This window comes from Mycolicibacterium sp. TUM20985, from assembly GCF_030295745.1.
In the GTDB taxonomy this organism is placed as follows: Bacteria; Actinomycetota; Actinomycetes; order Mycobacteriales; family Mycobacteriaceae; genus Mycobacterium.
On the sequence record NZ_AP027291.1, the window covers coordinates 2,614,415 to 2,668,439 of the forward strand.

The window sequence follows — 54,025 nt, forward strand, 5'->3', positions numbered from 1 at the left end:
TTGGCGCACAACGGATTTCGTTGCATTCTTCCGAACCTGCCGCTGGGCTCGCACACCATTCCCGTGGACCCCTCGGTTGAGTTGACCCCGAGCGCGGTGGCCGAGACGATCCACGAGCTCATCGGTGCGCTCGATCTGCACGAGGTCACGCTGGTGGGCAACGATACCGGCGGTGGGCTCTGCCAGATGCTCGTCGACGCTCACCCCGGGGATGTCGGGCGGCTGGTGTTGACCAATTGCGACGCATTCGAGAAGTTCCCGCCGTTCCCGTTCAACGTCGTCTTCGCCACGATGCGGGGACCGCGGTCGATCCGACTGCTGCTGAAGACGTTGAGGGTGCGCGCACTCCGGCACTCGCCCCCGGGGTTCGGATTGTTGATGGCGGGCAACGAGGAATTGAGCGCCTCCTGGGTGCAGCCCGCAGCATCCGATCCGCGCATCGCGAGCAATCTGGCCACGCTTCTGCGGGCTGTCGCGCAGACCGACCTGACCGACGTCGCGACTCGACTGCCGCGCTTCACCAAGCCGGTCACGCTGGTGTGGGGCATGGCGGATCGCTGCTTCACGCCGGCTCTCGGGCGTCGACTCGCGGCAGTCTTCCCGAACGTCGCATGGGTGGAAGTGCCGGGTGCGCGCACGTTCGTCGCCCTCGACGACCCCGCGGCCGTCGCCGACGCGATCGCGACCGTGGGGGCTCGTGCGTAGTCGGTGACTTAGCATGCGTTACTGACATTTTCGGGTGCTTGGCCTTGAGTTGTCCACAGTTGGCGTTTCATCCACAGGGCGCCCTTCGGTCGCGGTTTTTGGTGATCGTGTTGCCTCACGTCAAGATGCGCGCGTGGGACTCTTCGTTGCCTCATTTGAGCGTGCGCGCTTGTTGATGCTGGCGTCGGCTTTGCTGGTTGTCATGGCGAGAAGTTGTGCGGTCAGGGAGTGGATCTGGCGTTGGACGGCGGCAGGATTGACCATGGAGTAGGTCCGAGTCAGCGCCACGATGCGCTGCACGGGTGTGTTCGGGTGATCGATCGCGCGGTGGAATGGGGTGGTGGCGATGTCGTGCTTCTTGGACACCTTGGCTCCGGTACGGACCTTGGACACGAGTTTCTGCTGCGGGTAGAAGTAGTTGGTCAGCTTGGACTGCAGCTGCCAGATCTCGTTGAGCAACAACAACTCTGATGCCGTGTCGTAGCGGTGATAGCCAACTACCTGCCTAACCACGGCCCAGTTCTTCTGCTCGACGTGGCAGCCGTCGTTCTTGTTTCCTGGCCGCGCCCGGGTGAAGGTGATCTGACGTTGTTCACACCAGGCCAACAAGTGGACGTTGATGAATTCCGATCCGTTGTCCGAATCCACGCCCAGGATCGGGAACGGCATCTTGGCGGCGATGTCGTTCACAGCGGCCAGCACGCATTTGGCTGATTTGCTGGGCACAGAGCGGTTCTCGGTCCAGCCGGTGGCGATGTCGGTGACGGTCAAGGTGAACGCATGCGGGCCGGTGAGGCTTCCCCCGTCGTGGCAGACCAGGTCGATCTCGACGAACCCCGGTCGCCCGTCGTCCCAGTCGGCCCAGGTCCGCACCGGAATCTGACTCTTCAGCAGCGATCCCGGCTTGGTGGTGGCGCGCCCCTTGAGCTGGTGTTTGCGCCGTTCGGGAGCCAGCCGCCGGTCGATGGTGGCCGCCGACATCGACACCAACAGCGTCGCGATGTCCTCATCGAGGACCAACTCCCCAAAATGGCGCAACACCGCAAGCAGTTCGCCCAGCATCGGCGCCAGGCGCTTACCGGCCGGCATCCCCAACACCGTCCAGCACACCGTCAACGCGGCAACGACCTCCGGTCCGTAGGTCGGTGGCCGCGGACGTCTCGGTGTGACCAGTTTGGGCCGTAATGCCGTCGTGAGCGCCTTACGGGCGTGGTTGCGGTGCCATCCCGTGGTGGCGCACAACTCATCCAGAATCACGCCCTTGGCTCGTTTGTCTGCCAGTGAATAACGGATGGCAGTCGTTTCGGTCACTGCCTTGCGCTCGGTCATCGTCAACCCCATCGCTCCGGCCTACCGAGGTCATTGCTGACAGATCACGCAGGCGCGCCGTACGCGCGCATTTCCGGTGAGGCAACGACCCCAGCTTTCGCGGCATCTCGCGCGCATTTCGGCTGAGTCAACGCGGTGATTCCGGTCGGGGCGGGCTCGTAGATTCGTACGTATGTTCGACTCGTTGGTGGCTCAGACGGCCGGTGCTCGTGGCACTGGCGCGGTGGAGGTGTGGGCGCGGGTGGAGTCCGCGGCGTGCGCCCGCCGGTTGGCGGCGATGGTGAGGGTGCTGGAGGCGGCGTATGCCGCTGATGGGTCCGCGGAGCGGGAGCAGTGGTGTGTCGACAATTGGGATGCCGTCTGCGCCCAGATCGGTGCCGCACAGCGGATGACCGGCAAGTCGGTGTCGAACCTGTTGCTGACCGCGGTGGCGTTGCAGGAGCGGTTCCCCAAGGTGGCCGCGGTGTTCGCCGCCGGGCTGCTCACCTTGGCCCAGGTCCGGCTGATCGTGACCCGCTCGGCGGCGGTCACCGACCCCGACGCCCTCGCGAAGTTGGACGAGGCCCTGGCCGACGCGGCGGCGGGGTGGGAGCCGATGTCGTTGGACCGCACGGAGAAGGCGGTCGACGCGTTCATCGCCCGCTTCGACCCCCTGGCGCTGCACCGCACCCAAACCAAGGCCCGCGGCCGCTCGGTGGACATCGACGTCGACGACGGCAGCGGGATGGCGCAGCTGTTCGCGACCCTATTCACTCCGGACGCCGAGGCCTTCGGCGGACGGTTGGACGCGATGGCCGACACCGTCTGTGAGGCGGATCCGCGGACGAAGGATCAGCGCCGCGCCGATGCGATCGGCGCGTTGGGCCGCGGCGCGGACCGCCTGGCCTGCCTGTGCGGTCGGGAGGATTGCACCGCTGCGTCGAACCCGCCCGCGGCCGGGGTGGTGGTCTACGTCATCGCCCACCAAGACAGCCTCGACGAGTCAGCCCAGGATCCGAAGCCCCAGGATCCTCCGCCGCCCCCCGACGTACCCGACCCCGAACCCGAACCCGATCGCGCCGGCGATAGCAAGCTCGAGAACGGGTCCACGGGGCTCGACGGTCGTGGGCCGGCGGTGTTCGTCCGCCCACCCGCGGGTCGCCCGCTAACCGACGGCCTCGTCCCGCGCACCCCCGGGTTCCTGAATCACCTTCGGCCGGCGATCACGACCCGCGGCCGGTTCCTGCCCGGCCCGGTCTTCCAGCGCGTAGCCCTCGCGGCGACGGTGAGCAGGATCGTGCATCCCGGGCAGGCCCCACCGGAGCCGCGGTACGCCCCGTCGAAGAAGTTGGCCGACTTCGTTCGCTGCCGCGATCTGACGTGCCGCTTCCCGGGCTGTCACGTCCCGGCCACCAATTGTGATGTGGACCATACGATTCCGTGGCCCCAAGGCCCCACCCAAGCCGCCAACTTGAAGGCTGTATGCCGTCGACATCACTTGTTGAAGACGTTCTGGCCCGGCTGGCGAGACCGCCAGTACCCCGACGGCAGGGTCGAATGGACAGACCCGGATGGGCAGAGTCATGTCACGACTCCGGGGAGCCGACTGCTGTTCCCCGAACTCTCCGAACCCACCGCACCCGTCACCGGCGCCACCACCCCGCCCGTCAACAACACGCCAGGGCTGACCATGCCCCGACGCAAGACCACCAGAACCCAAGACCGCGCCCGCCGCATCCACGCAGAACGCGAGTACAACCGCGCGGCCGCCGAAGAGGCTCCACCCGAAGAGGCTCCACCCGAAGCGGCCGAGAACAGATCCTGATGCGGCACGTCGGCGATCAGGTCCGCCGTGCCGGCCCGCCCTCTACCGGCGGATGCAGCCGAGGCGCGGCCCGTCAGCAACGTTGATCTTGAATTGGGATCGGTAGTGGCCCGGAAGGTGTGTACTCGACGCGGTAACGACACGTCGCCTCAGAACGGGGCGCGCATCTACATGGAGAGACTATTTCATGGTCAACATCATCAAGCGGACCCTCGCGGGTGCGTTGATTTCAGGCTTCGGCGCGGTCGCCACTCTGTGGATCGCCGCGTTGGCACCGGACGTCGCACCTGCGCAAGCTGACTCGCGGTGCGACCCGGTATGCCACGGCACCTGGTGCCCGGGGGATCCCATCAACTACCAAGTGAAAGACCTAGCGGTGGGGTGGGACCCGAACGTTTGCCACGAATTCCACCAGGTAGCCGGCCAGCCAGGGGTGTACGCCGAGGGCCCACTTCCCCCGGGCACATTCGTCTGCCCGCCGTTCGCGTTCATGTGCCCTTAAGCGCTAGAACAGATCCGCTAGAACAGATCCTTGTGCGGCACGTCGGTGACCAGACCGCCGTCCACCACGAACTCGCTTCCGGTCGCATAGGACGACTCGTCGCTGGCGAGGAACACGATGAAGGTCGCCACCTCCTCGGATTGACCCGGGCGGCCGAGCGGCGTTGTCACCATGTCCTCGGGGAAGTGCTTCGTCATCGGCGTGCGGATGAAACCGGGGTGTAGCGAGTTCACGCGGATGTTGTGCTTCCCGAGTTCGAGCGCCGCCGATTTGGCCAGTCCGCGCACGGCCCACTTCGACGCCACATAGGGGTGCACCATGGGAGCACCCCGCAGGCCCTCGATGGACGACACGTTGATGATCGATCCGCCGCCCGCCTCCTTCATCGCTGCGACGGAGGCTTGCATGCCGAGGAAGGTGCCGGTGAGGTTGACGTCGATGACCTTCTGCCACTTGTCCATGTCGAAGCTGCCGATCTTGCCCAGCGCGACGATTCCAGCGTTGTTGACCAACACGTTGAGCTTGCCGAACTCGGCTATCGCCAGCGCGACGGCCGCCTCCCACTGGTCGGCTTCGGTGACGTCGAGGTGGACGTAGCGCGCCGACTCCCCGATTTCGTCGGCGAGGGCCTTGCCTTCCTCGTCCAGGATGTCGCCGATGACCACTTTCGCACCCTCGGCGACCAGCATCCGAGCATGCGCAGCGCCCATCCCCCGCGCCCCGCCGCTGATCAGTGCAACTTTTTCGTCCACGCGTCCCATGACGGGTCAGGCTACCGCATGCCGTTTGCGAACTAGAACCTGTTCCAATTCATGGCATCGGCCCGCATACTGCTGGGCATTACGTGAGGAGAAATCAATGGCGATTCGCGTCGCGCTCATCGGCACCGGCAACTGTGGCAGCCTCGCGCTCAAACAGTTGATCACCGACCGGCGCTTCGACCTGACCGCGGTGTGGGTCTCGTCGGACGCCAAGGTCGGCAAGGATGCCGGCGAACTCGCCGGGCTCGACGTGTCGACCGGCGTGCTCGCGACCAACGATCTCCAGGCCATCGTCGCGTCGAACCCGGAGTGCGTCGTCTACTGCGCGATGGGTGACGTCCGGCTGGCAGAGGCGATGGCCGACGTCCGGCTGTTCCTGGCGGCGGGCATCAACGTGGTCGGCTCAGCCCCGGGTGTCCTGCAGTATCCCTGGCAGGTCATCCCGGACAAGTACATCGAACGCGTCGAACAAGCTGCGCGAGAGGGCAATTCAAGCGTCTTCATCACCGGCGTCGACCCTGGGTTCGCCACCGATCTGTTGCCCTTCGCCCTCGCTGGAACTTGCCAGAGCATCCAGCAGATCCGGACGATGGAGATCGCCGACTACGCCACGTACGACGGCGTGACAGTCATGTTCGACGTGATGGGGTTCGGCAACGAGATCGGTGACTTCCCCATGTTGTTCCAGCCGGGCGTCCTCGGCATTGCGTGGGGCACGGCCATCAGGCAGCTGGCAGCCGGCTTGGGTGTCGAGGTCGACGAGATCAGGGACTCGGTCGAGCAGGAACCTGCGCCCGAGGACCTGGACGTCGCGGCCGGCCACATCGCCAAGGGAACCGTTGCCGCACTTCGCTTTCAGATCGAGGGCATGGTGAAGGGTCATCCCGTCATCGTGATCGAGCACGTCACCCGTCTGCGGGCCGACCTGCGGCCGGACTGGGCCCAACCCGCGCACCCGGGCGGTTCCTATCGGGTGGAGATCACCGGCGAGCCGTCATACGTGGTGGACATCGTTCCTACCAGCCGCCATGGCGGTGCGCCCTACGCGGCCATCCTCGCGGCGGCAGCCAGGATCGTGAACTCGATACCGGACGTGCTGGCGGCCGCCCCCGGCATCCGGACCACCCTCGACCTGCCGCTACTGACCGGACGGGGTGTCGTCTCGGTCGGGTAGAAAGCGAGTTCGGATCTCGGTCCACACCAGGCGGACCGTCGTTCCGCCGGTGGACGTCTGGATCGACGCGCGGTCGGACAACGCCTTCATGAGCGCAATTCCTCGGCCACGAGTGCGATCGCGCGGGGTCGACGGTGCGGTCCGCCACGAACCGTGATCGGCAACGGTTACGGTCAGCGTCGCCTGGGTCGGATCGTATTGCGCTCTCACGTCCATCGTGCCCAGAAAACCGGTTGACGGATAAGCGAATTCGGCGGTATTCGCCAAGGCTTCATAGGTGGCCAGCAACAGATCGCTGGCGCGGTACGCATCCAAGTCGAGCGCACCGTTCAGCCACCGGGAGAACTCGTCGCGGGTCTGTGCCGCCATCCGTGGATCCGCCGGCACGCCCACGCGCTCGAAGCGTTCGGCGGAGGAGGCGCCTGCCCGGGTAATTGAATCGATCATCGCCTCCAACGGTTACCCGATCGGCCGACCGACTAAGCGTAGCTAAGCGGAAAACGCCGCAAGTGCCTCATCGAGCGTCGAATGCAGCGGCACGATGTCGGCGATGCCGACCAGCTTCAGCGGCCGACTAGTCGCTGGTCCCTCCGCCACGATGTGCAGGCCGATTCCCTCGGGCGCCGCGTCATGTGCCGCCACGAGCACCCCCATGCCGGCCGATGCCAGGAACTCGACGTCGGTGAAGTCCACGACGATGCCCTGCGGCGACTTCGCGAACGAGGCGTGAATCGCCTGCTCGAGTTGGGGTGCGGTGAGCATGTCGACGACTCCGGACGTTGCGATGATCGCGACCTGCCCGATCCATCGTTCGGTAACTTCGCAGGTCGATCCGGATGCCGCAGAAGTGCCGTCGGTCGATTCCCGTTGTTCGTTCAAAGCCCGTCTTCCATGTCCAACCGCATCGAAGAAATGCGTATCGCCGTGATTCTCCCCCACCTCAGGCTCTGGCTGAACCTCGCGCGAGTTTGAAACCGCCGGGTAGAACCTAGCCGATGGGGGTGTCATCGTGCCCACCAGCCGTTGGTTGCCCACCCTTAGGATGTCATCTAGCGGTCACACCGTCACTGTCCCCGTCCCGTGGATGTGATGTTGCAATGGAGTCTCGGGGCGGGCTGCCGTCGTCATCAGCGCCACGAGGAGCGACATGAACGTGGATGCACCCGTGGCGCGCCAGCTCGACGAGATTGCGTCGGCTCCGCAGGGTGATCGGGTCGGCGCCTTCTTCGACCTCGATGGGACTCTGGTGTCGGGATTCACGGCCACCGCCCACGCGGGACACCGCATCCATGCCCGTCAGGCCAGTATCGGAGAGGTGATCGGGGTCCTCGAGGCCTCGCTGCGGTATCGACTGGGTCGGATGGAGTTCGAGCGGCTGGTCGTCCGCGCCGCGGGCTACCTGCGGGGCGATTCACTCGATGCGCTCGACGAGCTCGGTGACTACCTCTTCCGCCGCCACATCGAGACCCGGGTGTTCGCGCAGATGCACGACGTCGTCCGTGCCCACCAGGCGCGAGGGCACACCGTCGTGCTGAGTTCGTCGGCGCTCAGCATCCACGCCGAGCCGGTCGCGCGATACCTGGGCATCGAGCGCGTCATCTGCAATCAGTTCGAGGTCGACGGCGCCCGGCGGCTGACCGGTGGAATCGTCACCCCGATCATCTGGGGTGCTGGTAAGGCCGCGGCGGTCGCGCGGTTCGCCGACGAGCGCGGCGTCGACCTCCGGCTCAGCTACTTCTACGCCGACGGTGACGAGGACGTCGCTCTGATGCGGGTCATCGGCCAGCCCCGGCCGGTCAATCCGCGCGCCGGTCTCGCGGCGGAGGCGCTGCGCAACGGTTGGCCGGTGCTCAGGGTGAGCACCGGTCCGGCCCGCCGGGGACCTGCTGCGGTGCTTCGGCGCCTCGGCGGGAGTCGATGATGGCCCGCACCGTCCGACGACAGCGCCCGCACTCACTTCCTGCACCGCATGCGTCGGCGACTTGCCGGGACGTCGTGGCACCGGCGTCGACCGCCCTGGCGACCGCCTGATTGGTGACGCCTGCGCAGAGGCAGACGTACATCAGCGATCCCCGCCGATGCGGACCATCGTGTCGAAGCGGCCGACGAACACGGGCGGATAGGCGCCGATCCCGGCCTTGACGAGCCATTCGGCGGCCAACTCCGAGTCGCTCAGCCAGTGTCGGGCGTGATCCTCGTCGTCGATCTGCAGCAGCATCATGACTTCGAGCGGATTGTCGAACGCGCTGAAGATCGTCACCGTCCTGACACCGGCGCCGCGCATGTCGTCGCTGGTCTCGTGGACGTGACGGCGCAGCGCGGCCAGATCGTCGACGGGTGTCACCATCGAGACCACCACCTCGGGCACGGTGGCCTCCGCGGCGGGGTTGAGCACCAGTCGTTCGATCAACTCGCCAGCGAACACCGCTGGGATGTCGTCCACGCCCACCGCGTCGAACCACTCGAAGAAGACACGGGACCGCAGCAGGTCGAGCACGGGTTCGCGCGCGTGCACGGCGATGACGGCCAACACGCGTTCGGGGTCGGTGGTCGACGTGTAGACCAGCGCGTGGTGCGCCCCCAGGTCGCGGAGGCCATCCTGGCGGCGTTCGAGCAGCGGGCCGACGCGCTCGGGGTGCGACACCCGGTAATCGGAGGCGAGGACGAGCGAATGGTCGAGCCAGTGCGTCACAAGGGTGTCCTCCGGTGCTGACGAGCGCGGACTGATCTTACGGAATGTGCCCAGTTGCCAACGGTGGTCGACGAACGTACTAAACTAGAACACGTTCCAGTTCGTTCGCGAGCGCGACCCGCCCCACTTCGAGGAGCCACCCGGCATGCACACTCCCCTCTGCGACCAGCTCGGCATCGAGTTCCCGATCTTCGCGTTCACACACTGCCGCGACGTGGTCGTCGCCGTCAGCAAGGCCGGCGGCTTCGGGGTTCTCGGGGCGGTTGGCTTCACGCCCGAGCAACTCGAGATCGAGCTCAACTGGATCGACGAGCACATCGGTGAGCACACCTACGGCGTCGACATCGTCATCCCGAATAAGTACGAGGGCATGGACTCCAACCTGTCCGCCGACGAACTTGCCAAGATGCTCGTCGACATGGTGCCCCAGGAGCACCTCGACTTCGCCAAGAAGATCCTCACCGATCACGGCGTCCCGCTGACGGCGGAGGACAACGAGAGCACGCTGCAGCTGCTCGGCTGGACCGAGGCGACGGCCACCCCACAGGTCGAGGTCGCGCTCAAGCACCCGAAGATGACGTTGATCGCCAACGCGCTCGGGACCCCGCCCAAGGACATGATCGATCACATTCACGCCGAGGGCCGGACGGTTGCCGCGCTCTGCGGATCGCCCAGCCAGGCGCGCAAGCACGCCGACGCCGGCGTCGACATCATCATCGCCCAGGGCGGCGAGGCCGGCGGGCACAGCGGCGAGATCGGTTCGATCGTGCTGTGGCCGCAGGTCGTCAAGGAGGTCGCACCCGTGCCGGTGCTCGCGGCCGGCGGCATCGGCAGCGGGCAGCAGATTGCCGCAGCGCTGGCGCTCGGTGCGCAGGGCGCCTGGACGGGCTCCCAGTGGCTGATGGTCGAGGAGGCCGAGAACACCCCGGTCCAGCAGGCGGCCTACGTGAAGGCGGGCAGCCACGACACCGTCCGCAGCCGTTCGTTCACCGGCAAGCCCGCGCGGATGCTGCGCAACGACTGGACCGACGCGTGGGAGAACCCGGACAACCCCCAGCCGCTCGGGATGCCATTGCAGTTCATGGTCTCCGGACTGGCCGTATCCGCCACCAACAAGTACCCCAACGAATCCGTGGACGTCGCATTCAACCCGGTTGGCCAGGTGGTGGGCCAGTTCTCCAAGGTGGAGAAGACCTCGGCCGTCATCGAGCGCTGGGTCCAGGAGTACCTCGAGGCCACCGGTGCCCTCAACGCGCTCAACGAGGCGGCCGGCGTCTAAATCGCCCAGCAGTCCGCAAGCGGTTCCAGCTTGCGGTCTGTTCGGCGGGCTCCGAATTATGTATGCTGCTCTACATAATGGCGACTCCCCGCGAACGCATGATCACCTCGACGGCATTGTTGATCCGGGAGCGCGGCGCCCACTCGACCGCGATCTCCGACGTGCTGGAGCACAGCGGGGCGCCGCGCGGCTCGGCATATCACCACTTCCCCGGCGGCCGCACCCAATTGCTGGCTGAGGCCGTGGACTTCGCGGCCGACTACGTCGCGGCCCAGATCGACGGTGCCACAAGCGCTCTCGAGGCACTCGACGCGGTCGTGACCGGGTTCCGCCGAGCGCTCCTCGAATCCGACTTCCGGGCCGGCTGTCCCGTGGTGGCGGTGGCCGTCGAGGCGGACAATCTGCCGGTTCTCGACCGGGCGGGCGCGGCCTTCGTGCGCTGGACCGATCTGATCGTCAGCCGGCTCGTCTCCGAAGGGGTCACCAGCCCCCGCGCGCGAGAGCTGGCGGTCTTCCTCACCTCGGCGATCGAGGGCGCGATCGTCATCGCCAGGGCCACCAGGGACGTGGGTCCGTTGGACTCGACGCACCGCCAGCTGCGGGCGTTAGTGGAAGCCGAAAGAGGGAGCGCTCGACATGACCGCTGAGTGGCAGCCGACCGCGTGCATCCTGTGCGAGTGCAACTGCGGCATCGTCGTACAGGTCGAGGACCGCGTACTGGCCAAGATCCGCGGTGACAAGCAGCATCCCGCGTCGCAGGGCTACACCTGCAACAAGGCCCTGCGGCTCGACCACTATCAGAACAGCCGCAATAGGCTGACCGCACCGCTGCGCAGGCGCGCCGACGGCAGCTACGAGGAGATCGACTGGGACACTGCGATCACCGAGATCGCCGACGGCTTCGCGAAGGTTCGCGACGAGCACGGCGGCGACAAGATCTTCTACTACGGCGGTGGCGGGCAGGGCAATCACCTCGGCGGCGCGTACAGCGGCGCGTTCCTCAAGGCGATCGGGTCGAGATACCGGTCGAATGCCCTGGCGCAGGAGAAGACTGGCGAATATTGGGTCGACGCCCACCTGTACGGTGGCCACACCCGCGGCGAGTTCGAGCATGCCGAGGTCGCGGTGTTCGTCGGGAAGAACCCGTGGATGTCGCAGAGCTTCCCGCGCGCTCGCGTGGTGCTCAACGACATCGCCAAGGATCCGGCCCGGTCGATGATCGTGATCGATCCGGTCGTCACCGACACCGCGAAGCTCGCCGACTTCCACCTGCGCGTGCAGCCCGGCACCGACGCGTGGTGCCTGGCGGCGCTCGCCGCGGTACTGGTGCAGGAGCAGCTCTGCGACGAGCCCTTCCTGGCCGAGCACGTCACGGGCGTCGACACGGTCCGCGCGGTACTGGCCGACGTGCCGATCGGCGACTACGCGCGACGCTGCGGTGTCGACGATGACCTGCTGCGGGCGGCCGCCCGCCGGATCGCGGCGGCCGCGAGCGTCTCGGTGTTCGAGGATCTCGGCATTCAGCAGGCGCCCAACAGCACGCTGTGCTCGTACCTGAACAAACTGCTGTGGATCCTGACCGGTAACTTCGCCAAACGTGGTGCACAGCATCTGCATTCGTCGTTCGCACCGCTATTCGCCGTCGGTGGGGTCGGTCGCACGCCGGTCACGGGCGCTCCGGTCATCGCGGGGCTGGTGCCGAGCAACGTCGTGCCGCAGGAGATCCTGACCGAGCACGAGGACCGCTTCCGCGCCATGATCGTGGAGAGCAGCAACCCCGCGCACTCGATCGCCGACTCGCCTGCGGTCATCGCGGCGCTCGAGTCACTGGAGTTGCTCGTCGTCATCGACGTCGCCATGACGGAGACGGCGCGGCTCGCCGATTACGTGCTGCCGGCGGCAAGTCAGTTCGAGAAGCCCGAGGCGACGTTCTTCAATCTCGAGTTCCCGCACAACACCTTTCACCTCCGTCACCCCCTCATGGAGCCGCTGCCCGGAACGCTGGCCGAGCCGGAGATCTGGGCCAGGCTGGTGCGGGCGCTCGGCGTCGTCGACGATGCGGAGCTGGCGCCGCTGCGCCGGGCCGCGACCGAGGGGTTGGACGCCTACGCGCAGGCGTTCCTGATCGCCGTCAGCACCAACCCGGCGTTGGGACGGGTGCTGCCCTTCGTGCTGTACGAGACGTTGGGACCGACGTTGCCCGACGGTTTGGCGGGCGCGGCAGCGCTGTGGGGCCTGGCGCAGAAGACGGCCATGGCGTATCCGGAGGCGGTGCGACGCGCCGGCCACGCCGACGGTAACGCGTTGTTCGAGGCGATCATGTCGAGCCGGTCGGGCGTGACGTTCACCGAGCACGAGTACGTCGACGACTTCGCCCTGATCACGCATCCCGATCGTCGTATCGCGCTGGACATCCCGGAGATGCTCGACGGCGTCCGGGCCCTGCGGGATGCGCCGACCCGACTCACCAGCGCCGAGTTCCCCATGGTGCTGTCCGCCGGGGAGCGTCGCGCCTACACCGCGAACGACATCCTCCGCGACCCGAGCTGGCGCAAGCGGGACATCGACGGCGCACTACGGATCAGTCCGGAGGATGCCACCGCAATCGGTCTCGTCGACGGTGGCCGGGCCAGGATCACCACCTCGGCGGGTACCGCCGAGGCCACCGTGGAGATCAGCGACGTCATGCTGGCGGGTCACGTGTCGCTGCCCAACGGTTACGGCGTGGACTACGTCGAACCAGACGGATCGGCGACGACACCCGGGGTTGCCCCCAACGCGTTGACCTCGACGGAGTGGCGGGATCCCTACGCAGGCACGCCGTGGCACAAGCACGTTCCCGCCCGGGTCGAGGCGGTGGCCGGCGCCAGGTGAACTTGCACCCGGTGCGGCGTTGCGGCTTACATGGTGGACATGCCTGAAATGGATCGTCGCCGGATGTTGATGACGGGTGTCGGCCTGCTGGGTGCGGCCGTCGCCCTCCCCGGAGCCACGGCCCACGCGTCGCGCGGAGACCTGCCCGCCGCTCCCCCGCCGGTCAAGTACCTCTTCAGGGACGAGTTCGACGGGCCTGCCGGCTCAGCGCCGGACGCTTCCAAGTGGGAGACCGCACTGGCCCGCGAGGACATGGAGGACCCGACGTTCTGGGAGCTGCCCGGCAACGTCGGGCAGTACCGCGACGATCGCCGCAACGTCTTCCTCGACGGCAAGTCCAATCTCGTCTTCCGCGCGGCCAAGGACGGCAACACCTATTACAGCGGCAAGCTGTTCGGCAAGTACCGGGGGCCGATCGGCACCACCTGGGAAGCGCGCATCAAGCTGAACTGCCTGACGCCCGGCGCGTGGCCTGCTTGGTACCTGGCCAACAACAACCCCGTCAACGGCGGCGAAGTCGACATCATGGAGTGGTACGGCAACGGCAGTTGGGCGTCGGGCACCACCGTCCACGCCAAACTGAACGGCGGCGAGAACTCGAGCCAGACTGTCGCCTTCGACAGTGCCTGGCACACCTGGCGCGCCAAGTGGGATGCCGACGGTATCCGCTTCTGGAAGGACTACGTAGACGGGGCGCAACCGTACTTCGACGTGCCGGCGACCGCGCTCCCGGATTGGCCGTTCAACACCCCGGGCTACACCCTGTTCCCGATCCTGAACCTCGCCGTCGCGGGTTCCGGTGGCGGCGATCCGTCCGGCGGCAGTTACCCGGCGGACATGCTCGTCGACTACGTCCGCGTCTGGTAGCCGTTCACCCGAAGAGTAGGGCGCTGGCGCGCCGCAGGATCTGCGCCCGGGTGCGCCCGTCATGCTCGGCGGCGACGAAGTGGTTGCCGATGGCGAGTGAGAATGCCAGCAGCGCAAGGGGTTCGACGTCATCGGCATCGTCGGTGAAGGTTGCGATCTGCGAGCGTAGATAATCCATTCTGCCGTTGTCGACCCGCTTGAGTCGTTCGGCGACTGCCGCGTCCCGGCGAGCCCAGTCCCGAACGGCGAGGTCGACCGGCAACAGCGCGGCCGAGAACGTCAGCATGCCCGCATAGGTGACCTTGGTGCGGGCGTCACCGCCTTCGCGTTCGACTCTGTCCAGGACGTCGTCGGTGCTCCGGCGCTCCCAGGTATCGAGCAGTTCATCGAGAAACGCTGGCCTGCTGTCGAATTGGTGATAGAAACCGCCCCGCGACACCCCCATCGTCTGCGCAAGTACGTCGACCCGCACGGCATCGGGACCGCCGTCCGCGAGCGCCGCCAAACCGGCGTCGATCCACTCCGCGCGCGAGGTGCGGGTCGGTGCGGGCATCAGGACCACCCGAAAGGCATTGACATGTCTCGAGAATAAAGCATACAGTTGTGTATGGTTGATATCGCGAACGAATTGCCCCGCGTCACGCAGATCGATCCGCCGCCGGAGGTCCGCGCCCTCAGCAGCCTGCCCAGGGTCGACTACGCGGACGCGTTCCTCGTCCAAGGCGACGCGCCGCCGGATTGGACTGCTCGCCGCTGGGCCGGTGCAGTGCTGGAGGAGCCGCCCGCCGAGCTGCGGGCGACGCTGGCGTCCGGCTGGGCGGCGCTCGGCCTGAAGAGCGTGACGTCGGCCGACTCGGTCTCCGGCTGGTCGGTTCGTCGCGTGGACACCGACTCGCTGCTACTCGGCAGACGTTCACGCATCGGCATGCCGGGTGAGCTGCTGTTCACCAGGCGCCCCGAGGGAATGGTCTTCGCCACGTTCGTTCAGCATCGGACTGCGGTCACCCGTCCGCTGTGGGCGTCGGTGAAGTCCGGCCACGTTCGTACCGTGCGGGCCCTCTTGGAGAGGGCCGCTCGCGCCGCGAGCGACGAGGTCAGGGCGTCGGCGGGAACGGACTGAGCGGCGGCGCAGGGGCAGGCGCGGGCGCCGCAACCGGATCGACCGGCCGTAGCGGCACGTTCGGACCGGGGGCCTGAGCGGGGATGGGCGTGTTCATCCCACGCTGGGCGACGCCCAACAGCAGGGCCTCCTTGCCGCTGATCTCCTGGTTCTGCACGGCGTGCCACAGGTCCCTGAGGTAACTCACGTTCGGTGACTCGCCGGCCACCACACTGGGGTCCATCGTCGAACCCGGGGGCAGGGCATCCGGGCTGGCGAGGTGGGGGACGCCATTCGGGGGCACCGGTGGGGCGTCGGGGCCTGCGGCCTGGACGGTGATCTCGGAGTCGGGGGCCGGCGCAGGGGCGGGCAGGACCGTGACGGGTGCCGGGGGCGGCGGAACGGGGTCGACGGGGTCCGCGCCCGCCGGTGCGGCCACGCCCACGAGGGCCAGGAACAAACCCGATGCGCAGCCCGCTACCGCTGCCGCGTGCTTGACGGTGTTCGCCTTCATCTGCCGACCCTCTCTCCTGTGACCTCAGGGACTGATGGTGCTAGTGGGTGCATCAAGAATCACCCCATTTTCGTTACACGGCAATCCCCGATCATTTGTTTAACGAAGGTCTAATGATCGGCGAGAACACGTTCTACTCGTGAGTTTCCGAAACCGGCCGCGAGGCCCCCGATCTGTGGTGTAGCAATGCCATATCCCACTAGATCGCGTCGTCGTCAGGAGTTCTTCAGACATGCCGGACACCGTTGCCAGCCCCAACCTCCCGTCCGGTTTCGACTTCACCGACCCCGACATCTACGCGGAGCGCTTGCCGGTCGAGGAACTTGCCGAGATGCGCAAGGTCGCGCCCATCTGGTGGAACGAACAACCCCACGACGTCGGTGGCTTCGGTGACGGTGGGTTCTGGGTGGTCAGCAAGCACAAGGACGTAAAGGAGGTCTCGCGGCGCAGCGACGTCTTCTCCAGTCTCGAGAAGACCGCCCTACCGCGATATGCCGACGGCACCGTCGAAGGTCAGATCGAGACGGGCAAGTTCGTCCTGCTCAACATGGACGCGCCGCACCACACGCATCTGCGCAAGATCATCTCGCGCGCGTTCACACCCCGAGCGATCGAACTGCTCCGCGCCGACCTGGCCGTGCGCGCGCGAGAGATCGCGGACAGGGCTGCGGCGCTGGGGTCCGGCGACTTCGTCGAAGAGGTGTCCTGTGAGCTCCCGCTGCAGGCCATCGCCGGACTGATGGGCGTTCCCCAGGAAGACCGGATGAAGCTCTTCCACTGGTCCAACCAGATGGTGGGCGACATGGACCCGGAGTTCGCCAACAACGATGCGATCAGCGCCTCGGTCGAACTCATCACCTACGGCATGCAGCTGGCCGCCGAGCGCGCCGACAAGCCCGGTGAGGACCTCGTCACCAAGCTCGTGCACGCCGACGTCGAGGGCCACAAGCTGTCCGATGATGAACTCGGCTTCTTCGTGATCCTGTTGGCGGTGGCCGGCAACGAGACCACGCGCAACTCGATCACCCAGGGCATGATGGCGTTCACCGACTTCCCCGACCAGTGGGAGCTGTTCAAGCGGGAACGTCCGGCCACCACCGCCGACGAGATCGTCCGGTGGGCCACCCCGGTCACATCGTTCCAGCGCACCGCGCTCGAGGACACCGAGTTGGCCGGCGTGCAGATCAAGAAGGGCCAGCGGGTGGTGATGATGTACCGGTCGGCCAACTTCGACGAGGACGTCTTCGACGACCCGTACACGTTCGACATCATGCGTGACCCCAACCCCCACGTGGGTTTTGGCGGCACCGGGGCGCACTACTGCATCGGTACCAACCTGGCGCGGATGACCATCGACCTGATGTTCAACGCGATCGCCGATGCCATGCCCGACATCACCTCGCTCGCCAAGCCCGAACGACTTCGGTCGGGCTGGCTCAACGGCATCAAGCACTGGCAGGTCGACTACACCGGGACGTCGGCCGCTACGTGACCTCGTAGTCGAAGATCGAGCGCCAATAGTCCTCGGGAATCTCGGCGCCCGATTTCAGCACCTTGGCCAGGCCCGCTGCCATCGCGATGCCCAACAGGCCCAACCACAGTCCGGCCAGCGCGATGACGAGCCACAGGACGGTGGTGACGGCGGGCCACGGGGACACCACGGCCAGCGCAGGCGCGAAGAAGAAACCCAGCCCGATGTACCACGCCGAGCCGGCCCGATCGGACGTCATCACCCACCGGAGCCAGCCGGGGATGGGTGGCGGTGCGGGCGGGGCGTGCCGACGGTGAGGCATGCCTCCACGGTGCGCTCGCGAGGTAGTCCTCGCAATTACCCGTGACGTAGTGGAATGGCGTGCAGCCGCGGTCCAGACTGGTGGGGTGACGACGGCAGAGGCGCAGACTCCCCCGTTCGGCACTCTGATGCGCCAGTGGCGCCGTCGGCGCCGGATCAGTCAGCTCGACCTGGCGATCGAAGCCGACGTGTCGTCGCGCCACGTCAGCTTCATCGAGACCGGCCGCTCCTCTCCCAGCCGGGCCATGGTGCTGAGGCTGGCGGCGGTGCTCGACGTGCCGCCCCGCGAGCAGAACCAGATGCTGTTGGCGGCGGGGCTCGCTCCGGTGTTCGCCGAGCGGTCGCTCGACCATCCCGACATGGCTCCCGTGCGCGACGGCCTCGACAAGGTGCTCGCGGCCTACGAGCCGTATCCGTGCCTGGCCGTCGACCGCGGCTGGAACATCGTCGCGGCCAACGCCGGAGCAGGGCTGCTGCTGCAGGGGGTCGCGCCGCACCTAATGAATCCGTCGAACGCCCTGCGGATCTCGCTGCACCCCGACGGTTTGGCCCCGCGGATCCGCAACCTCGCGCAGTGGCGCCACCACGTCATCGGCCGGCTGCGCCGAGAGGTGGACGTCAGCGGTTCGGCGGTGTTGACGGATCTACTGACCGAAATCGCCTCCTACCCAGGGGGTCTCGATGACGGCCACGACTTCGGCGGGGTGGTCGTCCCGCTGGAACTGGAGAACGCCGACGGGTCGGTCCTGAGGTTCCTCAGCACGGTGACGACCTTCGGCACAGCGCTCGATCTGACCGCTGCGGAGTTGAGCATCGAGGCGTTCCTGCCTGCCGATGGCGTGACGGCAGCGGCACTGCGCTGACGGCCAGCGCGAGTTGCGACAGGTAAGACCACTTGACCTCTGGCCATCAGCCTGCCATGGTGGGCGGATGGCCCTGCAACCCGTCAATCGTCGATCGGTACCCGAAGACGTCTTCCAGCAGATCGTCGCGGAGGTGCTCAGCGGCGACATGCAACCCGGTGACGTGCTGCCCAGTGAGCGGCGTCTGGCCGAGGTGCTCGGCGTGTCCCGGCCCGCCGTGCGTGAGGCCCTCAAGCGACTCACCGAGGCCGGCCTCGTCGAAGTGCGCCAAGGAGATTCGACCACCGTCCGCGACTTCCGCCGCCACGCCGGGCTTGACCTCCTCCCCCGATTGCTGTTCCGCGCCGGCGAGGTCGACGTCACCGTCGTGCGCAGCATCCTCGAGACCCGGCTGCACAACGGACCCAAGATCGCCGAACTCGCCGCGCTGAGGCGACGGCCCGACCTCGCCGAGCTCCTCGAGGCCTCGATCGACGCCCTCGCCGCCGAACCCGATCCCGTCGAACGCCAGCGGCACGCGCTGACGTTCTGGGATCACGTCGTCGACGGGGCGGACTCCATCGCATTTCGGTTGATGTACAACACACTTCGCGCCACCTACGAACCCGCACTCCCCGCGCTGGCCGTCATGATGGCCGACGAGGTGGGTCGGCCCGATGCCTACCGGGCCATCGCCGAGGCGATCCGCGACGGTGATCCGTCGGCGGCGGAAGGGGCTGCCCGAGCACTGCTCGAGCCAGCGACCGCGGCACTGCTCGGCGTCCTCGATGAACTGGCGGCCGACTCGTGAGCACCACGGGCCGGCGCGGCTTCTCGCTCGCCGATGCCGGGCGGGAGTTCCTTGGACACCCGTCGCCCTGGCTGATCGGGGCCACTCTGGCCGGCGCACTGGCCGCCAGGGTCGTCGCCGGAGACTGGCAGCTCACCGACGCGTTGGTGCCGCTGGCGATGCTGGCGATGTTCCCGTTCTTCGAGTGGCTGGTCCACGTCGTCGTCCTGCATTGGCGCCCAAGACGTCTCGGCCCCCTCACCGTCGACCCGTTGCTGGCGCGCAAGCACCGCGAGCATCACGTCGACCCGCGCGACGTGCCGCTGATCTTCATTCCCTGGCGGGCCCTGCTGTGGATCCTGCCCGGGGCCATCGCGATTGCGCTGCTGGCGTTCCCGCGGACGGGCCTCGGGCTGACGTACCTGGTGTTCCTCGGCATGCTCGGTCTGGTCTACGAGTGGTGCCACTACCTGATCCACAGCGACTACAAGCCTGCGTCGCGCGCCTATCGCGCGGTCTGGCGCAACCATCGCCAGCATCACTACAAGAACGAGCACTATTGGTTCACGGTCACCAGTGCAGGCACCGCAGACCGGGTGCTGGGGACCTACCCCGATGCGGCCGCCATCGCGTCCTCACCGACCGCGAAGAACCTCCACGCGGTTACGACTGGACGATGATCGGATCGCCGATGCTGACCTGGTCGTAGTACCACCCGGCATTGTCGGGACTCAGGTTGATGCAGCCGTGGCTGACGTTCGAATTACCTTGTGACGCCACCGACCACGGCGCTGCGTGCACGTAGACACCGCCCCACGTGACCCGCACCGCGTCGTACACCGTCAGTTTGTAGCCCTCCGGGTCGCTCAGCGGGATGCCGATGGTCCGGGAATCCATGATGACCGGGGACTGCTTCTCCAGGGCGGTGAACGACCCGACCGGCGTGGTGTGCTTGGGCTTGCCCATCGAGGCGGGCATCGAGCGGGCCACCTGGCCGTCGATGCTCACCGTGAACGTGTGGGCGTCGATGTCGGCGACGCCGACGACCGACGCCCCGGCCTCGAAGCTGGTCTTCGCCCCGCCCACGGACAGGGCGATCGTCGAATGCGCCGGCCAGTATGAGCTCGGGTTCCATTGCAGTACATCGTTCTTCAGCCACACGAAGTTGCCCTGCGGGGCGTTCGCGGACGTCACGGCGAAGGACCGCTCGGCGGCGACGCGGTCGGCGACGGGCCCGGCGAACGTCACCGTCACCGGCATCGCCACCCCGACGACCTGTCCCGGGGCGGGCGAGATGTTCGCGACCGCCGCCGGTCCCGGAGCGGCGGCGAGGCCATGACCCGTCGAACTCACCAGCAGGAGGGTTGCCATGCCCGCTACCGAGAACACCTGACGCAGCGCATTACGCAATGGACCAACCTCCGAGTGACGGGCTTGCATGAATACTAGTTCGCTTCTCGAGTGCTAAGCGTTAGCCGGCCGTGGGCGAGCCACCGCGAGGAGCACGTAGCCCAGGCCCAGGAAACCCGCCGCGAGCACGGTGACGTTCATCGCGACTGCTGCCAGTCCGACGCTGCCGGGGTCGAGGAAGTAGTACGGCACCCGGCGACCCGCCCGGTTCAGCACGACCAACGCCAGGCCAAGGTAGGCGGCCGGATAGGCCAGCCAGACGAATGGTTGCCACCACTTCGTGGCGCCCGCTCCCCGGCCGATCAGCATCCAGTCGGCGACGGCGAGGATCGGGACGACGACGTGCAGCAGGAAGTTGGCGGGTGTGTAACCCATGCTGCGGTCGGTCAGCAGCAGATTCCAGACGACCCCCGCGACGACGACGTAGAGCACGACCGCCCCCCGAAGACCGGTGCGCGCGTCGGCCCGCCGGGAGAACAGCGTCCAGGCGTAGTACGCGGCGGCCAAGATATTCGCCTGATACGTGAAGGTGATCAGCCGCCAGCCCACCCCCGACCGCGAGGTCAGTTCGACGGCGATCAGGGCGAGTGCGACGGCGAGGATGATCGTCGCGCGCAGCGACACGCGCAGGACGGCACGGGCAGTGGGGGCTGGTGACGTCAAGCTAGCCCGGCCCGGGCGTCAGCTTCTCTTTGATGCGCGTCAGGATGCCCGGCTTCTTCGTCGGGACCGGCGGCACGTACGCGGGTGCGACGGAGGGCGGCAGCGGCGTTCCGGCCAACGGAGGTGCGAGCGCTGGATCCACCGGCGGGGCGAGACCCGGGGCGACGGGAACGGCGTCCGCGGGAGCCTGTTCGACGTAGGGCGCCTCGGCCGGGGTGTCCGCGACGGCGACCGGCGGCTCTTCGTATAGGGGCGGGAGTGCCTCCGGCGGAGGTGGTGGCGGCGCTGCCTCGACGACGGGGGCGGCCGGGATGGCGGCGGGGGGTGGCAGTGCCGGCGGAACGGCCCGGACCACGTCGGCCGGCTCGACCTTCGCGGCCGGGGCGGGGCTGGGCTGGGCCGTGCGGGGCGGGGACAGCTGCAGGCTGACCGCAATGGAGACCGACACGACGAAGGTCACCACGCCTACGGCCAGCATCGCCACCGGGCCCACGCTCGTCAGCGTCCGGCGACGCGCGCCGAACGCGCGGCCCTGGCCCGAGTCGTGGCGCGCGTCGACGACGAAGCCGTCACCGTCGAACAGGCCGAACGGCATGTCGTTACTCTGCGCCGATGCCAGCGCGGCGCCGCGGGCGAGCGCCAACTTCGCCTCCTCGGGCGCGAACACCGGTACCGACAGCGCGTCCTCGAGCCGGTCGAGGATGGGCTCCAGGTGACCCGCCGAACCGACCACGACCAGCGCTTCGGGCGCCCAGTCGGCGCGAGCGAAGATCGTGCTCAACCAGCTGATCAGGGCGTCATCGGAGTCGATGGTGTGGTTGAACGCCGTCTGCACCGCGCCGTCGCTGGTGTTGACGATCAGCGAGATGACCGACTCCGGTTCGACGACGCAGACCGCCGTCGTCGGGTAGCCCAGGACCTCCGCGATGCCGCGGGCCAGCGCTTCGGTGGCCTCCGGCATCCGAATGGCCACCACGTTGTCGAAACCGGACTCCGAGAGCGACTCCATCAGCATCGACGCCTGCTCATCGGCGTCCTCGCTCCACGTCACGCCGATCGAGTGCAGTCGCAGTCCGCGTGTGGCGGCCATGGCCTCGGTCCGCAGCACCGCGGCCGTGGCCTGCTCGGAGGTGATGGTGCGGTCGTCGCCGACTGCGAAGGAGTCGCGATCCATCGTCGCGCCGTCGGCGTCCTGGCCCTCGACGAGAACCAGACCGACGGACGTCGGAGTCATCGACAAGCCGAGGACCGCGTCCACATGTACCCCTTCGGAGCCACGAGGCGGCCACACTCGGGCAGCACCAGCGTGGAGAACCATTGCGAGCGACCTTACCCGTCGGTCCGACGGTGGGCGCGTCGGGGACGACGAACCCCTTCCATTTGGTGTAGGACGCGCTCTACCTCTTCTCCGTCGGCATCGGGACGTCGATGTCGGGGGCGTGCACTGACCAAAGCGCAGGCCTTGCCCGAAATGTGACCTGTCGTAAACCGAATCCGCCCTCCGGTCGCGCCATGATGAGGACGCGCGAACGAAGGAGGACTCATGTCGGCAACGGCACTTCTGGTGGACGTCGAGACTGCGCCGCTCGACGAGCAGGGCGTGGTCTCCGTACATCTCCTCGGGGTGGGCAACACCGCGGCCAGGTGCTCTTGCGGATGGGCCGGACGGCGTCGACTTCTCAGGGCCGCCGCCAAGCAGGATGCCTGGGCGCATGCGATGCGGGACCGGTGCTCGGTGTCGTCACCGCTGGTGTTCGCCTGGTGAACCGGTGAGGATCTCCGCCAGCAGCGCAGGTTCCACGTTGCCGCCGGAGACGATGACGACCGTCGGCCCCGGCGGGGTCGGACCTCGGCGGTAGGCGGCCAATGCCGTGGCGCCACTGGGCTCGGCCACCAGGTGCGCGCGCAGGGCAATGTCGCGGACGGCATCGCGAATGTCGTTCTCGGACACGGTGATCACGCCGTCGAGAAGCTTCTGTACGTGAGCGAACGTCAGCTGCGAGGGCTGTGAGCGAAGCCCGTCGGCGATCGTGCGATTGCGGTCGGCGATCGACCAGTCGACCCGGTGGCCCGCGGCGAGTCCCGCGGCGGTGTCACCTGCGAGTTCCGGTTCCGCGCCGATGACCTTGGCCCGCGGTGCGAGTGCCTTGACCGCGGTGCCGATGCCCGACGCCAGGCCCGCGCCGCTGACCGGGACGATGACGTTGGCCACGTCGGGCAGGTCCTCGACGATCTCCAGTCCGATGGTGCCCTGGCCGGCGATGACGTCGGGGTGGTCGAACGGCGGGATCAGGACCCCGCCCGTGCGCGCGACCACCTCGTCGGCGACCCGCTCGCGTTCGCCGGCGGCGCACAGCACCACCTCCGCGCCGTGGCTTCGCGTCGCGGCGATCTTGACCAGGGGCGTCTCCTCGGGCATGACGATCGACGCGCTGATCCCGTACTTCGCGGCGGCGTAGGCGACGGCCTGCGCGTGGTTGCCGCTCGAGTAGGCGACCACTCCGCTGGCGCGGGTGGCCTCGTCGAGCCGGGCGATCGCGTTGAACGCGCCACGGACCTTGAAGGCGCCGATCGCCTGCAGGTTCTCCGGTTTGAGCCACAGCGGGCGGTCGGGATCACCCCACGGCGCAGGGATCAGGGGCGTGCGGACCACCGAGCCGCGGATCCGTTCGGCGGCGGCACGGATGTCGTCGAGGGTGACCAGTCGCATGGTGTCAGTCTGTCAGCCGACCCGGGGCTGCAAGGGTGTCGGTGTGACCGATGCGTTCTCCCTGCCGATCGTGCCCCGCTACGCCGAAGTCGACCAACAGGGCGTGGTGTTCAACGGGCATTACCTGACGTGGTTCGACGAGGCGTCCACCGCCTTCTTCGACTACCTCGGCCTGCCGTTCACCGAGTTCGCCGCGTGGGGGCTCGACGTGCAGGTGGTGCACGCCGACGTCGACTTCCTGGCACCCGTCCGCTGGCGGGATGCCGTCCGCGTCGAAACCCGTTGCGCCGCGACCGGAACGACGAGTTTCACCCTGCGGTTCGACGTGCTCCGTCGCCGCCGGGACGGAGCGGACGTCGTGGCGGTGCGCGGACGGAACGTGTACGTCGTCGTATCGACCGACGACTGGACCAAGCGCGAGATTCCCACCGGTCTGCGGGCCGCCTTGACTTCCGTTGCGGGTCAAGGCCGCAACGCAGTGGACGACGGTGTCGAGAAAGGTACTGTCACCCCATGAGCCACGATCACGGGCCACACCGCGAACTTCCGCCGGGGATGGCTGAGCAGCTGGACCTGCCGTACGCGGGCCTTGCGACGTTCGGCCACCGACCCTTCCTCACCGAGCTCGAGCAACTCGATTCATGGCAGCCCGACGTCGCCATCGTCGGGGCCCCGTTCGACGTCGGCACGACGAATCGGCCCGGCGCGCGCTACGGCCCGCGGGCCATCCGTGCCACCGCCTACGAGCCGGGCACCTATCACATGGACCTCGGCCTGGAGATCTTCGATTGGCTCGAGGTCGTCGACTTCGGCGACGCGTACTGCCCGCACGGTCAGACCGAGGTGTCGCACGCCAACATCAAGGAGCGCGTCGCGGCGGTGGCCTCCCGCGGCATCGTGCCCGTCGTCCTCGGCGGCGACCACTCGATCACGTGGCCGTCGGCGACCGCGGTGGCCGACGTGCACGGATACGGCAACGTGGGCATCGTGCACTTCGACGCGCACGCCGACACGGCCGACATCATCGAGGGCAACCTCGCCAGCCACGGCACTCCGATGCGGCGCCTGATCGAGTCGGGCGCCGTCCCCGGAACCCACTTCGTCCAGGTCGGATTGCGCGGGTACTGGCCGCCGCAGGACACGTTCGAGTGGATGCAGGAGCAGGGCATGGTGTGGCACACCATGCAGGAGATCTGGGAGCGCGGGTTCAAGGCGGTCATGGTCGACGCCGTCGGCGAGGCCCTCGCCAAGGCGGACAAGCTGTACCTGTCCGTCGACATCGACGTGCTCGATCCGGCGCATGCGCCCGGCACGGGAACCCCCGAACCGGGGGGCATCACCAGCGTCGACCTGCTCCGGATGGTGCGCCAGCTCTGCTACGAGCACGACGTCGCGGGGGTGGACGTCGTCGAGGTCTCCCCCGCCTATGACCATGCCGAGCTCACGGTGAATGCCGCGCACCGGGTGGTGTTCGAAGCTCTCGCGGGCATGGCCGCCAGGCGGCGCGACGCCGCCGGCGCCGAGATGGGCCCGCCCGGTCGACGACCGCCGTCATGAGCTGCCGCGTCAGCTCTTGACGAGGGTGAACTGGCAGACGTCGGTGTAACCCTTCGCGAACAGCTCTGCGCAACCGGTCAGGTACCGCATGTAGCGGTCGTAGACCTCTTCGGACTGGATCGCGACCGCTTCGTCGCGGCGGGCCTCCAGTGCCGCCGCCCAGATCTCCAGCGTGCGCGCGTAGTGCAACTGCAGAGGCTGTACGCGCTCCACCTTGAAGCCGGCCTTCTCGGCGTGCTGCTTGACGGCGACGACCTGGGGAAGGTCTCCGCCGGGGAAGATCTCGTCCATGATGAACTTGAAGAACCTGATCTTCGTCATGGTCAGCGGCAGGGCGCGATCCTTGAACTGCTCGTCGCTGGGCTTGACGATGGTGTGCAGCATCATCACGCCGTCGGCGGGCAATGCCTCATAGGCCATTTGGAAGAAGTCGTCGTAGCGGTCGCGGCCGAAGTGCTCGAAGGCGCCGATCGACACGATCCGGTCGACCTTGTCGCCGAACTGCTCCCAGCCCTCGAGCCGGACCTCTTTGCTCCGCGGGCTTTCCGACTGTGCGAGAAGGTCTTTCACGTGAGCCTGCTGGTTCTTGCTCAGCGTGAGGCCGATGACGTTGACGTCGTAGCGCTCCACGGCTCGCTTGACGGTGGCACCCCAGCCGCAACCGACGTCCAGCAGCGTCATCCCCGGCTGCAATCCGAGCTTGCCGAGGGACAGATCGATCTTCGCGATCTGCGCCTCTTCGAGCGTCATGTCGTCGCGCTCGAAGTAGGCACAGCTGTAGGTCTGGGTGGGATCCAGGAACAGGCGGAAGAAGTCGTCGGACAGGTCGTAGTGAGCCTGCACGTCGTCGAAGTGCGGCTTCAGGTTCTTGGTGTCATTCTTGGTCTCTGGCAAGATTCAACCTTCGGCTACTCGTTGGTTTCGTCGACGGCTCCACACGTGCTGGAGAGCCTCTCCGTACGTCCGCGCAATTCCCGCAGACTACCCGACCCCCGAAGTCGACAGCCAATCGGTGAACCGCCGTCCGTTTGCTGGCCGTCCTGCCCGCCACCCACCCGAAGTGGGCCGGCGGCCGTCGTTCACGTCAGTGGGCGGGTGGCGGTACACGTTGATCCGACTCGGGTCGAGCAGGTCCGGCGAAACCGCGAAGTCAAGGCAGCCCGGAGCCGCCCGAGCCTGCCGGACGACGTCGACGCAACCGGCCAAATAGGCGTTGCGATCCCCCGGCGCGACGGTCAGATGTCCGGCGACGATCACGCCGTCGGCGTCGTTCGAACCCATGGGGCTCCCCTTCTGTCAGCGATCAGTTCTCCCGCGGCAGGAGTTCCGCCGCGAAGCGGTCGATGAACGCGTCGGTGCTGCCGCTCCCGGCCGGCCGGATGACGAACTTCGTCAGTCCGGCCGCCAGATAGCCGTCGATCATGCGGTGCAGTCGCGGCCATCCGTCGGCGATCAGCTCGGTCGGGTCGACGTCGGGACGACGGTGGCGGATCGCGGCGAGCGCGTCGTCGGGCAGCCCGCCGTCCGCCACGGCCACGTTGATCCCGTAGTGGTCGGGTTCGACGGCGCGCCCAGCCTCCGCAGCGGCGGCCTCGATGAGCTCACGCCCGCGTCGTGCCTCGTCAGGGGTGAGGAAGCTCCCCAGCCAGCCGTCGGCGAGCCTGCCGATGCGACGGAACGCAGCGGGGGCGGAACCGCCCAACCAGATGTCGAGTGGTTTCGCCGAGTGCGGTCCGACCGCGATCGAGGTCGCCGTGAAGAAGTCGCCGGCGAAGTGGGCGCCGTCGCCGGCCAGCGCCATCTTCAGGAGCCGCAGCGATTCGTCGAAGACCGCGGCGCGCTGCCCGTCGGGAACGACGAAGACGTCACGCTCTGCGGGCAGGGCGGAACGCAGGCCGAAGACCGGCAGGACGCGCTTGGGCGCCAGCGCCGCCAGCGACGCCAGCTGCTTGGCCACCAGCACCGGATGGCGACCGGGCAGAATCATCACCGAGGTGCCGACCTTGAGCTTGGTGGTACGGGCCAACGCGTGAGCCATGCCGATGAAGGGGTCGACGGCGTCTGTGTAGACCAACTCCGAGAACCACAGCGAATCGATACCCGCGGACTCGAGCCGGTCGACGAGGTGCGGCAGTCGTTCGGGACGGGCCTCTGGGCCTGCGGCGAGGCCTACCCCAAATCGGATCTTCATCACCCGCCAGTGTCCTCCCGGTGCAGACGAGCGCGCATCTGCATGAAGCGGAAGAGGCCGGGGGCACCGGCAATCGGCTCGTAGGCCGCGATCTGTTCCTCGATGAATTGGGCGCGTCGGTCCTCGGGCAGCCGGCTGGTCCACGCGGTGGACCCCATAGCGGACCACTGAAGGAACGCGTCACGGGAGCCGAAATCCCACTGCCGGTCGGTGACGAGGAGATCGTCGAGATGCAGGCGGGCCGCGGCGGCGAGGTCGCCGTAATGAGTTGGGTCGACGTGGACGAAGGGCGGATCGAAGCCTTCGAACCACTGCACCCACCGCGGCTCCCGGCAGAGTTTCGTGGCCACCGACTCCAGGCTGGGTCGCGGTCCTGCACACACCGCTTGGACGGTCAGCGATCCTCCTGGCCTCAACACCTCGGTGATCTGCCGCAGTGCACGCTCCTGCTCGGGCACCCAGTGCAGCGCGTTGAACGACACCGCGGCGGTGAAGCACTCGCCGAACGGCAGCGCTCGCACGTCGGCGACGACGAACCACGGACCCGAGTCGCGACCGCCGACCGACGCGGCGGCGGTGGCGACCATCCGGTGCGAAGGGTCTGCCCCGACCACCATGCCGTCGGGAGTGAGTGACGCGATGGCGCGGGTGAGGAAGCCGTCACCGCAACCCACGTCGAGAACCCGGTCGTCAGGACGGAACTCGAGGCCGGCCATCGCCTCACCGATCATCGTGCGCTGCAACCCGCTGAGTCTTGCGTAGTCCTCGCCGCTCCAGTCGGTCATCGGCCTATGGTGACAGCTCACCCCACGACCGGAGAAGGTTCACGACATGCAGGCAGCAGTCACCGTGGCGATGGACGCCCCCGCACGAGAGGTCTGGGATGTCGTCGCCGACGTCCGCAACACCGGCAAGTTCTCCCCCGAGACCTTCGAGGCGGAATGGCTCGACGGGGCAACGGGCCCTGCCCTCGGCGCGAAGTTCCGTGGGCACGTCAAGCGCAACGAGATTGGGCCCGTCTACTGGACGACGTGCCGCGTGACCGCCTGCGAGCCCGGCCGGGAGTTCGGCTTCGAAGTACTGGTCGGCGATCGTGCGGTCAACAACTGGCACTACCGGTTCACTCCCGTTGCCGGCGGGACCGAGGTCACCGAATCCTTTCGGATGACCGAAGGGCTGATGACCACCGTCTTCGGCCTCTTCGGCGGCCAACTACGCACGCGTCGCAACGTTCGCGACATGCGCAAGACGCTGGAACGCATCAAGGCCGTCGTAGAAGAAGGGCGGGTCGAGTAGAGAAGAGCCGGTAGAAGGAGAGCCGACAGCTTAGTTGAAGCCGACCCCGAAGATGGGGATCCACTGGCCGAACAGCCAGACGCCCCACTGCCGCGGGCCGTCGTTCCACACCGGGTTCAGGTTGTAGCCCCAGTAGTTCACCGACTGTGGTGGTGGTCCGCCGTTCCACTGGATCGGGGGTGGCGGGCCCCAACCCCATGGCGGCGCACCGTTGCGGTCGTCCCACCAGTCATGGCGATTGTTGCTCCACCAGAAGCCCTTGTCGTCACCGTGCCCTCGGCCGTTCCCGTTCCCGTTCCCATTGCCGTTGCCATTCCCGGGGCCGTTGCCGTTTCCGCACTGAGGCGGGCAGAAGTCGTCCCCGCCATTTCCCGGCTTCTGCGGGATGGGTGCGCTCGGTTGGGCGGATGCCACCGGTGCGATGGCGGGTATCGCGCCAAGGCCGAGGCCGCCGGCGATCATGGCGGCCGCGACCAGATTCTTCGATTTCATGTCGATCTCCTGCCTCGTGACGGCTGTTCGCGGTGTCCTCGTGGTGGCAACACCGTTCCGTTCACGCATTGTTTCCCCGTCCCCGTGTGAGAACCCCCACCATGAACGTCGCCGCCGGTCACGCGAGTGTTACGCCCCACGGAGGCGCCTGCGACGGATGTTGCTGCTGTGATTCATGTTTCGAGCCGGCGTGGGGGAACGGCGTGATTGCCATCGGTGCTGCGGTAGAACGACGGAATGAGTTCACCCGCTGGTCGATGGTCGCGCGCAGAGATCGAGGACGCCTTCACCCGGCAGCAGCAGGTAGTGGGCGAGATTGGCCGGAGTTGGGATTGGGCGCGCTATGCCGACCTGTTCACCGAGGACGCCACCTACAACGAACACACCTACGGGAAGATGGCCGGCCGGGAAGCGATCCGGGAGTGGATCGTGGCGACGATGAACGTCTTTCCCGGCAGCGAGATGCCGTTCTATCCGGTGTCGTGGTACTCGATCGACACCGACAAGGGCTGGGTGATCACCGAGATCATGAACCGGATGAAGGACCCCGGTGACGGCGCCGTCCTGGAACGCCCCTGCATCACGATTCTCAAGTACGCCGGTGACGGCCTGTGGAGCTACGAGGAGGACGCGTACAACCCGATGAACTTCCTGCCCATGGTGGCGGAGTACGTCGACCACTGTCTGAGCTGCGGAACGCTCTCCGCCGACGGTGCCGCCTTCGCGAAGAACATGGGTTGGCCGCAGGCATGATCCGTCAGCCGAAGACGAAGTCGCCGGGGTCGGGCACCCGGGTCCACGCCCAGTAGTCGACCAGCCGCCACGGACTCAGCGTGTACACCTCGCCATGGCTGTTCTTGTAGAAGGAGTGCTCGATGGACGGCTGTGACCACACCATCTTGCGCATTTCGGCCTGACTGCGCCGCACCCAGTCCTCGGTCCTGTCCTGCCGCGGTTCCATCGAGCGATGCCCTTCGGCGATCAGACGATCCAAACACTGTGTGATGTAACGCATCTGACACTCGGAGTGGAAGATGAGACTGCCGCCGCTGGCGAGGTTGGTACCCGGCCCGTACATGCAGAAGAAGTTGGGATAGCCGGGCACGGTGATGCCGAGGTACGCGGCGGGCCGCTCGCCCCACTGGGCGCGGAGGTCGCGACCATCGCGCCCGGTGATCGTCATCGGCCACAGCACTTCGGTGGCATGGAAGCCCGTGGCGAAGACGATCACGTCGGCGGGGTGATGCACACCGTCCGCGGTGACGACGCCCGCGGCCTCGATGCGCTCGATCGGCGTGCGGACCAGGTCGACGTCGTCGCGTGTCAGCGTCTGCAGCCAACTGCCGTTGTCCTGCAGCGTGCGCTTGCCCGTCGCCGGGTAGTCGGGCACGACCTTGGCGGCCAACTCGGCATCACCACCGACCTGGCTGGTGATCCACTCGGTGAACATGATGCGGGTGATCTCGTTGATCTCACTGACCGCGCGGCCTTGGTCGGGATAGTCGGCATCGACTCTGGCTGCCTCCAAACCCTTGTCACAGCCCGGCCAGAACAGTAGGAACCGGTACCAGCGGCCGTAGAAGGGCAGATGCCGCAATGCCCACTTCACGCCGGCTCCCACGGCGGCGTGGTAGTTCGGGTTGGGGAACATCCACTGTGCGGTGCGCTGGAAGACTGTGAGCTGGGCGACGTCGTCGGCGATCGCCGGGGCGATCTGGAAGCCGCTGGCGCCTGCGCCGATCATCGCCACGCGCTTGTCGTGCAGGTCCACCGAGTGGTCCCACTGCGCCGAATGAAAGGCATTGCCGCGGAAGTCTTCTCGACCTGCAATGGCAGGAATGTGCGGCCGGTCCAGCTGGCCGACCGCACTGATGACCGCCCGCGCCTCGAGGCTTTCCACGGTGCCGTCGGCCGCGCGCGTGCGAACGGTCCACATTGCTCCGGCGTCGTCCCAGGTGGCGTCGGTGACCTCGGTCTCCCACCTGACGTGCGGTCCGACGCCGTACTTGTCCATCACGCGTTGGAAGTAGGCCTGGAGTTCGGGTTGCTCGGCGAAGAAGTGAGTCCACTGGTCGGTCGGCTCGAAGCTGTAGCAGTAGAAGTGATTTCCCACGTCCACCCGTGCGCCGGGATAGGTGTTCTGATACCAGGTCCCGCCGGGGCCGGCGTTCTTCTCGACGATGGTGAAGGGGATGCCGGCCTCCTTGAGCCGAATTCCGGCCAACAGCCCCGACTCACCGCAACCGATGACGATGACGGGAAAGTCGTCGCGGGCGGCAGGCCGCGAGATCGGCGCGGCGCGCAGGTCCGTGCCGTCGAGCTCCATCTCCTCCAGCAGCATGGGCACGTACTCGTCCGGCACGGGCTCGCACACCAGCCACTCCATCATCTCCTTGAGGAGTTCACCGCTGATTGGTTCGGGTTCGGGGCAGCCGCGGTCTCGGTAGTCGCCGATCACCTCCACGGCGATCTTGCGGACCGCCGCCTTGTCCTCCTCGGACATGTAGCCCTGCACCTCGTTGAGGAACAGGCCCGCCGGTTTGAGTGCGCCGCGAATCAGTTCGGGATTGCCCGACATGTGGACCAGCGACAGCATCAACGTCGGGATGCTGACGTCGAGGAGCGCAGTGGCGATGTCCTCGTCCGAGGTCGTAAACGGTTGCCCTGCATGTGGGTTGCGCACGTAGAGGTGCTACCACGGCGCAGTGGCGACGCGCAGGGCATCGGCGCAACCCGGTCCTGCTGGTGGCACCGAGACCGCCGGAGTAGAAACGAGGTGTGACGAAGCGCGACGATTCCGAACCTGGCCTCGACCGGCGCCCCGCCGGGATGGACGACGACACGATTGCGGCGGTGGGGAAGATCTCCGAAGCACTCGAGTACGTCGAGCGGGCCCGCGGGCACCTGTACACCTTTCACCAGTTGATGGGCCATGCCGATCTGACGCTCGGTGAGGCGTGCGACGAGCTGAGGGAGGTGGGGCACGCGGCGACGGCCGACGATCTGGAGACCGAACTGGTCGGACGGAACGTGCTCTACGGCCGCTGGACGTTCCAGATCGTCGAGGAGTTCGACGACGGCTACTGGACCGAGTTCCGCGAACACGAACGGCGGGTCCGAGACCAGCTACAAGCAGGTGAGCGCCATGTCTTCGAGGCGAAGATGAAGGAGCAGCGACGCACCCACGGGAGAAGCGGGCACGAAGCCAGGCCCTGACGCTACGCTCGGCGACATCGCGTTCTCGACGATGAGGTGAGGTGGCGTGGGTATTTCGACACGGGTGAACGGGATGCCGCCGCCCGACGTGGCACTCGCCGACATCAATCTGGGGTCGTGGGACTTCTGGGCGCTCGACGACGACGTGCGGGATGGCGCGTTCGCCACGCTGCGCCGCGAGGCGCCGGTGTCACACCACCCCGAGTTCGTTCAGGACGGCTTCGAGCAGGGCCGCGGGCACTGGGCGGTGACCCGCTTCGACGACGTGTTCCATGCCAGCCGCCATCCCGAGATCTTCAGCTCGGCGCAGGGCATCGTCATCGGTGATCAGACGCCGGAGTTGGCCGAGTACTTCGGTTCCATGATCGCGATGGACGACCCTCGGCACACGCGGCTCCGCAACATCGTCAGGAGCGCGTTCACGCCGCGGGTCCTGGCGCGTATCGAGGACTCGGTGCGCGACCGCGCTCGGCGGCTGGTCGAGGCGATGATCACCGAGCACCCCGACGGGACGGCGGACCTGGTCTCCGCGCTGGCCGGGCCGCTTCCGCTGCAGATCATCTGCGACATGATGGGCATCCCCGAAGAGGACCACCAGAACGTCTTCGGATGGACGAACGTGATCCTCGGTTTCGGCGATCCCGAGATCACGGCGGACTTCGACGAGTTCGTCAAGGTGGCGATGGACATCGGCGCCTACGCCGCGGCGCTGGCCGACGATCGTCGGGCCCACCCAGGTGAGGATCTCACCACCAGCTTGGTGCAGGCCGAACTCGACGGGGAACGGCTGACCTCCGCCGAGGTGGCGTCGTTCTTCATCCTGCTGGTGGTTGCCGGCAACGAGACCACCCGCAACGCCATCAGCCACGGGGTGCTTGCCTTGAGCCGGCATCCCGAGCAGCGCGACGACTGGTGGAGTGACTACGACACCGTCGCCCCGACCGCCGTCGAGGAGGTGGTCCGCTGGGCGTCGCCGGTGGCGTACATGCGCCGAACGGTGACCAGGGATACCGAGCTGAGCGGGGTGAAACTCGCTGAGGGAGACAAGGTCACGCTCTGGTACGGGTCAGCCAACCGCGACCATGCAAAGTTCGACGACCCATGGACCTTCGACGTCCGGCGCCATCCGAACCCGCACGTCGGCTTCGGCGGCGGCGGCGCTCACTTCTGCCTGGGGGCCAATCTGGCTCGCCGCGAGATCACCGTGGCGTTCGAGGAACTGCACCGCAGGATCCCCGACATCACCGCCACCGAAGAACCCGCCAGGCTGCAATCCGCCTTCATCCACGGCATCAAGCGGCTACCCGTGGCCTGGAGCGCGGCGCGCTAGTTGATCACCCGGCGCGACTCGTCGTGCTGGGGCAGTTGTTCGGTGCGGCGGACTTCGTCGTGCTGGGGCAGTTGCTCTTCGCGGCTGATCTCTTCGCGCTGGGCGCTGTGCTTCTCGGCCTCGGCCTGGGCGGCGTCGACGTCGTCCTTGCGCCGCGGATCCAGCGCATCGGCGCGCTGCCATTCGTTGTCGAGGTGCTCACGCGATGACGCGGCCTCGTCGCGGTGCGACGCGGCCCTGTCGTTCAACCGCTTGGCCTCGGCGGCCTTGGCCTCGGCTTCGGCGGCGGCGGCACGCGCCTTGGCCTCGGTCTCCGCGGCGATCGCCTCCCGCTTCTCCACCCTGGCGTTCTCCCCGTGGAGTTCCTCGCGGATCCGGTCCGCCTCGGCGCGACGCTTCTTGTCGCGGGCACTACGCGCGAGGAAGGCTGCAGCCAGGATCAAGAGCAGAACGACTACGACCGCGATCACGATCAAAGTGACGGTATTGCTACCCATTTCGGGCTCCTTCGGCTCCGGGCACATCAGAAATTGACGTGCACGCTGCAGTCGTGATTTCCCGGAAACGCGCTCGTTCAAACCGTTATCCGGGAGCCGACGGACTACGTGACGATCAACGTTCCCTTCATGTTCGGGTGGTAGGTGCAGATGAAGGGGTACTGCCCCGGGCGCGTTGGCGCGGTGAAGGTCTGCTGTGATCCCCCGTCGACGTCGGTGTCGAAACCCGCGTCCGGCTTGGAGGTGACGGAGTGCTCCATCGAGTCGTCGTTCACGATGGTGACCACGGCTCCGGGTGAGACGGTGAGGGGGTCGCCGAACGCCATCCCCTTGATGGTGATCGTCGGCCCGGCGACCGCGGGGGCGGAGCTCACCACGGGGCTGGCGCCGTAATCGGCGCGCGGAGCGGGCGTGCTGCTGCATGCGGTGGCGAGCAGGGCGGTGACGAGCACCGTCCCGAGCGTCGTGCTAATGGTGGTCATGGGTCCTCTTCCGTCAACGGTGTGTGTGACGTGACACGAACCGTGGGCGAGCGGAGTTCAACGACGTGCCGGGCCTGGCGGGGAGTCGGCACCGAGGGCGTCGAGCATCCCCGCCGCCGACGTCGGCCAGGAGAACTGCTCGGCTCGCAGGCGGGCGCCGATGCGGCGGGACGATTCGGGCCTGCCGATCAGTGCCGTGACTGCCTTGGCGATCGAGTGGGGATCGTTGTCGGCCGCGGCCCCGCTCTCACCGGTGAGGATCTCGGCCAGCGCCGAGGTGTTGGAGACGACCGCGGGCGTTCCACAGGCCAGTGCTTCGAGCGCGGCCAACCCGAAGGTCTCGTGCGGGCCGGGGGCCAGGGCCACGTCCGCCGAGGCCAGGATCGACGCCACCGTGTCGCGACATCCGATGAACCCGGTGAAGGCGACCGGCAGCCGAGCCGCTTGCCGTTCGAGGCGGGTGCGCAACGGCCCCTCCCCCACGACGACGAGCCGCGCGTCGATACCCGAATCACGAAGAGCCATGAGGGTATCGATGCTGCGGTGGGCATGCTTCTCGACCGAGAGTCGTCCGCAGTGCACCAGGAGTGTCTGCGCCTGCGTCGCCCAGCGGTTGCGGACGTGCACCGAGCGCCTGCGGGGATGGAACTGGTCGAGGTCGACGCCGAGTGGGACCGTGAGGACGTTGCGGGCGTCGATGCGGTCGAATTCCTCGCGCGCGAACGCCGTCGTGCAGACCACCGTGTCGTACTGGGCCGCGGTTCTGCGGTTGGCGGCGTCGGCGACGGCGCGGGCCAACCGACGCGGCAGGAACTGGCCCGCGAGCCGATCCAACCGTTCGTGCGAGATCATCACCGTCGCGACGTCGTGCCGACGACCCCACGGTCCCAGCGAGCGCAGGGTCAACCGGTCGGAGACCTCCAGGGCGTCGGGCCGCAGCTGGGTCAGCAGGGCGGCGACCGGCCGCGGGAGCACTGCGCGATAGCCGCCGGTGAATGGAATCTGCCTGGCGGGCAACGAAATACGCACCACACGGGAGTCCATCACCTGTGTCGAGATATCACGTCCCGGCACCACCAGGAAGACCTCGTGGCCCGCGGCACAGTACTCCGCGCCAAGTCGGTCCACGGCCGTCCGCAACCCGCCGGACCGCGGACCGTAGAAGTTCGCCACCTGTACGACCCGCATGTCTCATCAGACCGGAGGCGCGTGAGCATTCTCGGAACGAGGGATGAACGCCTAGGGATCAGCCGACGTACTTGGTGAACCAGTCCTGCACGCGCTGCCAGGCGTCGGCGGCGGCGGTGGGGTCGTAGCGCTCGCTCGTGTCGTTGAAGAACGCGTGGTCCGCGCCCTCTTCGACGACGAGTTCGTTGACGACGCCGGCTTTGTCGAGCGCCTGCTGGGCGGCGTCCTTGGTCCCGGTGACGCGCGCATCCTTGGAGCCGTAGAACCCCAGCACGGCGACGTCTTTGGATCTGCTGAAGTCGGCGCCGTCCGGCGTCGGGCCGTAGAACGGTACGGCTGCGGCCAGCTGAGGTTCACCCGCGGCCAGCAGCTGCCACACGAGGCCGCCGCCCATGCAGAATCCCACCGCCGCCACCTTCACCCCGGGTGCGCGACGCTGTAACTCCTCGAGGCCCGACCTCATGTCGGCGACGAAGTCCTGCGGTGAGATCTTGCTCAGCGCCGCCGTGGCTTCGGCGGGGTCGGTGAACTTCGCCGTGCCGCCCTCACCCGACAGCAGGTCGATGGCGAGGCCCGAGTAGCCGATGCCGGCAAACCGACCCGCCACCGAGCGCGCCCAGTCGGTGAGTCCCTTGTTCTCGTGGATGACGAGGACGGCGCCCTTCGGCGTCTCGGCCGCCGCGAAGGCCGCCTGCAGTTCGCCCCGCGGACCCGCCCACGTGATGGGTGTCGTCTCGACGGCGTTCTCGATCCCCGGCGGAGGGGCGCTCTCGGTCGCCGCGCCGCTCGAGGTGACCGGCGCTTCGGCCGTCGCGGTCTCGTCCGCGGGTTTCTCGGCGGTGCTACACGCCGCGATCAAGCTCGAGGCGGCGGTGGCGCCGACGCCGATGAGGGCCAGTCGGCGGATCGCCTCGCGTCGGGACATCAACCCCTCGACGTGGTCGGTAGCGATCTCTTCGGCGATGTAGCGCTGCAGCGGAGTCACCCAATCGAGTATGCCTGGGGATTTTCGAAGTTGCGGTGGGAGATGCCGTCGCTGGCGAATACTCATCGTCATGTCCTCGCCCGTCGGCCACCGCGCTCTCGCCGGCCGTGTCGCCGTGGTCGCCGGGGCCACCCGGGGTGCGGGCCGCGGGATCGCGGCGGCTCTGGGCGAAGCCGGCGCCACCGTCGTGTGCACCGGGCGCACCAGCTCCGTCGTAGACCTGGCCTCCGATTACGACCGACCCGAAACCATCGAGGAGACAGCGGAACTCGTCAGTGAACTCGGCGGAGTCGGCGTCGCGGTGCCGACCGACCACTTGGACGTCGGTCGGGTGCGGGCACTGGCGGATCGACTCCGGCGCGACTACGGCGGGATCGACGTCCTCGTCAACGACGTGTGGGGAGCGGAGGTCCTGAAGGGGCCGCCGTCGACCTGGGACCGCCCGATGTGGCAGCACGACCTCGAGGACGGACTCCGCATCCTGCGTCTGGGTGTCGACACCCACCTCATCACGTCGCACTGTCTGCTGCCGCTGCTGATCACCCGGCCGGGTGGTCTGCTCGTCGAGGTGACCGACGGTACGGCCGAGTTCAATGCGCACCACTACCGGATCTCGGCGTTCTACGACCTCGCCAAGGTGTCGGTGAACAGGATCGCCTTCAGTCAGGGTCACGACCTGGCGCCGTTCGGCGGTACCGCGCTCTCGGTCACGCCCGGCTGGCTGCGCTCGGAGATGATGCTCGAGAACTATGGTGTGAGCGCGTCGAACTGGCGCGACGCGCTGGACCCGGCGCGCACGGGCGGTGGTCTCGTCGCACCCGCGGCCTTCACCGAGTCGGAGACGCCGCGGTTCGTGGGTCGCGGGATCGCGGCCATCGCCGCGGACCCCGATCGGGCCCGCTGGAATCAACGGTCGGCGAGCTCGGTGGAGCTGGCCCGCCACTACGGCTTCACCGATGTGGACGGCCGCCAACCCGACGCGTGGGCCGAACAGTAGACAATTTGGCGAAAGTGTTCACGATTTCGTTGACACCGGTGTCCGGCGGCCTGTTCTATGACGGGGTGACCTACGACACGATCATCCGAAACGGCCGGTGGTTCGACGGCACCGGCGCGGCCTCCGCGGTGCGCGACGTCGGCATTCGCGGCGGTCACGTCGTCGCGATCTCCGCCGACCCTCTCGACGACACCGAGTGCCCGCAGGTGATCGATGCCACCGGTGACTGGGTGCTCCCGGGAATGCTGGACATCCACACCCACTACGACGTCGAGGTGCTGAACGGGCCCGCGTTGGCGGAGTCGTTGCGCCACGGGGTGACGACGATAATGCTCGGCTCCTGCTCGCTGTCGACGATTCACATCGACGGCACGCAGGCGGGTGACCTCTTCGGCCGGGTCGAGGCCATCCCGCGGGAACACGTGATCGCGGCGGTGGACGGACGCAAGACCTGGCGCACCTGCGAGGAATACGTCCAGGCGCTGGAACGGCTTCCGCTGGGCCCCAACCTCTCCGCGTTCATCGGGCACTCCGACATGCGGACGGCGGTCATGGGTCTGGACCGGGCGACGCGCAAGGAGGAGCGTCCCAGCCGCCGTGAACAGGCGGAGATGGAGCGCATGCTCGCCGAGGCGCTCGACGCCGGGTTCGTCGGCATGTCGTCGATGCAGTTGCTCTTCGACAAGTTGGACGGTGACGTCTGCCGTTCGCGCACCCTGCCGTCGACCTATGCCAAGGCCAAGGAGCAGCGCCGGCTGAAGACGTTGTTGCGCAAGGCAGGACGGGTTCTGCAATCCGGCCCGAACATCGAGAACCCGTTGAATCTAGGCTCTCAGATCGCCCAGTCGCTCGGCATCGTTCGACGTCCGCTCAAGACCAGCCTGTTGTCGGCGGCCGACGTGAAGTCAAACCCATTCGCGATCACGATGATGGGTCCAGTCGCGCGGCTGGTCAATCGTCTCGGCGGAGACTTCCGCTGGCAGCATCTGCCCGTGCCGTTCGAGGTGTATGCCGATGGCATCGACCTGGTCATCTTCGAGGAGTTCGGGGCGGGCGCCGCGGCGCTGCACCTGCGCGACGAGGTCGAGCGCAACGAGATGATGCGCGACGAGCAGTACCGCCGCCGGTTCCGCAAGGAGTACGAGAGCAAGTTCGGCCTGCGGGTGTGGCACCGCGACTTCTTCGATGCCCACATCGTCGAGTGCCCGGACGCCGGCGTGATCGGCAAGTCGTTCGGCGAGGTCGGCATCGACCGCGGTGGTCTGCATCCGGTCGACGCCTTCCTCGACCTCGTTCTCGAACACGGCAAGGCGTTGCGGTGGCGCACCACCATCTCCAACCACCGGCCCGAGGTGCTGAAGAAACTCGCCAGTGATCCCGGTGTGCAGATGGGCTTCTCCGATGCGGGTGCGCACCTGCGCAACATGGCGTTCTACAACATGGGGTTGCGCCTGCTACGCCACGTCCGCGACGCGGAAGCGGCCGGTGATCCGTTCATGACCATCGAGCAGGCGGTGCACCGGCTCACCGGTGAACTGGCCGACTGGTACCGCATCGACGCCGGGCACCTGCGCATCGGCGATCGCGCCGACGTCGTCATCGTCGACCCGGCCCGCCTCGACGAGCGCCTCGACGCCTACGCCGAGGAACCGGTGGCGCAGTACGGCGGGCTGTCGCGGATGGTCAACCGCAACGCCGAGACGGTCAAGGCCGTCTTCGTCGGCGGCCGGGCGGTGTTCCTCGACGGTGAGGCCACCGAGCTGGTCGGCCGCCGCCGCACGGGGCGCTTCCTCCGTGCTGCGCACAAGTCCCCCGCCATCCCAACGCAGAAGGGTGAGTTGACAAGTGTCGGTTGAGGATACGGTGCTCGGCATGTGGGCCGCGTTGTCGGCGCGCGACTGGGAGACGATGAAGTCCTACCTGACCGACGACTGCATCTATCTCGACGTGCCGGTCGGGCCCGCCGCCGCGGCGAAGGGCCCCGACGACATCGTCAAGAGGCTGAAGATCGGTCTCGAGCCGTTGGCGTCCTACGAGAACTTCACCGGGTTGCTCGTCGACGATGGGGTCAATGTCATGTACGAGCACCACGAGGAATGGCATTGGGCGACGGGTGAATCGGCGGTACTCCGGTTCGTCACCGTGCACCGGGTCGAGAACGGCAAGATCTCGCTCTGGAAGGACTACTGGGACATGAGCGCCCTGGCCAACTTCGCTCCCCCGACCTGGCTGGAGGACTTCGCCAACGCGGACATGTCGTGGGTGTTCGACGCGACCGGTGTGGTCTGACCGATCCCGCTCCTCACACGCTCCACGCCAGGCGGAACTTGGCGGCCAGTTCGTCGGGGTCGAGCGTGCCGAAGTTGTCGTGCTCGTAGCGTCGCACGGCCGTGATCGAGTCGATTGCCGCGTCGCCGAGAATGCCTCGCATCAAGGTGGATTCGGCCAGGGCGTCGATGACCGATGCCTGGTCGTCGCGCAGCAGGCCGATTCCGGAGCCGGTCCGCTCACCGTCGGTGAGGGTGGAGGGATCGACGGCCACCTCGGCGGGTAGCGGCAGTTCGCGTTCGATGCCGTCGAGGGCAAGACCGAGGATCGCCGCCGTGGCGAAGTACGGGTTGGCCGAGGGGTCGACCACCTTGACCTCTACGTTGGCGCCGTAGGGGTTTGCCGGACCGCTCTGCATGAAGCGGATCGCGGCCTCGCGGTTCTCGGTGCCCCAGCAGATGTTGGCGCCCGACCAGCTTCCCGGCTGCATCCGAAGGCCGGAGAGGATCGAACCGCACAGTGCGCCCTGGGCTTCCGCGAGGCCTGCCAGCACACCCGCGACGGCGGCCTCGCCGGCGGGTCTCATACCGTGAACCCCTGGCCCACCCGAGAACAGGGGCACGCCCGTGTGCTGCAGCGAGAAGTGTTGGTGGGCACCCGAACCGACGCTGCCCGCGAAGGGAACCGGTGACAAACTGACGCGGGCACCGTACTTCCTGGCCACCCGCGACACGACGATCCGCGCGAGGATCAGCTGGTCGGCGGCGGAGACGGGTGACGCTGGTGCGAGCGAGATCTCGAACTGATTGGCGCCGTACTCCGGATGGAACTGCTCGATCGCCACACCGGCGGTGGCGGCCGCCGCCGTGACGTCGCGGACGAAGCCCTCGAATTCGAGGACGCCGGCCAAGCCATACTGCGCCCACGAGGTCGACGGAAGGGGCGCACCGTCGGGTCCCACCAGGACGAACTCCATCTCGTGGCCGACCAGGGCACTCAAGCCCGCCGTGGCCAGGCGTCGTTCGATACGCGCCAATGTGCCACGGCTGCAAAAGGAATCGGGTGTGCCCTCCTGATCGAAGAAGGACCCGGGCGCCCACGCCAGGCCGTCGCCAAGGACCCGCAGCGCCTCGGGGTCGATCCGGATGCGTTGATCGCCGACCACGCCAATGGCCCCTCCGACGGCGATGCCCGACTGGTCGATGGTGAAGACGTGCCACACGGGACTGGCACCGAGGCCGGGGTCGGTGAACGCGCTCACCCGATTGATCGGAACGGTCTTCGCGTGCACGAGCCCGGCGGCGTTGACCACCGTGCCGATGACGGTGACGACACCGCTCGACTCGAGGGTGGACATGGCGCGTGCCGTGAAAGGGGTGGCTGGCATGGCACCCATTCTGCACCGGCGGCAGCCCGGTCGAGCGGTGGACGAGATGCGGCGCGCGTGTCCTACAGCGTGATCTTGCAGGCCTGGCCGATGTCCAACGTGCGCAGCATCCGGCCCATGCCGAGCCACATCGCGCAGGACAGGGCGAGGTCGGTCAGGATCTCGGGGTCGAACTGCTCCTGGCAGCGTCGCCAGAAGTCCTCGTCGTCCCGAAGCCCGGTGTGGTCGGCGGCGAACCGCGCGGCGAACTCGGCGGCGACGCGCTCGGCGGGGCTATAACCGGGCCAGGTCCGCCACTCGGCGGCGTGGTCGTAGAGGTCCTCGTCCACCCCCGCCGCGGGGCCCACGGAATCCCGGGTGTTCTGGCAGATCACGCATTCGTTGTCGAGCGCGATTACCATGCGCGCAAGTTCGCGGACGCGCAGCGGGAGGCGGTTCTTGGTGTAGACCGCGTTGCTGAACTTGGCCATCGCCACGCCGATGTCCGGCGACGTCATGACCCAGGCAGCGGCGTCGTCGTCGGCGAAGTCTCCAATGCGGCTCATGACCGGATCCTACCTGCGACGACGTGGTTCTGTAACACGTTCTAGTCTTCGGAGTCAGCGGGCGCCGACGAGGACCTTGGGGTCGTCGGTCCAGTCCCTCTGCACCAGCATGCGGTGGGCGATGCGCTCCAGCGCCGCGTCGACCTGCACGCGATCCGGGCGGCCCACGAAGCTCGGCGACTGCGCGAGCTTGTCGACGATGCGGCCGACGATGGCCGCCGACAGCGTGTTCACCTGTTTGATCCCGGCCTGCGTGAGCCACAGCCGCCCGCCGGTATTCAGGGCGAAGCCGTTGCGCACCACCTCGTCGAAGGTGGGTTGCAGTACTTCGAAGGGCACCCGGAGCCGCTCGCCGATCTCCGCGAGCGTCGCCGAACCGAACACCTGGTTCTGTCGGTAGATCTGCAACAGCGCCCACAGTTGCCCGACGGGCAGCTCACAGCCCGGCCCCCCGGCGAGGCTGCGGAGCCGGATGTCCGGTGAGTCGCGGAACATACGGCCGATGGCGACTTCGAGGATCTTCTCGGGTGACTCGGTGCTTGGCATGCCGAAGCCCTCGCCAAGGTCGGTCGCCGAGACGGCGTCCATCTCGCGCAGCGGCACCTCCTTGAGGAACAGCGCGACGACGAAGCCGACGATCGCCACGGGCACCGCGCACAGGAACACGGTGCCGAGTGAGTCGGCGTAGGCGTCGATGATCGGTGTCGCCATCGCGGCGTCGAGCTGATGCAGCGCCTGCGGCGATTCGGCTGCTTCGGCCGGCGCGCCGCCGGCGGCCAGGGCGGGCCCCAGTCGATCCGCCAGGAAGTTCGCGAAGAGCGAGCCGAAGATGGCCGCGCCGAAGGAGCTTCCGATGGTCCGGAAGAAGGTGACGCCCGACGTCGCCACGCCGAGGTCCTCGAAGCTCGAGGTGTTCTGCACGACGAGGACGAGCACCTGCATGCACAACCCGATGCCGGTGCCCAGGATGAACAGGTACACCGACTGCTGCCAGGTCGGCGTCGTCTGGTCCATGCCGGAGAGCAGGAAGAAGGCGACGGCCATGATCGCCGTGCCCGCGACCGGGAAGATCTTGTACCGGCCGGTGCGTCCGACGATCGATCCGCTGCTGATCGACGTGATCAGCAAGCCGGCGACCATCGGCAGCGTGCGCAACCCGGACTCGGTGGCTGACACCCCGTCGACGAACTGCATGAAGGTCGGCATGAACGTCAGGGCGCCCAGCATCGCGAAGCCCACGATGAAGCCGAGGATGCAGCAGACCGTGAAGACGGGGCTGGCGAACAACCGGATCGGCAGGATGGGCTCAGCGGCTCGCAGTTCCACCCAGACGAACACGGCGATCGCGGCGGCGGAGGCCACGAACAGGCCGATGATCACCGGCGAGGTCCACGCGTACTCGCCACCACCCCAGCTGGTCGCCAGGGTGAGCCCCGATGCGCCGAGACCGACGAACAGGATGCCCGCGTAATCGATGACGGGCTTGGCCGCCCGCGCCAGGGACGGGATCGCGGCGATGCTCACGATGAGCACGACGATCGCCACCGGCACGTTGATCCAGAACGCCCAGCGCCACGTCAGGTTGTCGGTGAAGAAGCCGCCGAGCAGCGGGCCGATCACCGTCGTCACGCCGAAGACCGCTCCGAGCGCGCCCTGGTACCGACCGCGGTCGCGCAATGGGATGACCTCGCCGATGACCGCCATCGAGGTCACCATGATCGCGCCGCCACCGATGCCCTGCAGGGTGCGCGAGGCGACCAGCATGGTCATCGAGTCGGCGAGCCCGCACAGGATGGACCCGGCGAGGAAGAACAGGATCGCCGTCTGGAACACCATCTTGCGGCCGAAGAGGTCACCGAGCTTGCCGACGATCGCCGTGACGATCGTGGACGCCAGGAGGTAACTGGTCACCACCCAGGACTGGTGCCCCGCGCCGCCGAGGTCGGCGACCACCGTGGGCAGAGCGGTCGCCACGATCGTCTGATCGAGCGCGGCGAGCAGCATGCCCAGCAGCACGCCGATGAAGATGAAGTTGCGCCGCTGCGGACTGATCAGCGCGTTGGCCGATTCGGGGTCCGCGGTGGCGGTGTCCGGAGGACTCGTCATGCCTGCCTCCCGAGGTGTGTCGGACGCATCGGAGCGCCCGACGACATATCGCTTAGATAGGCTATGGAGTTACCGCGAGGCGCTCTACTGTGGCGGACGCGACACGCATTGCGCGGAGTACAGCTGCTCTCCGAGCTTGTCCATGAGCTCGAGTTGGGTCTCGAGGTAGTCGATGTGATGCTCCTCGTCGGCGAGGATGCCCTCCAGCAACGCGGCGCTGGTGGCGTCCTCCTTCTGCCGGCACATGACGACACCCGGCTTGAGTCGCGCCAGCACCTCGTACTCGACGGCGAGGTCGGCCTCGAACTGCTCGCGCAGCGTCTGGCCGACGCGCAGCGAGAACAGCCGCTGGTAGTTCGGGAGGCCGTCGAGCAACAGGATCCGGTCGGTGATCGCCTCGGCGTGGTTCATCTCCTCGAACGCCTCTTTGCGCGTGTGCGTCGCCAGCTCGGTGAATCCCCAGTTCTCCTGCATCTTCGAATGCAGGAAATACTGGTTGATCGCGGTCAGCTCGCTGGTCAACTGCTCGTTGAGAAGCTTGAGGACGTCGGCATCGCCTTGCATTGCTTTGCTCCTAACACCGTGAGGCTGGTCGGGTGCCGATGTGTTCGGCTGCATCCCGGTCGCACGTGGGAATTGCTCCCAACCTAGTCCAACGGTCATGGCGGCAGCGGCAAATGAGGTGTGGTGGCGGCGTGTTCCACCGTGATGATGGACTGGCTGCCCTAACTAAGGTTAGACTCCACTTACTTGTTCACCGGCGTGCTCACCACACGCCTCTGACGCGAAGGCGGCGCCGATTCCATGTTCGTGTGTCTGTGCACCGGCGTGACGAGCAAGGCCGTGACCGAGCTGGTCGCCTCTGGCGCCTCGACCTCGAAGCAGATCGCCGACGCGTGCGGAGCGGGTTCGGACTGCGGACGTTGCCGCCGCACGGTGCGCGCGATCATCGAGGCCGCCACGGTGGGCGCCTGCCCGATGCACGCCGTCGCGGGGTAGGCCGCGAGGGGGTCAGCCTTCCCGGCCCCGCCGATCGGCGAACTCGGCCAGCGCATCGGCGTTCGCGGCACCCCCGAGCAATTCGGCGAACTGCGCGTATTCCCGTGCCGCTGCCGCCGCGATCTCCGCCCTGGTCGGCTCCACCATGGTTTGCTTCACCGCGATCAGGCTCGAAATCGACCGTGCGGCAATGATTTCTGCGTGCCGACGAGTCTCCGTCAAGAGCGCGTCCGGTGCGCATACCTTCCACGCGAAACCCATCCGCTGCGCCTCCTCGGCATCGACCCACTCCGAGGACAGCAGCATCCATGCCGCATTCTGCCTGCCGACCAGCTGCGGCAACAGATACGAGGACGCCGCCTCGGGGGCCACTCCAAGGCTGGTGAACGGGCACTTGAGCCGGGCGGTCGACGACATGAAGACCAGGTCGGCATAGCCCAGGATCGTGGCGCCGATGCCGACGCCGAGACCGTTCACCGCGAGGATCAGCGGCTTCCGCAGTGCCGTCAACGTTTCGATCATGCCGGCGAACCCGTACTGCCCGGACTGGAAGTCGGGGTCGGTGATGCGCGCCTGCATCTCGACGAGATCGTTGCCCGCGCTAAATGCCCGGCCGGCGCCGGTGATCAAGACGACCGCGACGTCTGCGTCCGCGTCGGCGTCCCGCAGGGCGATGGTGGTGGCGTCGTACAGCGCCTCGTTGAACGCGTTGAGCGCTTCGGGACGGTTCAGAGTCAGGGTTCGCACGCCGTTGAGGTCGTCGATCTGCACCAGCACCGCTGCAGCGTATGCGCTAGCCGTTCGAATACACGCGATTGGGTGTGACCAGCACGACCGTGCGACCCTGCTCGGCCATCACCCGGTCGTATTCGGCCCAGGCGTCGTGACGTCCGCCTGCAGCCGAGAACACCTCGCGCAGCAACAGCCGCAGGGCGTCCTCGCCGGCGAGCCACGGCTGCGGGTCGGCGGGACCGGCCAGCTCCGCGGTGCCCTCGACCGTCGCCCACTGCCACCCGCCTCGGAACGTCACCGCGGTGTGCGGTCGCGCGCGCAGATTGGCCAGTTTCACCTTGCCGTAGGTGACGAACCCGAGGGTGGGCTCACCCGACGCCGGGTGCGGGATGACGCCGGCGTTGACGAGCGAGGCCTGCACGCTGCCATCGCGACGGACGGTCGAGACCACGGCTAGGCCGCTCTCCCCCGCGGCCAACCCGACGGCGTCGTCGAGGGTGGTCATGCGTGCACCTCGGTCGCGACCTCCGTGGCGAACGGTGAGCGCATCACGTAGCGACTGGTCGGCACCGTGTCGACGTCCCGATTCGCGCCGAAGGCCGACGTGCTCGCAACCATCTGGTTCATGCGACGCTGAAGTTCGTCATCGTTCCCGGCGTCGAAGAAGGCGTGCAGATCCCGGGTCGCCTCGAGGGGGAACAACTCCTCGACGATCGCATCGATGACGGGTGCGCCCGGAGTCAGTGCGCGCACGACCGCATTCTGGGTGTATCCAAACGTCGACTGGGTCGCGATCGCCACCGGTGTGTGGTCGAGATGCCAACGCTCGAGCCACGTCTCCTCGTCGAGATCCGCGGGCCGCCGCAGGAGCGCCACGTTGGCGAAGCCCGGCGTACGCGAGGCCGGCGGCGCCGCGGGTGGCGGCAGCGGAACGGATTCGGTGACGAGGTACGCGGCGAGGAGTTCGCATTCGCCGGTCAGTCGCTCGAGTGCGCCCCGGACGTGTGGACCGTAGGACTGCTGGGTCCAGATGCCGACGAAGCCGACGACGGGCGGGTCGAGCGTCGTCAACGTCATCATCGAGTCGCGCACCACCGCATCGCGTACGTTGACCGTCAGACCGGGCATGCCCAGCGCGAGCAGATCGTCCGCGACCTCCGTGCGCAACCGGGTGCACCAGGAGTCCTCGACTGCTGCGGCCCGGAGCATGATGATGACCTTCTCCACCGCACGAACCTACCGCCGCGACCGTGGCGGTGACCCACAATGGTTGGTGATTGGGTAGGTTTCGACCGTTGTGATGGGCAGGCGATGAAGGGGCTACCGCAGATACCCGCCATGCCCGACCTGGGTGCGGTGGCGCGCAGTCTGCTCGGCGTGCTGATCGCGGCCGGGGCCGGCCTGCACTGGGGTTCGGCGGGTGCGGCGACGGCGGCGGCGGGCGCGGCGGCGGTCGCGGGAGCCGCTGCGCTGCAGGACAGTCCGCGCGGACCGCTGGGTACGGTGCTGGCGCTCTCGGTGCAGATGGGCGCCGCGGTGCTGCTCGGCGCGTCGACGTCGTCGTACGGGGTGCTGTTCGTGCTCGCCGCAACGGCTTGGTGCCTGGTGGCCGGGATGCAGTGGGCGGTCAGCGCCAAGGCCGGGCTCATCGCGGCCGCGGCGGGAGCGCTCCTGGTGACCATGCCGCCGGTGGCCCCGACGCTTTCGTCGGTGTCGACGGCGGCCGGGCTCGCCGTGGGTGGTGGACTGGTGCAAGCCGGGCTGGTCGGGCTGTGGCCGCGACGCCGGTGGCGGTCGCAGCGGGACGCCCTGACTCTCGCCTATCGTTCGCTCGGGACCGACGCCGCAAGGCTCGCGGCGGATCGGACCGCCCACGTGGACCAGGCGCCACTGATGCGGCTCCGCGACTCGTTCACCCTGACCGACCGGCAGAGCCGGCGACGCCCCCTGGCCTATCGCGCGTGGTACGGCCTACCGCAACGAATATCGGTCACGCTGACGGCGTTGGCGGGACGATCGCCCGGTGACCCGTTGGTGGCCGAGCTCCTCGGTGGTGCCTCTGCGGTGTTGGCCGTCGTCGCCAGTCGCAACCGCGCCGCAAGGCGGGACGCCGCAGCAGGGATACAGCGCGTCGAGGCCGCCGCCGACGTCGTGGCCGTAGCGAACGTCGCATTGGCCCAACGTCTTTCCCGCCAGTTGCGGGAGGCCGTCGACCTCCGATTCGGCGAGCTCGCGCGCGATGGCGGTCCGTCCACGCTGCCGAGCGTCGCCGCCGCAGTCAGGTCTCACGTCACCTGGGGCTCGCCGATCCTGAGGCACGCGATCCGGCTGGCCGCGGGGGTGGGTGCCGGGGTGGCCGTCGAACGCTTCGCCGACGTGCCGCACGGTTACTGGATCCCGCTGACCGTGCTGATGGTGCTGCGCCCGGAGACCGCCCACACGTACACCAGGTGTGTGGGGCGGGTGGCAGGCAATGCGGTGGGCATCGTTGCGGCGTCGACGGTGACGGCGATCTTGCAACCCTCGGGGATGGCCGCTGCCGTGTTGGCGGTGGCCGCGCTGACGATCGCCTATGTGGCATCGGGATTCGGATACGTGGCGCTCAGCGCGGCGCTCGCGGCCACGATCGTGTTCCTGATCGACGTGAGCGGGGCCGCGGGGGTGGCCACGATGGCCGACGGATTGATCGCGACGATGATCGGCGGTGCGCTCGCCGTGCTCGTCCACGTGGTGCTGCCCGATCACTCACTGGTGCGGCTCCGGCAGCGGGCGGGTGAACTGTTGAGGACCGAGATCGACTATGCCGCAACGGTGATCAAGGCCTTCGTGCACGGCTTGGAGCACCCCGGCGAAGCATTGGCCGCAGCGTGGGAGCGGGCCTTCCGGGCCAGGGCGGCGTTCGAGGCCGCGGCGGGCGCCACCACCTCGAATTCGGCCGACCTGAGGCGGTGGCTGAAGTCCTATCGCATGGCGCTGAACGCGATCACCACCTCCTGCGCGACGCTCGAATCCAACCTGCCCGCTCAGCCGTCGGCGACGCTGAGTGACGACTTCGTGCTCGCGGTCGACGAATACGCCGAGGCGCTCGGCGGCGGGCCGACGACCCCGGGGACGCCTTGGCGGATCGATGGCGACCGGCTGGCCGCGGCCGAGCAACGGATCCGTGAGGCGGTCCGGCAGCTCGGGCCCGCCGACACCGCCAGTCGCGTCCTGGTCGCCGAGATCGCCGACATCACCCGCAGCCTCGTCGGCATCACCGACTGAGAGTCGGCGTGTCACAGGACTATTCGCGCGCCCACCGTGGCGTGATGAACACGCCCTCCGCCTCGACCGTCACGCCATCGGCGTCGGCGAGATGGCCTGTGGCGAACGTCTTGACGCCGTCGGTGCGGACGATCGCCGCCTGCACGTGCAGCGGGCCGAGCGGCGTCATCCGGCGGTAGCGCAGGGTGATGGTGCCCGTGAGCCGTGGCTTGTCCGGCGAACTCGCCGCGTCACCGAGGGCGTGGTCGAGGATGAGCGCGGCCACACCGCCGTGCACGTGGCCCGGCGGCCCTTCGTAGGCGGCGCCGAGGGTGAAGTCGGCGGTGAGCGTTCCGTCGGCGGTCCGCGTGAAGGACAGGGGCGGGGCCACGGGATTGCGCATTCCGATCACGACGTTGCCCCAGGGCATCTGATCGCCATCGCTGCCGAAGCGCACGCCGAAGGAGCCCTCGAGCTGTCTGCCACGCAGGCGCGCCGTGGCCGCGTCGATGTCGGCCTTCGCCTTCGCCACGGAGTCCGCGTCCATCTCGGTGCGGATGGTCGCGTCGATGAGGTCGCGGACCGATGCCGTCAGGGGTTCGTAGATACCGCGCAACCGCTTGACGTCCTCGGCGCTCAGGTTCTCCACGGGGAAGTCAAGCACTCCTGAACTAGAACACGTTGCAGCGCCGGTGTCGAGTTGCCGCTACGTCGTCGGGGCGGGTCCGACGAGGATGTGGCGGACCACCGGAGTGGCCCAGCCGATCAGCTCGGCGTGGGTCAGGTTCGCCACGGCGGGATTGTTCAGGACGTAGCGGGTGGTCGCGAGCCCGATGATGAAGGCGCCGACGAGGCCGGCGCGCTGCGCGTGATGATCGAGCGCGGCGGCGGCCAGGACGGGCGCCACCTGCGTGGCGAACACCTGGCGCATTGTGTCGGCCGCGATGGCGCTCGTCATCGCCGCTCGAAGGAGGGCCACGAACGTGGTGTCGTCCTCCCAGACCGCGAAGAACTTCGGCAGCAGAACCTCGGCGAGGTGGTCGGGGTCGACGCCGGCAAGTGACGGAAGGTCGAGGGTGAACTCGGCGGCGGCGGCAAAGAGATCCTGTTTGCTGCCGAAGTACCGGATGACCAAGGCGGGATCGACCCCGACGTCGGCGGCGACCGCTCTGAGGGTGGTGCGCTCGTAGCCCTCGTTGCCGAAGCGGGTTCGCGCTGCGGCGAGGATGTCGGCGCGGGTTTCCTTGGCGTTGCGGGTCCGGGTGGGAACCATGGGCCAAGAGTATGTCATCGTCTGTTGACCTGGCTGTCATTCGAGACGGCGGGCCGGGCGTCGTCAACATGCCCCCGTCACCCTTCCCCGCGAGCAGACGCAAAAGGCCCTGAAATCGTCCGATTCAGGGCCTTTTGCGTCTGCTCGCCGGGGTGAAAGCGGCGTTCGGGAGGCGCCCGTCACACCCGGGCCGCAGGGTGTCGGACCTAACCGCCTAGTTCGTGGTCAACTGTCCACGAAGTCGCCTACGCTGATGTCATGCCCATCCGCACCCACAGCGCCGACCCGCGTGCCGAGCGCGTCCGCACACTGTTGCGCGACGCCGCCTTCGCGCTGGCGCACGAGCGGCCGGTCGACGAGATCACCGTCGGTGACCTGGTAGCCCGGGCCGGCGTCAGCCGACAGGTCTTCTACCGTCACTTCACCGACCGCGACGATGCGGTGGCGACGGCGTTCGCGGTGGCGTTCGCCGCGGCGGTCGCCGACATCCAGGGCGATGCACGCGCGCGGATCGTCGAGTTGTTCGCGTTCGCCGCCGAGCACCGCGCGATGTACCGCAACGTGGTGCCCAGCGCCGTCACCCAGCGGGTCGTGTCCGCCTTCCGCCAAGAGCTCCTGCCCGCCTGCGAGGAGATCGCCGCGCAGGGCATGCACGTGGTCGGCCCCATCGCCGACATCGCTCCGGACTCCGTCAGCCGCTTCCTCGTCGGCGGTTTCCAGGAGGTGCTCCGGTCGTGGATGGAAGACCCGGACGCGACCGACCTCCGAGGGCGGGTGACCGCGGCGCTCGACACCGTCGACGCGCTGCTCGGTCTCCCCGCCGCCACCGACTGACCCACCCGTTAGGAAAGAGACCGACATGGGCAAGCACGAAGCTCCGCACGTACACCACGCTCCGCACCTGACGGTGGCCAACCGGCGCGTCTCCCGCGCCGACGTCCGCAAGATGGTGTTGACGATGGCGGGGCTCACCGTCTTCGTCATCGCGATGATCGCGAGCTACTCGGGTGCCTTCGCCAAGCCGACGTTGCACCACCTCGACGTCGCCGTCGCCGGACCGCAGCAGGTGGTGGACGCGATTCGTGGTCAGGACACCCTCGAAGTGACCGAGGTCGCCGACGCCGCGGCCGCCCGCGCCCTGGTCTACGACCGCACCACCGACGCCGCCTTCGTCGTCGGCCAGACCGGTGATCTGAAGATCTACGTCGCGGGCGGCGGGGGTCGCAGCGTGGCCAACGCGTCGGAGACCGTCGGTCGCGCGATCGCCGCCAAGGCGGGCCTGACACCTGCCGTCGAGGACGTCGCGCCGACCTCGCCGGCCGATCCGCAGGGCACCGTCGAGTTCTACGCGGTGATCTTCCTGTCGATCGGCGCGACCATGGGCGCCGCGGTGTTCGGCCTGATGATGGGAAGCGTGCGCAGGCTGTCGACGCTGGCGCTTCGCACCCTGAGCCTCGCGGCGTACTCGGCGCTGCTGGCGGGCGGCGTGACGCTGTACGTCGACGCGGTCCTGGGGGCCATCACCAGCCACACCTGGCAGGTCTTCGGCGCCCTGTGGCTGTATGCGATCGGCGTCGGCGGTGCCGTCACCGGTGTCGCGGCCGCGTTCGGCACCGTGGCGTCGGCGGTGGTGACGCTCTTCCTGATCATCGTCGGCAACGCCGCCGCGGCAGGCCCGGTCGGGTTGCCGCTGCTGTCGGGCTTCTACCGGACGTTCAACGCCATCGTCCCGCAGGGCTCCGGTGTGGCACTGCTGCGCAGCATCTCCTACTTCGACGGCAACGGAGCCCTGACACCGATTGTCACCCTGGCCATTTGGGGTGCGACCGGACTCGCGCTCGCAGTGATCGCAGTGCTCGCCCCCAGGGCGTGGACGACCTATCGTGCCAGTCATGACCGTTACCACGTCCGACACGCCGGGACCGACCCAGCCGTACTACGACCTGGGGTCCTATCACCGGTCGATTGAGACGCCGTCCGCCCAGGCGCAGCTGTGGTTCGACCGCGGCATGGTGTGGGCGTACGCGTTCAACCACGAGGAGTCGATCCTCTGCTTCGAGCGGGCGCTCGCGCTCGACCCCGACCTGGCCATCGCGCGGTGGGGTATCGCCTACGCGATCGGCCCGAACTACAACAAGGCGTGGGAGGCCTTCGACCCAGCCGACCTGACCGCCTCGTTGGCGAGGGCCCGTGACGAGGTGGACCGGGCAGGTACCGGGCGGGCGTCAGCCGTCGAGCGGCGCCTGATCGACGCGCTGGCCACCCGCTTCCCCGCCGACGACTTGGCGGCCGGCCACGCCCGCTACGCCGACGCCATGAGTGCGCTCGCCGCCGACTTCCCGGACGACGTCGACGTCCAGGCCCTGGCCGCCGACGCCTTGGTCAACGTCTCGGCGTGGGCGCTGTGGGACACCAGGACCGGTGAGCCCGCCCCCGGCTCGCGGGTGGTCGAGGCCAAACGCCTCCTCGACGCCGCGCTCGCCACCCAGGAGGGCCGACGGCACCCCGGCGTCCTGCACCTGTACCTGCACGCAATGGAGATGTCGGCGCGCCCCGAGGACGCCCTGCCGGCAGCGGACCTGTTGCGCGGCCTGGTCCCCGACGCCGGGCACCTGCAGCACATGCCCAGTCACATCGACGTCCTGTGCGGCGACTACCACCGGTCGATCGATGCGAATCTGGTTGCCGTGCAGGCGGACCGGAGGTTCGTGGAGCGCGAGGGTCCGCTCAACTTCTATTCGCTCTACCGGGCCCACGACCTGCACTTCGTGGTGTACTCGGCGATGTTCGAGGGCAGGTATGCGGCAGCCCTGCAAGCGGCCGACGAGCTGGCCGAGCAGCTGACCCCCGAGCTGTTGTCGATCGAATCGCCGCCGATGGCCGACTGGCTGGAGGCGTTCGCACCCCTGCCGGTACACGTCCTCATCCGCTTCGGTCGGTGGGACGAGCTGATCGCGGAGCCGCTGCCCGACGACGTCGACCTGTACTGCACGACGGCCGCGACCGTGCACTACGGCCGGGGTATCGCGCATGCCGCCACGGGACAGCTGGATCGGGCGCGGGCCGAACGCGAGGCCTTCGGCACGGCATACGCCCGGATCCCGGACACCCGGTATCTGTTCAACAACACGGGTCGTGACATCCTCGCCGTGGCAGGGGCCATGCTGGACGGCGAAATCGCCTATCGCGCAGAGAGTTACGACGAGGCCTTCGACCATCTTCGGCGGGCGATCGCTCTCGACGATTCCCTGCCGTACGACGAACCGTGGGGCTGGATGCAACCGGTCCGGCATGCGTACGGTGCGTTGCTGCTCGAGCAGGGCCGGGTCGAGGAGGCGGCCGCGGTATACGCCGCCGACCTCGGACTGGACCCGACGTTGAGCCGCTGCTGCCAGCATCCCGGCAACGTGTGGAGCCTGCACGGCTATCACGAG

61 protein-coding genes (2 of these 61 cut by a window edge) are annotated in these 54,025 nt (G+C 67.8%); 29 read left to right on the top strand and 32 right to left on the bottom strand.

Features of this window, described 5'->3' with window-relative positions:
• A protein-coding gene (locus QUE68_RS12870; RefSeq protein WP_284226470.1) for an alpha/beta fold hydrolase crosses the window boundary here: on the top strand, positions 1–705 show its 3' portion. The gene continues 135 nt to the left of window position 1, outside the view; only the last 705 of its 840 coding nucleotides appear in the window; its start codon lies beyond the left edge, outside the window; its stop codon occupies positions 703–705.
• A gap of 120 nt (positions 706–825) precedes the next feature.
• Here QUE68_RS12870 and QUE68_RS12875 read toward each other — a convergent pair whose 3' ends face one another.
• Positions 826–2,046 (bottom strand): DDE-type integrase/transposase/recombinase, encoded by a 1,221-nt coding sequence (locus QUE68_RS12875; protein WP_284224044.1) that lies wholly within the window; start codon positions 2,044–2,046, stop codon positions 826–828.
• A 160-nt stretch (positions 2,047–2,206) separates the two neighbouring features.
• Here QUE68_RS12875 and QUE68_RS12880 point away from each other — a divergent pair, with 160 nt between their 5' ends.
• Positions 2,207–3,838 (top strand): HNH endonuclease signature motif containing protein, encoded by a 1,632-nt coding sequence (locus QUE68_RS12880; RefSeq protein ID WP_284236097.1) that lies wholly within the window; start codon positions 2,207–2,209, stop codon positions 3,836–3,838.
• A gap of 187 nt (positions 3,839–4,025) precedes the next feature.
• On the top strand, positions 4,026–4,340 hold the full coding sequence (locus QUE68_RS12885) for a hypothetical protein (RefSeq protein ID WP_284226472.1): 315 nt from the start codon (positions 4,026–4,028) through the stop codon (positions 4,338–4,340).
• 17 nt (positions 4,341–4,357) lie between these two features.
• Here QUE68_RS12885 and QUE68_RS12890 read toward each other — a convergent pair whose 3' ends face one another.
• Entirely contained in the window at positions 4,358–5,101 is a 744-nt protein-coding gene (locus QUE68_RS12890) for a glucose 1-dehydrogenase (protein ID WP_284226473.1), read from the bottom strand.
• Positions 5,102–5,198: 97 nt separating this feature from the next.
• Between QUE68_RS12890 and QUE68_RS12895 the strand changes: the two genes are divergently transcribed.
• Positions 5,199–6,275 carry an NAD(P)H-dependent amine dehydrogenase family protein gene (locus QUE68_RS12895; protein ID WP_284226474.1) on the top strand — a complete coding sequence of 359 codons (1,077 nt, stop codon included), beginning with the start codon at positions 5,199–5,201 and terminating at the stop codon, positions 6,273–6,275.
• Here QUE68_RS12895 and QUE68_RS12900 read toward each other — a convergent pair.
• Both QUE68_RS12900 and QUE68_RS12905 read right to left on the bottom strand, forming a co-directional pair.
• Positions 6,240–6,722: an ATP-binding protein gene (locus tag QUE68_RS12900; protein ID WP_284230905.1), complete on the bottom strand. Its 483-nt coding sequence runs from the start codon at positions 6,720–6,722 to the stop codon at positions 6,240–6,242. The genes QUE68_RS12895 and QUE68_RS12900 overlap by 36 nt on opposite strands.
• 42 nt (positions 6,723–6,764) lie before the next feature.
• Positions 6,765–7,283 (bottom strand): STAS domain-containing protein, encoded by a 519-nt coding sequence (locus QUE68_RS12905; RefSeq protein ID WP_353507031.1) that lies wholly within the window; start codon positions 7,281–7,283, stop codon positions 6,765–6,767.
• Positions 7,284–7,422: 139 nt separating this feature from the next.
• Here QUE68_RS12905 and QUE68_RS12910 point away from each other — a divergent pair, with 139 nt between their 5' ends.
• Positions 7,423–8,196, top strand: coding sequence for an HAD family hydrolase (locus QUE68_RS12910; protein ID WP_284226476.1), 774 nt, complete (start codon positions 7,423–7,425; stop codon positions 8,194–8,196).
• Here QUE68_RS12910 and QUE68_RS12915 read toward each other — a convergent pair.
• Together QUE68_RS12915 and QUE68_RS12920 are read right to left on the bottom strand one after the other, a co-directional pair.
• Positions 8,126–8,338, bottom strand: coding sequence for a (2Fe-2S)-binding protein (locus QUE68_RS12915; RefSeq protein WP_284226477.1), 213 nt, complete (start codon positions 8,336–8,338; stop codon positions 8,126–8,128). The genes QUE68_RS12910 and QUE68_RS12915 overlap by 71 nt on opposite strands.
• Entirely contained in the window at positions 8,338–8,967 is a 630-nt protein-coding gene (locus QUE68_RS12920) for a fatty-acid--CoA ligase (RefSeq protein WP_284226478.1), read from the bottom strand. The genes QUE68_RS12915 and QUE68_RS12920 overlap by 1 nt, the downstream gene beginning before the upstream one ends.
• A gap of 145 nt (positions 8,968–9,112) precedes the next feature.
• Here QUE68_RS12920 and QUE68_RS12925 point away from each other — a divergent pair, with 145 nt between their 5' ends.
• The 4 genes from QUE68_RS12925 to QUE68_RS12940 all read left to right on the top strand — a co-directional run bounded on the left by QUE68_RS12925 (position 9,113) and on the right by QUE68_RS12940 (position 13,987).
• Complete coding sequence (locus tag QUE68_RS12925; protein WP_284226479.1) at positions 9,113–10,246, top strand: nitronate monooxygenase; 1,134 nt, start codon at positions 9,113–9,115, stop codon at positions 10,244–10,246.
• Positions 10,247–10,323: 77 nt separating this feature from the next.
• The gene (locus QUE68_RS12930) at positions 10,324–10,893 is read left to right on the top strand and encodes a TetR/AcrR family transcriptional regulator (RefSeq protein ID WP_284226481.1); all 570 of its coding nucleotides are present in this window, start codon (positions 10,324–10,326) and stop codon (positions 10,891–10,893) included.
• Positions 10,883–13,120, top strand: coding sequence for a molybdopterin-dependent oxidoreductase (locus QUE68_RS12935; protein WP_284226482.1), 2,238 nt, complete (start codon positions 10,883–10,885; stop codon positions 13,118–13,120). The genes QUE68_RS12930 and QUE68_RS12935 overlap by 11 nt, the downstream gene beginning before the upstream one ends.
• A gap of 39 nt (positions 13,121–13,159) precedes the next feature.
• Positions 13,160–13,987, top strand: coding sequence for a glycoside hydrolase family 16 protein (locus tag QUE68_RS12940; RefSeq protein ID WP_284226483.1), 828 nt, complete (start codon positions 13,160–13,162; stop codon positions 13,985–13,987).
• Between the two features lie 4 nt (positions 13,988–13,991).
• Here the strand turns inward: QUE68_RS12940 and QUE68_RS12945 are convergent, their stop codons facing one another.
• Positions 13,992–14,540 (bottom strand): TetR/AcrR family transcriptional regulator, encoded by a 549-nt coding sequence (locus QUE68_RS12945; RefSeq protein ID WP_284226484.1) that lies wholly within the window; start codon positions 14,538–14,540, stop codon positions 13,992–13,994.
• 54 nt (positions 14,541–14,594) lie between these two features.
• Between QUE68_RS12945 and QUE68_RS12950 the strand changes: the two genes are divergently transcribed.
• A complete protein-coding gene (locus QUE68_RS12950) occupies positions 14,595–15,107 on the top strand; it encodes a hypothetical protein (RefSeq protein ID WP_284226485.1) in 513 nt (170 codons plus the stop codon).
• Here the strand turns inward: QUE68_RS12950 and QUE68_RS12955 are convergent.
• Positions 15,082–15,600, bottom strand: a complete 519-nt coding sequence (locus tag QUE68_RS12955; protein WP_284226486.1) for a hypothetical protein — start codon at positions 15,598–15,600, stop codon at positions 15,082–15,084. The two genes, QUE68_RS12950 and QUE68_RS12955, sit on opposite strands and share 26 nt — an antisense overlap.
• Positions 15,601–15,832: 232 nt before the next feature.
• On the opposite strand from QUE68_RS12955, the gene QUE68_RS12960 reads away from it, so the two are divergent.
• Entirely contained in the window at positions 15,833–17,092 is a 1,260-nt protein-coding gene (locus QUE68_RS12960) for a cytochrome P450 (protein ID WP_284226487.1), read from the top strand.
• Here the strand turns inward: QUE68_RS12960 and QUE68_RS12965 are convergent.
• Positions 17,085–17,393, bottom strand: coding sequence for a hypothetical protein (locus QUE68_RS12965; protein WP_284226488.1), 309 nt, complete (start codon positions 17,391–17,393; stop codon positions 17,085–17,087). The two genes, QUE68_RS12960 and QUE68_RS12965, sit on opposite strands and share 8 nt — an antisense overlap.
• A 127-nt stretch (positions 17,394–17,520) precedes the next feature.
• Between QUE68_RS12965 and QUE68_RS12970 the strand changes: the two genes are divergently transcribed.
• From QUE68_RS12970 to QUE68_RS12980, 3 genes are all read left to right on the top strand, one after another.
• Positions 17,521–18,255: a helix-turn-helix transcriptional regulator gene (locus QUE68_RS12970; RefSeq protein ID WP_284230909.1), complete on the top strand. Its 735-nt coding sequence runs from the start codon at positions 17,521–17,523 to the stop codon at positions 18,253–18,255.
• A 67-nt stretch (positions 18,256–18,322) separates the two neighbouring features.
• Positions 18,323–19,045, top strand: a complete 723-nt coding sequence (locus QUE68_RS12975) for a FadR/GntR family transcriptional regulator (RefSeq protein WP_284226489.1) — start codon at positions 18,323–18,325, stop codon at positions 19,043–19,045.
• Positions 19,042–19,704 (top strand): sterol desaturase family protein, encoded by a 663-nt coding sequence (locus QUE68_RS12980; protein ID WP_284226490.1) that lies wholly within the window; start codon positions 19,042–19,044, stop codon positions 19,702–19,704. The genes QUE68_RS12975 and QUE68_RS12980 overlap by 4 nt, the downstream gene beginning before the upstream one ends.
• On the opposite strand, the gene QUE68_RS12985 is transcribed toward QUE68_RS12980, so the two are convergent.
• From QUE68_RS12985 to QUE68_RS12995, 3 genes are all read right to left on the bottom strand, one after another.
• Complete coding sequence (locus QUE68_RS12985) at positions 19,688–20,413, bottom strand: L,D-transpeptidase (RefSeq protein ID WP_454786359.1); 726 nt, start codon at positions 20,411–20,413, stop codon at positions 19,688–19,690. The two genes, QUE68_RS12980 and QUE68_RS12985, sit on opposite strands and share 17 nt — an antisense overlap.
• 75 nt (positions 20,414–20,488) lie before the next feature.
• Positions 20,489–21,097: a Pr6Pr family membrane protein gene (locus QUE68_RS12990; RefSeq protein WP_284226491.1), complete on the bottom strand. Its 609-nt coding sequence runs from the start codon at positions 21,095–21,097 to the stop codon at positions 20,489–20,491.
• A gap of 1 nt (position 21,098) precedes the next feature.
• The gene (locus QUE68_RS12995; protein WP_284226492.1) at positions 21,099–22,355 is read right to left on the bottom strand and encodes a DUF7159 family protein; all 1,257 of its coding nucleotides are present in this window, start codon (positions 22,353–22,355) and stop codon (positions 21,099–21,101) included.
• A gap of 285 nt (positions 22,356–22,640) precedes the next feature.
• Here QUE68_RS12995 and QUE68_RS13000 point away from each other — a divergent pair, with 285 nt between their 5' ends.
• Positions 22,641–22,862, top strand: coding sequence for a hypothetical protein (locus QUE68_RS13000; RefSeq protein WP_284226493.1), 222 nt, complete (start codon positions 22,641–22,643; stop codon positions 22,860–22,862).
• Here the strand turns inward: QUE68_RS13000 and QUE68_RS13005 are convergent.
• Positions 22,839–23,807 (bottom strand): threonine ammonia-lyase, encoded by a 969-nt coding sequence (locus QUE68_RS13005; protein ID WP_284226494.1) that lies wholly within the window; start codon positions 23,805–23,807, stop codon positions 22,839–22,841. The genes QUE68_RS13000 and QUE68_RS13005 overlap by 24 nt on opposite strands.
• On the opposite strand from QUE68_RS13005, the gene QUE68_RS13010 reads away from it, so the two are divergent.
• Both QUE68_RS13010 and speB read left to right on the top strand, forming a co-directional pair.
• Positions 23,806–24,324: an acyl-CoA thioesterase gene (locus QUE68_RS13010; RefSeq protein ID WP_454786254.1), complete on the top strand. Its 519-nt coding sequence runs from the start codon at positions 23,806–23,808 to the stop codon at positions 24,322–24,324. The two genes, QUE68_RS13005 and QUE68_RS13010, sit on opposite strands and share 2 nt — an antisense overlap.
• Positions 24,321–25,364, top strand: a complete 1,044-nt coding sequence (gene speB, locus QUE68_RS13015; protein ID WP_284226496.1) for an agmatinase — start codon at positions 24,321–24,323, stop codon at positions 25,362–25,364. Before QUE68_RS13010 ends, speB begins: the two co-directional genes overlap by 4 nt.
• Positions 25,365–25,373: 9 nt before the next feature.
• Here speB and QUE68_RS13020 read toward each other — a convergent pair whose 3' ends face one another.
• The 4 genes from QUE68_RS13020 to QUE68_RS13035 all read right to left on the bottom strand — a co-directional run bounded on the left by QUE68_RS13020 (position 25,374) and on the right by QUE68_RS13035 (position 28,340).
• A complete protein-coding gene (locus QUE68_RS13020) occupies positions 25,374–26,258 on the bottom strand; it encodes a cyclopropane mycolic acid synthase family methyltransferase (RefSeq protein ID WP_284226498.1) in 885 nt (294 codons plus the stop codon).
• Between the two features lie 87 nt (positions 26,259–26,345).
• Entirely contained in the window at positions 26,346–26,645 is a 300-nt protein-coding gene (locus tag QUE68_RS13025) for a putative quinol monooxygenase (protein WP_284226500.1), read from the bottom strand.
• Positions 26,646–26,667: 22 nt separating this feature from the next.
• Entirely contained in the window at positions 26,668–27,555 is an 888-nt protein-coding gene (locus QUE68_RS13030; protein ID WP_284226502.1) for a TIGR03854 family LLM class F420-dependent oxidoreductase, read from the bottom strand.
• Positions 27,555–28,340 (bottom strand): class I SAM-dependent methyltransferase, encoded by a 786-nt coding sequence (locus QUE68_RS13035; RefSeq protein ID WP_284226504.1) that lies wholly within the window; start codon positions 28,338–28,340, stop codon positions 27,555–27,557. The genes QUE68_RS13030 and QUE68_RS13035 overlap by 1 nt, the downstream gene beginning before the upstream one ends.
• 46 nt (positions 28,341–28,386) lie before the next feature.
• On the opposite strand from QUE68_RS13035, the gene QUE68_RS13040 reads away from it, so the two are divergent.
• Positions 28,387–28,851 (top strand): SRPBCC family protein, encoded by a 465-nt coding sequence (locus tag QUE68_RS13040; RefSeq protein ID WP_284226505.1) that lies wholly within the window; start codon positions 28,387–28,389, stop codon positions 28,849–28,851.
• A gap of 30 nt (positions 28,852–28,881) precedes the next feature.
• Here the strand turns inward: QUE68_RS13040 and QUE68_RS13045 are convergent, their stop codons facing one another.
• Positions 28,882–29,343: a hypothetical protein gene (locus QUE68_RS13045; protein WP_284226506.1), complete on the bottom strand. Its 462-nt coding sequence runs from the start codon at positions 29,341–29,343 to the stop codon at positions 28,882–28,884.
• Between the two features lie 237 nt (positions 29,344–29,580).
• Between QUE68_RS13045 and QUE68_RS13050 the strand changes: the two genes are divergently transcribed.
• Entirely contained in the window at positions 29,581–30,096 is a 516-nt protein-coding gene (locus tag QUE68_RS13050; protein ID WP_284226508.1) for a nuclear transport factor 2 family protein, read from the top strand.
• Between the two features lie 4 nt (positions 30,097–30,100).
• On the opposite strand, the gene QUE68_RS13055 is transcribed toward QUE68_RS13050, so the two are convergent.
• Positions 30,101–32,026, bottom strand: a complete 1,926-nt coding sequence (locus QUE68_RS13055) for a flavin-containing monooxygenase (RefSeq protein ID WP_284226509.1) — start codon at positions 32,024–32,026, stop codon at positions 30,101–30,103.
• 146 nt (positions 32,027–32,172) lie between these two features.
• Between QUE68_RS13055 and QUE68_RS13060 the strand changes: the two genes are divergently transcribed.
• Positions 32,173–32,559, top strand: a complete 387-nt coding sequence (locus tag QUE68_RS13060) for a hypothetical protein (protein WP_284230913.1) — start codon at positions 32,173–32,175, stop codon at positions 32,557–32,559.
• A gap of 46 nt (positions 32,560–32,605) precedes the next feature.
• Entirely contained in the window at positions 32,606–33,889 is a 1,284-nt protein-coding gene (locus tag QUE68_RS13065) for a cytochrome P450 (protein WP_284226510.1), read from the top strand.
• On the opposite strand, the gene QUE68_RS13070 is transcribed toward QUE68_RS13065, so the two are convergent.
• The 4 genes from QUE68_RS13070 to QUE68_RS13085 form a co-directional block, all read right to left on the bottom strand.
• The gene (locus QUE68_RS13070; protein ID WP_284226511.1) at positions 33,886–34,386 is read right to left on the bottom strand and encodes a hypothetical protein; all 501 of its coding nucleotides are present in this window, start codon (positions 34,384–34,386) and stop codon (positions 33,886–33,888) included. The genes QUE68_RS13065 and QUE68_RS13070 overlap by 4 nt on opposite strands.
• 104 nt (positions 34,387–34,490) lie before the next feature.
• Positions 34,491–34,868 (bottom strand): cupredoxin domain-containing protein, encoded by a 378-nt coding sequence (locus QUE68_RS13075; RefSeq protein WP_284226512.1) that lies wholly within the window; start codon positions 34,866–34,868, stop codon positions 34,491–34,493.
• Positions 34,869–34,925: 57 nt separating this feature from the next.
• The gene (locus QUE68_RS13080; protein WP_284226513.1) at positions 34,926–36,056 is read right to left on the bottom strand and encodes a glycosyltransferase; all 1,131 of its coding nucleotides are present in this window, start codon (positions 36,054–36,056) and stop codon (positions 34,926–34,928) included.
• Positions 36,057–36,114: 58 nt separating this feature from the next.
• On the bottom strand, positions 36,115–37,041 hold the full coding sequence (locus QUE68_RS13085; RefSeq protein ID WP_284226515.1) for a dienelactone hydrolase family protein: 927 nt from the start codon (positions 37,039–37,041) through the stop codon (positions 36,115–36,117).
• Between the two features lie 70 nt (positions 37,042–37,111).
• Here QUE68_RS13085 and QUE68_RS13090 point away from each other — a divergent pair, with 70 nt between their 5' ends.
• The 3 genes from QUE68_RS13090 (at position 37,112) to QUE68_RS13100 (ending at position 40,327) form a co-directional block, all read left to right on the top strand.
• On the top strand, positions 37,112–38,038 hold the full coding sequence (locus QUE68_RS13090) for an SDR family oxidoreductase (RefSeq protein WP_284226516.1): 927 nt from the start codon (positions 37,112–37,114) through the stop codon (positions 38,036–38,038).
• A 65-nt stretch (positions 38,039–38,103) separates the two neighbouring features.
• On the top strand, positions 38,104–39,894 hold the full coding sequence (locus tag QUE68_RS13095; RefSeq protein WP_284230914.1) for an N-acyl-D-amino-acid deacylase family protein: 1,791 nt from the start codon (positions 38,104–38,106) through the stop codon (positions 39,892–39,894).
• Positions 39,884–40,327: a nuclear transport factor 2 family protein gene (locus QUE68_RS13100; protein ID WP_284226517.1), complete on the top strand. Its 444-nt coding sequence runs from the start codon at positions 39,884–39,886 to the stop codon at positions 40,325–40,327. Before QUE68_RS13095 ends, QUE68_RS13100 begins: the two co-directional genes overlap by 11 nt.
• A gap of 13 nt (positions 40,328–40,340) precedes the next feature.
• On the opposite strand, the gene QUE68_RS13105 is transcribed toward QUE68_RS13100, so the two are convergent.
• From QUE68_RS13105 to bfr, 4 genes are all read right to left on the bottom strand, one after another.
• Complete coding sequence (locus QUE68_RS13105; protein WP_454786512.1) at positions 40,341–41,702, bottom strand: glutamine synthetase family protein; 1,362 nt, start codon at positions 41,700–41,702, stop codon at positions 40,341–40,343.
• Positions 41,703–41,755: 53 nt separating this feature from the next.
• Entirely contained in the window at positions 41,756–42,238 is a 483-nt protein-coding gene (locus QUE68_RS13110; protein WP_284226519.1) for a carboxymuconolactone decarboxylase family protein, read from the bottom strand.
• A 54-nt stretch (positions 42,239–42,292) separates the two neighbouring features.
• Entirely contained in the window at positions 42,293–44,344 is a 2,052-nt protein-coding gene (locus QUE68_RS13115) for an MDR family MFS transporter (protein ID WP_284226520.1), read from the bottom strand.
• An 84-nt stretch (positions 44,345–44,428) separates the two neighbouring features.
• On the bottom strand, positions 44,429–44,908 hold the full coding sequence (gene bfr / locus QUE68_RS13120; protein ID WP_284226522.1) for a bacterioferritin: 480 nt from the start codon (positions 44,906–44,908) through the stop codon (positions 44,429–44,431).
• Positions 44,909–45,148: 240 nt separating this feature from the next.
• Here bfr and QUE68_RS13125 point away from each other — a divergent pair, with 240 nt between their 5' ends.
• Positions 45,149–45,343, top strand: a complete 195-nt coding sequence (locus QUE68_RS13125) for a (2Fe-2S)-binding protein (RefSeq protein ID WP_284226524.1) — start codon at positions 45,149–45,151, stop codon at positions 45,341–45,343.
• A gap of 12 nt (positions 45,344–45,355) precedes the next feature.
• On the opposite strand, the gene QUE68_RS13130 is transcribed toward QUE68_RS13125, so the two are convergent.
• From QUE68_RS13130 to QUE68_RS13140, 3 genes are read right to left on the bottom strand one after another with little or no spacing between them, the layout of a single operon-like run.
• Positions 45,356–46,120 carry an enoyl-CoA hydratase/isomerase family protein gene (locus QUE68_RS13130; protein WP_284226526.1) on the bottom strand — a complete coding sequence of 255 codons (765 nt, stop codon included), beginning with the start codon at positions 46,118–46,120 and terminating at the stop codon, positions 45,356–45,358.
• A 16-nt stretch (positions 46,121–46,136) separates the two neighbouring features.
• Positions 46,137–46,580 carry a TIGR03618 family F420-dependent PPOX class oxidoreductase gene (locus QUE68_RS13135; protein ID WP_284226527.1) on the bottom strand — a complete coding sequence of 148 codons (444 nt, stop codon included), beginning with the start codon at positions 46,578–46,580 and terminating at the stop codon, positions 46,137–46,139.
• Positions 46,577–47,302 carry an EthD domain-containing protein gene (locus tag QUE68_RS13140; protein ID WP_284226529.1) on the bottom strand — a complete coding sequence of 242 codons (726 nt, stop codon included), beginning with the start codon at positions 47,300–47,302 and terminating at the stop codon, positions 46,577–46,579. Before QUE68_RS13140 ends, QUE68_RS13135 begins: the two co-directional genes overlap by 4 nt.
• Before the next feature lie 84 nt (positions 47,303–47,386).
• Here QUE68_RS13140 and QUE68_RS13145 point away from each other — a divergent pair, with 84 nt between their 5' ends.
• On the top strand, positions 47,387–49,339 hold the full coding sequence (locus QUE68_RS13145) for an FUSC family protein (protein ID WP_284226530.1): 1,953 nt from the start codon (positions 47,387–47,389) through the stop codon (positions 49,337–49,339).
• Between the two features lie 19 nt (positions 49,340–49,358).
• On the opposite strand, the gene QUE68_RS13150 is transcribed toward QUE68_RS13145, so the two are convergent.
• Both QUE68_RS13150 and QUE68_RS13155 read right to left on the bottom strand, forming a co-directional pair.
• Positions 49,359–49,982 (bottom strand): PaaI family thioesterase, encoded by a 624-nt coding sequence (locus QUE68_RS13150; RefSeq protein ID WP_284226531.1) that lies wholly within the window; start codon positions 49,980–49,982, stop codon positions 49,359–49,361.
• 42 nt (positions 49,983–50,024) lie between these two features.
• Positions 50,025–50,591, bottom strand: coding sequence for a TetR/AcrR family transcriptional regulator (locus tag QUE68_RS13155; protein ID WP_284226532.1), 567 nt, complete (start codon positions 50,589–50,591; stop codon positions 50,025–50,027).
• Positions 50,592–50,849: 258 nt separating this feature from the next.
• Between QUE68_RS13155 and QUE68_RS13160 the strand changes: the two genes are divergently transcribed.
• The 3 genes in view from QUE68_RS13160 to QUE68_RS13170 are tightly spaced (at most 25 nt apart) and all read left to right on the top strand, a layout consistent with a single transcriptional unit that may run on beyond the window.
• Positions 50,850–51,425 (top strand): TetR/AcrR family transcriptional regulator, encoded by a 576-nt coding sequence (locus QUE68_RS13160; protein ID WP_284226533.1) that lies wholly within the window; start codon positions 50,850–50,852, stop codon positions 51,423–51,425.
• Between the two features lie 25 nt (positions 51,426–51,450).
• The gene (locus QUE68_RS13165) at positions 51,451–52,560 is read left to right on the top strand and encodes an ABC-2 transporter permease (protein ID WP_454786511.1); all 1,110 of its coding nucleotides are present in this window, start codon (positions 51,451–51,453) and stop codon (positions 52,558–52,560) included.
• Positions 52,484–54,025, top strand: the 5' portion of a protein-coding gene (locus QUE68_RS13170) for a tetratricopeptide repeat protein (RefSeq protein WP_284236085.1). Its footprint extends 153 nt past the window's final position; 1,542 of the gene's 1,695 nt are visible here — the first part of the coding sequence; its start codon is at positions 52,484–52,486; the stop codon falls past the right edge of the window. The genes QUE68_RS13165 and QUE68_RS13170 overlap by 77 nt, the downstream gene beginning before the upstream one ends.

What these genes read in the sequence shown, in the direction of transcription:
- QUE68_RS12935 (WP_284226482.1), top strand. Translation starts at nt 10,883, where the DNA reads ATGACCGCTGAGTGGCAGCCGACCGCGTGCATCCTGTGCGAGTGCAAC.
- QUE68_RS13005 (WP_284226494.1), bottom strand. Translation starts at nt 23,807, where the DNA reads ATGCGACTGGTCACCCTCGACGACATCCGTGCCGCCGCCGAACGGATC.
- QUE68_RS13105 (WP_454786512.1), bottom strand. Translation starts at nt 41,702, where the DNA reads ATGGGTGCCATGCCAGCCACCCCTTTCACGGCACGCGCCATGTCCACC.
- QUE68_RS13145 (WP_284226530.1), top strand. Translation starts at nt 47,387, where the DNA reads ATGAAGGGGCTACCGCAGATACCCGCCATGCCCGACCTGGGTGCGGTG.
- QUE68_RS12910 (WP_284226476.1), top strand. Translation starts at nt 7,423, where the DNA reads ATGAACGTGGATGCACCCGTGGCGCGCCAGCTCGACGAGATTGCGTCG.
- QUE68_RS12885 (WP_284226472.1), top strand. Translation starts at nt 4,026, where the DNA reads ATGGTCAACATCATCAAGCGGACCCTCGCGGGTGCGTTGATTTCAGGC.
- QUE68_RS13110 (WP_284226519.1), bottom strand. Translation starts at nt 42,238, where the DNA reads ATGAGCCGCATTGGAGACTTCGCCGACGACGACGCCGCTGCCTGGGTC.
- QUE68_RS12895 (WP_284226474.1), top strand. Translation starts at nt 5,199, where the DNA reads ATGGCGATTCGCGTCGCGCTCATCGGCACCGGCAACTGTGGCAGCCTC.
- QUE68_RS13090 (WP_284226516.1), top strand. Translation starts at nt 37,112, where the DNA reads ATGTCCTCGCCCGTCGGCCACCGCGCTCTCGCCGGCCGTGTCGCCGTG.
- QUE68_RS13010 (WP_454786254.1), top strand. Translation starts at nt 23,806, where the DNA reads ATGGTGTCAGTCTGTCAGCCGACCCGGGGCTGCAAGGGTGTCGGTGTG.
- QUE68_RS12890 (WP_284226473.1), bottom strand. Translation starts at nt 5,101, where the DNA reads ATGGGACGCGTGGACGAAAAAGTTGCACTGATCAGCGGCGGGGCGCGG.
- QUE68_RS12880 (WP_284236097.1), top strand. Translation starts at nt 2,207, where the DNA reads ATGTTCGACTCGTTGGTGGCTCAGACGGCCGGTGCTCGTGGCACTGGC.
- QUE68_RS13000 (WP_284226493.1), top strand. Translation starts at nt 22,641, where the DNA reads ATGTCGGCAACGGCACTTCTGGTGGACGTCGAGACTGCGCCGCTCGAC.
- QUE68_RS12950 (WP_284226485.1), top strand. Translation starts at nt 14,595, where the DNA reads ATGGTTGATATCGCGAACGAATTGCCCCGCGTCACGCAGATCGATCCG.
- QUE68_RS12970 (WP_284230909.1), top strand. Translation starts at nt 17,521, where the DNA reads ATGCGCCAGTGGCGCCGTCGGCGCCGGATCAGTCAGCTCGACCTGGCG.
- QUE68_RS13070 (WP_284226511.1), bottom strand. Translation starts at nt 34,386, where the DNA reads ATGGGTAGCAATACCGTCACTTTGATCGTGATCGCGGTCGTAGTCGTT.
- QUE68_RS13155 (WP_284226532.1), bottom strand. Translation starts at nt 50,591, where the DNA reads ATGGTTCCCACCCGGACCCGCAACGCCAAGGAAACCCGCGCCGACATC.
- QUE68_RS12955 (WP_284226486.1), bottom strand. Translation starts at nt 15,600, where the DNA reads ATGAAGGCGAACACCGTCAAGCACGCGGCAGCGGTAGCGGGCTGCGCA.
- QUE68_RS12975 (WP_284226489.1), top strand. Translation starts at nt 18,323, where the DNA reads ATGGCCCTGCAACCCGTCAATCGTCGATCGGTACCCGAAGACGTCTTC.
- QUE68_RS13040 (WP_284226505.1), top strand. Translation starts at nt 28,387, where the DNA reads ATGCAGGCAGCAGTCACCGTGGCGATGGACGCCCCCGCACGAGAGGTC.
- QUE68_RS13045 (WP_284226506.1), bottom strand. Translation starts at nt 29,343, where the DNA reads ATGAAATCGAAGAATCTGGTCGCGGCCGCCATGATCGCCGGCGGCCTC.
- QUE68_RS13035 (WP_284226504.1), bottom strand. Translation starts at nt 28,340, where the DNA reads ATGACCGACTGGAGCGGCGAGGACTACGCAAGACTCAGCGGGTTGCAG.
- QUE68_RS12925 (WP_284226479.1), top strand. Translation starts at nt 9,113, where the DNA reads ATGCACACTCCCCTCTGCGACCAGCTCGGCATCGAGTTCCCGATCTTC.
- bfr (WP_284226522.1), bottom strand. Translation starts at nt 44,908, where the DNA reads ATGCAAGGCGATGCCGACGTCCTCAAGCTTCTCAACGAGCAGTTGACC.
- QUE68_RS13075 (WP_284226512.1), bottom strand. Translation starts at nt 34,868, where the DNA reads ATGACCACCATTAGCACGACGCTCGGGACGGTGCTCGTCACCGCCCTG.
- speB (WP_284226496.1), top strand. Translation starts at nt 24,321, where the DNA reads ATGAGCCACGATCACGGGCCACACCGCGAACTTCCGCCGGGGATGGCT.
- QUE68_RS12875 (WP_284224044.1), bottom strand. Translation starts at nt 2,046, where the DNA reads ATGGGGTTGACGATGACCGAGCGCAAGGCAGTGACCGAAACGACTGCC.
- QUE68_RS12915 (WP_284226477.1), bottom strand. Translation starts at nt 8,338, where the DNA reads ATGTACGTCTGCCTCTGCGCAGGCGTCACCAATCAGGCGGTCGCCAGG.
- QUE68_RS13125 (WP_284226524.1), top strand. Translation starts at nt 45,149, where the DNA reads ATGTTCGTGTGTCTGTGCACCGGCGTGACGAGCAAGGCCGTGACCGAG.
- QUE68_RS13080 (WP_284226513.1), bottom strand. Translation starts at nt 36,056, where the DNA reads ATGCGGGTCGTACAGGTGGCGAACTTCTACGGTCCGCGGTCCGGCGGG.
- QUE68_RS12900 (WP_284230905.1), bottom strand. Translation starts at nt 6,722, where the DNA reads ATGATCGATTCAATTACCCGGGCAGGCGCCTCCTCCGCCGAACGCTTC.
- QUE68_RS12945 (WP_284226484.1), bottom strand. Translation starts at nt 14,540, where the DNA reads ATGCCCGCACCGACCCGCACCTCGCGCGCGGAGTGGATCGACGCCGGT.
- QUE68_RS13060 (WP_284230913.1), top strand. Translation starts at nt 32,173, where the DNA reads ATGGACGACGACACGATTGCGGCGGTGGGGAAGATCTCCGAAGCACTC.
- QUE68_RS13050 (WP_284226508.1), top strand. Translation starts at nt 29,581, where the DNA reads ATGAGTTCACCCGCTGGTCGATGGTCGCGCGCAGAGATCGAGGACGCC.
- QUE68_RS12960 (WP_284226487.1), top strand. Translation starts at nt 15,833, where the DNA reads ATGCCGGACACCGTTGCCAGCCCCAACCTCCCGTCCGGTTTCGACTTC.
- QUE68_RS13165 (WP_454786511.1), top strand. Translation starts at nt 51,451, where the DNA reads ATGGGCAAGCACGAAGCTCCGCACGTACACCACGCTCCGCACCTGACG.
- QUE68_RS12940 (WP_284226483.1), top strand. Translation starts at nt 13,160, where the DNA reads ATGCCTGAAATGGATCGTCGCCGGATGTTGATGACGGGTGTCGGCCTG.
- QUE68_RS13030 (WP_284226502.1), bottom strand. Translation starts at nt 27,555, where the DNA reads ATGAAGATCCGATTTGGGGTAGGCCTCGCCGCAGGCCCAGAGGCCCGT.
- QUE68_RS13160 (WP_284226533.1), top strand. Translation starts at nt 50,850, where the DNA reads ATGCCCATCCGCACCCACAGCGCCGACCCGCGTGCCGAGCGCGTCCGC.
- QUE68_RS12905 (WP_353507031.1), bottom strand. Translation starts at nt 7,283, where the DNA reads ATGACACCCCCATCGGCTAGGTTCTACCCGGCGGTTTCAAACTCGCGC.
- QUE68_RS12965 (WP_284226488.1), bottom strand. Translation starts at nt 17,393, where the DNA reads ATGCCTCACCGTCGGCACGCCCCGCCCGCACCGCCACCCATCCCCGGC.
- QUE68_RS12930 (WP_284226481.1), top strand. Translation starts at nt 10,324, where the DNA reads ATGGCGACTCCCCGCGAACGCATGATCACCTCGACGGCATTGTTGATC.
- QUE68_RS13115 (WP_284226520.1), bottom strand. Translation starts at nt 44,344, where the DNA reads ATGACGAGTCCTCCGGACACCGCCACCGCGGACCCCGAATCGGCCAAC.
- QUE68_RS13135 (WP_284226527.1), bottom strand. Translation starts at nt 46,580, where the DNA reads ATGACCACCCTCGACGACGCCGTCGGGTTGGCCGCGGGGGAGAGCGGC.
- QUE68_RS13025 (WP_284226500.1), bottom strand. Translation starts at nt 26,645, where the DNA reads ATGGGTTCGAACGACGCCGACGGCGTGATCGTCGCCGGACATCTGACC.